Raw genomic sequence first — 57,671 nt, 5'->3', positions numbered from 1 at the left:
CTTCTGGCACACCACCCTCGACGAACTCCCCCGCCGATCGACCCTGCCCGGGAATCTCGATGTCGACATCGCGATCGTCGGCGGCGGGCTCACCGGGCTCTGGTCGGCCTACTACCTGGCCCGCACGCTGCCCGACGCCCGGATCGCCCTCCTCGAACGCGAGTTCTGCGGCTTCGGTGCGTCCGGACGCAATGGTGGCTGGTTGTCGGCCGAGGTGGCGGGCAATCGCGCGCGCTACGCCGCGATCGCCGAGTCGAGGGGCCGCGACGGCCTCGACGCGAACCGTCGGCTCACCGCGACGATGCGCGCCGGCGTCGACGAGGTCCTCGCCCGCATCGAGGAGGAGGGCATCGACTGCGACGCGGTGAAGTCCGGTGTGCTGCACATCGCGCGGTGCGCCGCCCAGGAGCGCAGGCTCGGCGACGACCTCGAGCACGAGCAGCGTTTCGGCGGGCAGTGGGATCTCCTCGACGCGGCGGCACTGCGCGACCGCCTGGCCATCCCCGGTGCCCGCGCCGCCATGTTCTCGACGCAGTGTGCGCGGGTGAATCCCGCCAAACTCACCGTCGGAGTGACCGCGGCGGTCGAACGCTCCGGCGTGGCGATCTTCGAGAACACGCGCGTGCTCGACATCGCGCCACGCCGGGTGTCCACCGATCACGGCACCGTCACCGCCGAGACCATCCTGGTGTGTCTCGAGGGTTTCACACCCACCATGCCCGGGTGGCGGCGTCGGCTGCTGCCGATGAACTCGTCGATGATCGTCACCGAGCCGCTGCCCGAACACGTCTGGGACGAGATCGGTTGGGCCGGGGAAGAATTGCTGGGCGAGACGGCGCACGCCTACACCTACTCCCAGCGCACCGCCGACGGCCGGATCGCGTTGGGCGGCCGGGGCGTCCCGTATCGATTCGGCTCCGGCGTCGACGATCACGGGCGCACCCAGCAGCGCACGGTCGATTCGCTGATCCGCGCGCTGCACGAGATGTTCCCGGCCACCCGCGACGTGGCGATCGCCCACGCGTGGTGCGGGGTGCTCGGGGTGAACCGGGACTGGTCGGCGACGATCGGCTACGACCCGATCACCGGGATCGGCTCGGCCAGTGGATATGTCGGTTCGGGACTGACCACCACCAATGTCGCCGGACGCACCCTGCGTGACCTCGTCGTCGGTGATCGGACGGAGCTGACCACGCTACCGTGGGTGGGTCACCATACGCGACGGTGGGAACCCGAACCGTTGCGCTGGCTCGGTGTCGCAACCATGTATGCCGCCTACCGCGGCGCCGATCGCAGAGAGCTCGCGAGCGCCTCACCGACGAACGATCTCGTTGCGCGCCTGGCGGATCGGGTGTCCGGGCGGGCGTGAGACCGCCATCAACGCACCGACCGAGCCATCCCATGGAGTCGAGGATGGCTCGGTCGGTGCGGGACGTCAGTATGCGGCGCCCGGCGCGAACTCCTCGAGCACCTCGGTCACCAGTGCGGCGATCGGCGACCGCTCGCTGCGGGTGAGGGTGATGTGGGCGAAGAGCGGATGGCCCTTGAGCTTCTCGATGACGGCGGCGACACCGTCATGCCGGCCGACGCGCAGGTTGTCACGCTGGGCGACGTCGTGGGTCAGTACGACGCGTGATCCGGAGCCGAGGCGGGAGAGCACCGTCAGCAGCACGTTGCGTTCCAGCGACTGCGCCTCGTCGACGATGACGAACGAATCGTGCAACGACCGTCCGCGAATGTGGGTGAGCGGCAACACTTCCAGCATGCCACGGGAGAGCACCTCTTCAATGACCTCGGTCGACGCCAGACCTTCGAGGGTGTCGAAGACGGCCTGCGCCCACGGCCCCATCTTCTCCGCCTCACCACCGGGCAGGTAGCCGAGCTGTTGTCCGCCAACGGCATACAGCGGACGGAAGACGACGACCTTACGCTGGGTGCGGCGTTCGAGGACCGCCTCGAGCCCGGCGCACAGTGCCAGTGCGGACTTACCGGTGCCGGCCTTACCGCCGAGCGAGACGATCCCCACGCTGTCGTCGAGCAGCAGGTCGAGGGCGACCCGCTGTTCGGCCGAACGACCATGCAGCCCAAAGGCTTCCCGGTCACCGCGGACGAGCTGGATCTGCTTGGCCTCGTTCACCCGGCCGAGAGCGCTCGACGATCCGTGGCCGACCAGCCGAACGCCGGTGTGGCACGGCAGTTCTCGGGCCTCGTCGATATCCACGACACCCTCGGCGAAGAGGGTGTCGATGGCCGGCGAATCGACCTCGAGTTCGGTCATCCCCGACCACCCGGAGACCACCACGTCCTGAGCGTGGTATTCGTCGGCGTCGAGTCCGACGGCGCCGGCCTTGACGCGCAGCGGGGTGTCCTTGGAGACCAACGTGACGTGTTTGCCCTCGGCCCGAAGATTCAGGGCGCATGCGAGAATCCGCGAATCGTTTGTCTCGGTGCGGAATCCCGACGGCAGGACGGCAGGATCGGTGTGATTGAGCTCCACCTGAAGGGTGCCGCCCGCCTCGCCGATCGGGAACGGGACGTCGAGGCGGCCGTGTTCGAGGCGGAGGTCGTCGAGGAGCCGCAAGGCCTCACGTGCGAACCAGCCGAGCTCGTGGTGGTGACGTTTGCCCTCGAGTTCGCCGATGACCACCAGTGGAAGAACCACATGGTGTTCGGCGAAACGCGTGACCGCCCAGGGATCAGAGAGCAGGACGGAGGTGTCGAGGACGTAGGTGCGTGTGGTCACGTGGGCTCCTACGTTTGTGCGGCGCCCGCACAAACCAGTTCAAGTGGGCCGGTCGGTTCTCGTGTCTTCGCCGGCGTCAGCCGATGAGGACGAGGACCGGGGCCGGCCCTCTCGCGCTGCTGTTGCAAACCACGAATCGAACCTCCCGGACGAACCGCTTCCCCGCGGCCCGTCACTGGTCAACGTACGCGGAATGGCGCGGCGCGGCGCGGCGGAAAGGGTGTGTCGGCGTGAATTTCGCGTTAACGGCGCTATCGTGGGTCCCAGTGACGTTCGGGGCCGCCACGCCGGTGAAATCCGTGTTCAGAGCGGGTTTCTCCCACCACGCACCACTTCTCACACCTTTCGGACCGCATCTGATTCGCTGGTGAACCGAGTGAAAAACACCACTGCCGGTCCCGCAGTGCGGAACCGGCAGTGGTGTTCGGTCGAACGTTGTGGGCGCGCCTGCTCGGGCTACCCGATCGCTCAGCGACCGGCGAGCGCGAGGATGCGCCCTCGCGCGGCCTCGGCGTCGTCACCCAGACCGTGCACGCTGTCGAGCTTGAGGGCATCGGCCAGGGATGCGGCGATCACGGCATGCGTCTGGTCGTTCTCGTACCCGGCGATCAGGGCGCGCTCGGCGTCGAAGTCGTCGATGTCGAAGCCGAGCGGCTCGACCGTCAGACGCGTGAGCGCCTTGTCGACGGCGATGACGGTGGCGTCCTGATCGGCCACCAGCGCTGCATTGAGGAAGTTCGCGAAGGTGGTCGCCTGCAACGCATCGTCACCGGAGATCTTGGCGAGGATCTGGCTGTACTTGTCGTCGGTGACCGCGGCCGCGTGCTTCTTGATGAACTGCACGCACTGGTACTCGTGCACCGCCATCAAAGCGAGGACGTCGAGCGGGCCGAGTTCGGCGACTGCCTGCGGGTTCTGCCGGTACCCCTTGGTGACGTGCTCGCGGCGACGTTCCTCGGAGTCGACCGGGTCGATGGCGCGGGTGACGACGAGGTAGTCGCGCAGCACGATGGCGTGCCGGTTGTCCTCGGCGGTCCAGACACCGACGAGCTGACGCCAGTCGGAGAAGGCCGGGAAGTACTTGGCCAGCACCCGGTGTAAGGACGGCAGATTGTCCTTGGTCAGCAGCAGCGCCAGGGCTCCGGCGCGGGCCTCGTCGGACAGCGTGCCCTGGGACGGATCCCAGTCGTCGCCGCCGAGGAAGGCGAAGTTGCGGCCGTCGTCCCACGGCACCCAATCGTGCGGGTTCCACGCGGTGGCGGCCGCCGCGTGGTCCTCGGCGATCTCGGGAAGCGCCTTCTCGAGCGCGATGATCAGGTCGTCTTCGGTGAGTGCGTTCATCGCGATACAGGATACGGATTGGTCACGGCTGTGGGCAATCCGGACATGGGGCGATCCGGTGATACTCGAGGACCGCCCCGGCTCCTGATCAGATGCGGCTCATCAGTCCCCAGGACTCGAGCCCGTCGTAGAGCGGGAAGTCCAACGCCAACTGCGACACCCGCGCGCGGAGTGCGGAGACGTCGGCGGAGGTGCCCGCGGCCAGCGCGGTGGCGATGATGTCGGCGACCTCGGTGAACTGCTCGTCGCCGAAACCGCGGGTGGCCAGTGCGGGCGTTCCGATCCGCAGACCGGAGGTGACCATCGGGGGGCGCGGGTCGAACGGTACGGCGTTGCGGTTGACGGTGATGCCGACGTCGTGGAGCAGATCTTCGGCCTGCTGGCCGTCGAGCGGGCTGTTGCGCAGGTCGACGAGCACCAGGTGCACATCGGTGCCGCCGGTCAGCACCGACACGCCGGCCTTGCTGACGTCCTCGCCGGTCAGGCGCTCGGCGAGGATCTTCGCGCCCGACAGTGTCCGACGCTGACGCTCGGCGAACTCCTCGGTGCCGGCGATCTTCAGTGCGACGGCCTTGCCTGCGATGACGTGCATGAGCGGTCCGCCCTGCTGCCCGGGGAATACCGCCGAGTTGAGCTTCTTGGCCCATTCCTGCTTGGCCAGGATGATGCCCGAACGCGGTCCGCCGAGTGTCTTGTGCACAGTGGAGGACACGATGTCGGAGGCGGGCACCGGGTTCGGATGCAGACCGGCGGCGACGAGACCGGCGAAGTGGGCCATGTCGGTCCACAGGTAGGCGCCCACCTCGTCGGCGATCGAGCGGAATGCGTCGAAGTCCAGGGTGCGGGGGTAGGCCGACCAGCCGGCGACGATCACCTTGGGGCGGGTGTCGAGGGCGATCTTGCGCACCTCGTCCATGTCGACGCGGAAGTCTTCCTTGCTGACTCCGTAAAAGGCGTTCTCGTAGAGCTTGCCGGAGAAGTTCAGCCGCATGCCGTGGGTGAGGTGACCGCCGTGGGCCAGATCGAGGCCGAGCAGAGTTTCGCCGGGGCTCATCAGCGCCATCAGGACCGCGGCGTTGGCCTGCGCGCCCGAGTGCGGCTGCACGTTGGCGAAGTCGGCACCGAACAGTGCCTTGGCACGGTCACGCGCGATGTCCTCGACGACGTCGACGTACTCGCAACCGCCGTAGTAACGGCGACCGGGATACCCCTCGGCGTACTTGTTGGTCAGGACGCTGCCCTGCGCCTGCAGGACCGCGCGCGGCACGAAATTCTCCGAGGCGATCATCTCCAGGGTGTCGCGCTGCCGGCTCAGCTCACCGTTCATCGCCGCGGCGACATCGGGGTCGAGGTCGGCCAGCGACATCGCGTTCACAGACTGTTCGGAGGTGACGTTGTCGGTCATGCCCGCAAGTCTATGGCCCGAGGTCCCCGTCGACGAAGTGGGTGCTCACCTGCCGTCGCCGGTCCGATGGCTGAGGCGTCAGGATTCACCGAGTTCGGCGCGCAGGGACGCCGGGATCAGCGGTTCGTCGAGGAGGCGACCGAACCGTGCGGCCCGGTCGGCGCCGGCGATGCCCGGTGCGGACGAGTCGAGCCAGCGCTGCAGCAACCGGTAGCCCTCCACATAGGTGGAGATGTAGGCCCGCCACAGCGGCGAGGTGAGGAAACGCAGCATCTGCCGGGCCCGGGGTTCGGGGGCCAGGAGCCACTGCTGCAGGAATGCCGCGACCGTGTCGGCGTCGGCATGCTGATCGTGCAGGAGCAGGGCGGCGTCCTGCCGCACGCCGAGCAGGCCGGCGGTGGCGCGCGAAACCCGTTGGGCGCGTTCGCCGTCGAAGCGGAGTCCGAGGTCGGCGTAGATCTCGGCGGCCCAGCTCCCCCACTCCGGACCGATGATCGCGCCGAGCGCGTGGTCGGCGAGCCCCTCGGCCATCAGACACTGCGGGGTGTTCACCAGGAAGATCGTCTGCTCGGTCTGGCCGCCGCCGACGAGGCGTTGTTCCTTGCGGCAGTGCTCGGTGTGGTGGCCCGGGTACGCCTCGTGGGCGATGAGGTGGGGCAGGTTCGACATGTGCTGGGTCAGGTCGACGTTGATTGCCACGCGCGACCGGTAGCCGCCGAGGTAGTAGTTGAAGCCCGACCACGGCTTGTCGGTGACGACCTCGAATTCGACGATCTCGGAGTCCGGCAACGGGTATGCCTCCCGCACCTTCTCGCGCAGCGCGCCACTGAATTCCCGAACGCATTCGTCGACGCGATCGGCGGGGATCTCGTCGGCGCGGCGATAGGCGGCGTAGGCGTCGGTCAGTTGCGCTCCGGTCGCACCCTCGACGCCCAGCGCGGCGGCGAGGTCACGGTGCCCCGCCCGATAGTCGTCGGTGTCGCCGAGGGCGATGTCCACGTCGAAGTAGGCACGTACCTCGTCGATGAAACCGATGTCCTCACCGGCGAACTTGCGCGCCGAACATTCCAGCGCCCGCAGGTGCGCGGCGATGAACGCGGCGCGATCGTCGTCGAGATCGCCGGGGAGATCGGCGAGCAGGCCGCGGGCGGTGTCGGCGAGGCGGGACGGTTCGGGTGCGGCGGCGGCCTGAACCTCGGCGCGCAGTGCGGGATCTCCGGTGAACGCGTCGACGAATCCTTCCTCGAGTCGATCAAAGGCGAGCCCGAGCCGGAGGTAGTCGGTGACGAACGTCGACTCGGCAGAGGCGACCGTCTCCCCGTGGGAACGTGGCATGACTCCGAAGGCTACCGATGGCCGGCAGGTTGCGCCCGGATGGCGCGCAGGGTGTGCCCTGTCCACTCGGTCAGGTGGGCCTTATAGGGTGTACGCATGATTCGCACCTCAGCAGCGGCCACTTCGGGCCCGAGGCAGGGCTGATGGCACGTCACTCGAGCGACCGGGATCCCAGTCTGTACATGGAACTGGACCGCAAACAGTGGCGTGAACTGCGTGAATCGATGCCGATGGTGCTCAACTCGGATGAACTCGATCAACTCGTCGGGCTTGGTGAGCAGATCGATCTGACCGAGGTCGCCGAGGTCTATCTGCCGCTCTCGCGTCTGATCCACCTCCAGGTGGCGGCACGGCAACGGTTGTTCGCGGCGACGTCGACCTTCCTGGGTGATCGACGTACCGACAAGCAGGTGCCATTCATCATCGGCATCGCCGGTTCCGTCGCCGTCGGCAAGTCGACGACGGCGCGTGTTCTCGCCGCCCTGTTGGCACGGTGGGAATCGCACCCCAAGGTCGACCTGGTGACGACCGACGGATTCCTGCTGCCGACCGCGGAGCTCGAACGCCGAGCCATCATGCATCGCAAGGGTTTTCCCGAGTCGTATGATCGTCGGGCGTTGTTGCGGTTCGTCACCGAGGTGAAGTCGGGTGCGCGTGAGGTGACCGCGCCGGTGTACTCGCACCTCACCTACGACATCGTGCCGGACGTCCGTCATTACATCCGGCAGCCGGACATCCTGGTCTTGGAGGGGCTCAACGTCTTACAGACGGGTGAGACGCTGATGGTGTCGGACCTCTTCGACTTCTCCATTTACGTTGACGCCAAGACCGACGACATCGAGAAGTGGTACGTTTCGCGGTTCCTGCAGATGCGGTCGACGTCGTTCTCGGACCCGAATTCGCATTTCCATCACTATGCTTCGTTGACCGACGAGCAGGCCACCATCGCGGCCCGCGACATCTGGACGTCGATCAATCTGCCGAATCTGCGGGAGAACATCCTGCCGACGCGGCCGCGCGCGACGCTGGTGCTGCGCAAGGACACCGACCATTCGATCAATCGGGTGCGGCTGCGCAAGCTGTGAGGGGCGTGGGCCGACCGACGACGACCGCGGCCGCGCGGACGATGCGGGCTCAGGCGCGCCGCTCGTCCAGACCCGCGGGGTAGCCACCGGTCAGTGCGATGCGATTCCAGGTGTTGATCATCGCGATCGACGCCAGCACGCGCCCGAAATCGGCATCATCGAATTCGGCTCGTACACGGGCGAATACGTCGTCGGGGACGCCCCGCTCACCCACCTTCGTCACGTGTTCGGTGAGTTCGAGGGCGGCACGTTCGCGAACGGTGAAGTGGTCGCCCGCTTCTCGCCAGACCGAGATCAACGACACCTTCAGATTTGCGATGCCCATGGCGAGCGCGTCGGAGGCGTGCATGTGCAGGCAGTAGGCGCAGCCGTTGCACTGCGAGGCCCGGATCTTGATGAGCTCCACCAGTTCTGGGTCGAGACCCCGTCCGGCGGCCCGTTGCAGCGTGACGAGCGCCTTGTAGATGTCCGGGTTCTCTCCGGGCAACCAGTACCGGACACCGCCGGGTGCAGTTATCGTCGGTGGAGTCATCGTCGGGCCCCGTCCGTGGTCTGATGTTCCAGCCAGTCGCCGAACGTCGTCGACGCCGTCTCGCAGTCCCCGTGTGGCAGCAGTCCACCGCTGCGCATGGCGGACCCGCCGATGTTGACCCCCATCACCCAGCGCGGGCTACCTTCTTGCCGCGCATAGGATTTGGCGACATCGACCATATCCATCTCGGCCGGCCCGGCAACCTCGACGTCGCCGGCGGTGGGCGCCATTGCGGCGTCGGCGAGGACCCGTGCGGCATCCGCGGCCGCCAGTGGGCGGCTGAGCATGTGCGGAACGACGGCGACGGGCCCGAACCGGGTGCGTTCGATCATCTGCGCCGCCAGTTCGTACCACTGGGCCGATCGGACAACGGTCAGCGTCTCGGCGTCGAGGCGCTCGCGATACACCTTCTCCTGCTCGCCTTTTCCCTGGTAATAGCCGAACTTGGCGTTCACCTCCGGGTCGGCGGCGTTGATGATGGACAGGCAGACCACCCGCGACACTCCGGCAGAACGTGCGGCCGCCGACACGTTGGCAGCGACCGTGCCGAAGAAGTCGACGGCGACCTTGGCCCGAGTGGTGGTGACATTGGTCGCGTCCACCACGGCATCGGCGCCGGTGAAGGCAGCCTCGAGCCCGCTTCCGGAGTAGGCATCGACACCTGACGACCGTTGCGCCGCAACGGTATCGACCCCCTTCGCAGCAAGCTCCCCGACGAGATGACGTCCGATCATCCCGCCGGACCCCAACACCACAACCTTCATCACTGCCTCCTTGTGTCATCCTCCGCCAGTGGCGTAGTTCGACGGTACCGACTGATTGCATCGGAAATGCGGTGCAATCAGGGTGTAGATTTCTGTGCCAATTGTGCAGTGGTGTCGATATGTGCAGCGGTATCGACTGCGGTCCGCCGACCGTGTCACTCTCTCCCTTACCCCGCGATCACCTGGGGTAGGTGATGAGGATCTGTCCGGTGTGGATGTTGGTCCAGGTGATGGACCGGTCGATGTGCATGACGCCACGCCAATGTCCGACGTGCTTGCGGTGGTGGTCCGGTTTACACAGGGGCGCAAGGTTTTCCACCACGGTCCAGCCGCCCTCGACGGGGTTGGCACCGACGAACGCGACCAGGTGATCGAGTTCGCAGAGGTGTGCGGGCATCCCGCAGAACGGGTACCGGCACCATAGGTCGGTGGACAAGACCTCATCGCGTATCCGCTGCGACGGGGCATAGGTCAACGCCCCCGGCGGCGGCGACGTGTAGCCACCATGACCGGTCGGATCCACCGGCGGCGCCTGCGCCCGATCCACCACCTTCTGTAAGCGTTGCAGGGCCGGTCGGGCGTGGTCGGGTACCCAGATCACCCGCGCATGGGCGGCGACGTGTTCGGCCTGGACCGGATCGATCGCGCCGTACCCGTGCAACCGGTCCGGGATCTGCCCACTCGCGTCACGCACCAGCAGAAACGCCGGCGGCTGCGCCGGGGTGACCGGCACGACCTCCCCCGATACGGGCGGGGCCGGCACGATCGGGGAGGTCACCACCATCACCGGCACCGGAGAGGTGTCGACCGGCACCACCGCCGTCGACGCGCCTGCGGTGTCCATGCCGGCGGTCTGGGCTTCGGGGTCGTCGTTGTCGCCATTGGTGTCGTTGATGTCGTAGTTGCCATTGACATTACGATTGTCATCGGGGTCCCACTGCAGGTCGTGATGAGCGTGCGGGTCATCGGGTTCGGGCGCGGTGTCGTCGTCGGGCAAGTATTCCTCGGCATCGTCATGTCTCGGAGCGAGCACCTCGTCGGCACCCGACACCGTGAACGACGCCTCGCCGAACACCACCACCTCGGTCGAGGAGCCGGACTCGGACGGTCCGGACTCGGACGGTCCGGACTCCGACGGTGCGGACTCGGACGGCGTGGACCTGCCGGCAGTGCGGCCCGCAGCCGCCTTGACCTCGTGCCGTCGCTGCCGACGGGCGGCCGGAGCAGGGCAATTGTCCAACCCGCACTGACACCCCAACCGCACCCCCGGCGCGCCGAGCAACTCACCGAACGCGACCGTCCGCAACAATCCCACCCACCGCGGATCCTGATGACACACCCGCCGCGCAATCAACTTCGCCATCCGCTCCCGCAGATAGATCCCATCCTGCGCCAGCACGCACGCAGCAATCGTGGCGTGACCATCGACATCATTGCGGACGATCACATCCGCCCAGTCCTGCCCGAACTCCTCCCGCGCCCGCGTCGCCCGATCCGCGTTATCAGCGATCAACGCATCATCCAGATCGTCACGCAACACCGAATCAGCGGTATCCCGCGCACCCAGCTCCAACGCAATATCCTCAAACGACGGCCGCTCGGCGTCAGTGTGATCGGCATCGGGATCGGCGTCATCTACGTCGACGTCACGATCCTCGGCATCCACCTCCGCGTCACGCTCGGGATCAGCGCCGTCGACACGATCAGCCTCGCCGGCATCACCATCGTCGGCGGCGCCGTCACCAGCCTGACCCCGCGTATCATCGGAATCCGGTTGCGGCACACCATCACCATCACCCGTGCTGCCGTCACCGTCGGCGCTGTCCTCACCACCAGCACTCTCCCCGCCTCCGGTGCTCGGCTCGGCCTTGGCGTTCATCGCCGCACGCTCAGCCGCCTGCACCAGAATCTTCACCCGATGCGTCGAATACCGCCCCTCCAAGAACGCCGCCCGGATCTTCGGGAAATCCAGCAACAGATCCTCGAGATTCATCCACTGCCGCGCCCTGGACCGCGTGACCCCCAACGCCAACGACACATCCCCCACCGCCGCCTTCACGGCCCGATCCCGCACCATCATCTGCCGCAACCCGGGCAACCCCGCGAGCGCCTCCTCGTACGAGCGCCGACCGATCTCCCCGGCCAACAGCACCGCACGTGCTTCCTCGCGACGCGACCGCATCAACGCCGACCGCGCCTGCTCCCCACACTCGGTCAACGACATCGACCGCACCCGCGCGAGATCGGCATCGACGTCATAGGTGAACACCGACACCACCCCCTCCCACGCAGTGAGGAATACCGGATAATCATTGGCTCACAGCCGAATCCGAATCCGGTGATCGCACCGCCAGAACCATCTGTAACCCTCTGACCCACACGCTATACCCGACCACCGACAAAACCGGATCGCCCACCAACCGCACCAGATCAGACTGGACACAACCCCGGTCGGTCAGATCGTTGCGCCGAGAGCTCCTCCCCCACTGACAGATTCGTCCCCCAGCAATTCCCCACGGACGATCACGAACCCCCGGGGACGAACCATTCTTCCCTCGGGTTTCGCCCGTCCTACGTGGTTCTCGCCGTTCGACTGCAACCCTCACCGGCGGACTATCTTCGATCCGGGTACCGTCGGAGTGCATCAGAATCGAGGGTCAATTCGGTGACAGATCAACAGGCCATTCGCGAGCCCGATCCGTGGGATGAACTGGCGGCACGGCTGGGCACCGACCTTTTCCTGGACCTGCAGCCGGATCCGTCCACGACGACGCGCGGCCGAGGCGCCCAGTTGCGGCACCGACTCGCCGATGCGCTGCGCGATGCCATCGCCGACGGCCGACTCCCTGCCGGCACGACGTTACCTCCGTATCGGTCGCTGGCCGCCGACGTCGGCCTGTCGCGCGGCACGGTGGCCGCCGTATACAACGAACTCGTCGCCGAGGGGCGCCTGATCGCACGGCAGGGATCGGGGACCAAAGTGGCTGCCGGGGCCACGCGGGCCGTGGAGGACGCCGGCAGTCACGCCCAGTCGGTCACTGCCGTTGTCACGCACGACTTCTCACTGGGTCAGCCCAACGCGTCGTTGTTTCCGCGAGCCGAGTGGGTGGCCGCAACGCGTCGTGCGCTCGCCGAGGCTCCTGATTCGTCGTTCGCACCGTCGGCTCCCAACGGCAGCGAACGCCTACGAATCGAACTCGCCCACTATCTGTCCCGGGCCCGCGGTGTGCGCACGACACCGGAGTGCATCGTGCTGACCACCTCGGTGATGAGTGCGCTCGAACTCCTCGGACGCACCGTCGCCGACCGACGCATCGCTGTCGAAGGTTATGGACTACCGTTCCACCGCGACATCATTGCGCGTCAAGGTGTTTCGATCGATCCCATCCCTGTGGATCATCACGGCGCGGTCGTCGAGGATCTCGTCGGCCGGGATGTGTCCGCTGTTCTGCTCACACCGAGCCACCAGTTTCCACTGGGCGTTGCCTTGGAACCCGACCGCCGCCGCCAGGTGATCGAGTGGGCACGCCACAGCGATGCACTGATCATCGAGGACGACTACGACGGCGAGCTCCGTTACGACCGCGAACCCGTCGGAGCCCTGCAGGGGCTCGCGCCGGAACAGGTGATCTACGTCGGCTCGGTCAGTAAGAGCCTGTCCCCCGCGGTGCGGATCGGATGGATCGTCTTGCCGCCTCGCCTGGTGGACACGGTCATGTGGGCCAAGGGAATTCGCGAACCCGATGCGAGCATTGTCGATCAGCTGGTGTTGGCCGACATGATCGCCACGGGGGCTTACGACAAGCACATCCGGCGCAGCAGACAGTTCTATCGTCGCCGCCGTGACACGCTGATCGCCCGTTTGGCCGAACACGACATCACCGTCGGCGGAATTCCGGCGGGCCTGCACGCCGTGGTCGGAATGGGTCACGACGCCGAGACGCGCGTGCTGAATGCCGCCTGGCGAGAGGGTTTCTCTGTGGTGGGACTCGACATGCTCCGCCATCCCGACGCACCGGCGGTCATCGACGCGGACGGCAACTCCGGCGGTGGCATCCTCGTCGGATTCGGAACACCGGCCGCATCGACATTCGACACCGACGTCAACGCACTGACCGAACTCATCGCGAATGCCGGCCCGACCGGGTCAAACGACGACACCTCGCGTCACGGCCCTGCGTGAGCTCGATTCCGACGGGAGCCCAACTCACTTCCCGAATCGACGACTCCTGGCCGCGTAATCACGAAGTGCGCGCAGGAAATCCACCCGCCGGAACTCCGGCCAGTACGCGTCGGTGAACCAGATCTCCGAATACGCGCTCTGCCACAACAGGAAACCACTCAACCGCTGCTCCCCCGAGGTCCGGATCACCAGATCCGGATCGGGCTGCCCCTTCGTATAGAGATTGCGGTCGATCCCCTCGACGGTGACCGCACCGATCATCTCCGCCGGGGTGGCACCGGCATCGGCGGCATCGGTCAACAACGCCCGCACCCCGTCGACGATCTCCTGACGCCCGCCGTACCCGACGGCGACGTTGACATTCATCCCGGTGCGTCCCTGCGTCCGCTCCGACGCCGCCCGCAGTCGCTCGGCCACCGCCTCGGGCAACTGATCAAGTGTTCCGACGATACGGACCCGCCAATCGCCCGCCGGGACGTCATCGTCGGTCTCGTCGCCGACGGGCCCGGAGATCTCGTCGACGATGTCGGGCACGATCTCCATCAGGGCGTCGAGTTCCTCGGACTCGCGTTGCAGGTTCTCGGTCGACAGCAGGTAGATGGTGACGGTCTCGATGTCGAGTTCCGAACACCAGCCCAGCATGTCGGCGATGCGTCGGGCCCCGACGCGGTGACCGTGACTGACATCCTCGAAGCCGGCCTCACGCGCCCAGCGTCGGTTGCCGTCACAGATGATCGCGACGTGGTGCGGCAGCCGGGTGGTGTCCATGAGTTGGACCAGCCGTCGCTCGTAGACGCTGAGCATCGGTCCGCGCAGACGATCGGGAAGCAGTTTCATCGCGACCAGATTAGCGCTCGACGCTGACAGCGCCGTCGCGCTCAGGCAACTACGTCCTCGGCGAGTTCCTCCTCGGCGGCCGGCGACAGGGTCGCACGCTCGTGCCGACCGGCCGGACCCCCGGGTGCGGCGACCGCCGGATGCCGACGACGTTCGACGGTCGCGGCCACGCCGACCAGCGCCACCCCAGCGATCAGCCAGCCGATGATCTTGCCGACCTCACCGGCCACGCCGACCTGCGGGAAATAGGCGAGGTCACGCACCGATTCCTGGAATCCGGCTCCGATCCAGAAGTCATGCAGGACTCCGAAGAACCGGGGCTGCAACTGCGGCGGGAACACACCACCGGAACTGGTGAAGTTCAATCCGACGAAGATCGTCACCATCGCCAGCGTGGTGAAACGCCCGATCAGCGGGTGCAGGCCGACCGCGAAGAGCATGGTGGCCAGGGCGTACGGAATCGCCAACCCGAACATCTGCCACTCGGCACCGGGCAGGGCGTCGAATCCCCACACCGCGATCGCCGAGATCACCGCAGCCACCAGCACCGACGCCACGACGGCGATCCCCGCGCGGACTCGGATGTCGCGGCCGCCCGCGGCCACCGCGATCGCGATACCCGTGCCATACGACCCGACCGTCAGCGCGACCAGGAAGAAGAAAATGCTCTGCCCGGACGGATCGCGGGTGGCATCCACGGGCACCACGTCGACGATCCGTAGCGGCTGATCACGGGTGATGGTGATCGCGGAGAAGATGCGTTCGACGGTGACGGCCGTCGGGTCGCCGGCCGCCGTGGACACCATGAGTTGCGCGGTCGACTGATCCGGAACGAACGCGGCTACGATCTCGCGCCGTTCGATCGCGCCGCGGGCGGCGTCCACATCGTCGATGGTGCGGACCGACACCTTGTCACCAAGTTTCTCCTGCAACTGCTGCGCCGCCACCGCGGTCTGCACACCCGAGCCGACCACGTCGACGCGGAGGCCCTGCGGATCGGGCTTGTGGAATCCACCGAGATAACACAGGGCCATGACGATGCCGATCACGAACGGCACCGCCACATGCGACGCGATCGTCTTGATCGGCAGTGGTGGCGTGGGCGCAGCAGACATGTCACTCTCTCCTCAGATGTCAGCGTAGTTGCATTATGCAACTCAATATGAGTTGTAGAATACAACCATGGATGCCGAGTCGCAATCGACGACCGCCGAGCAGGTCGCCCACGAGCTGGTGACCCTGTCCCGACGTCTCCGGAACGGGGCCCGGGAGATCTACGGCGATGCCGGGCTGACCTTCGTGGAGTACTCGCTGCTCAGCCTGGTCGCCGACAACCCCGGCATCAGCGCCTCCGACCTCGCGCGCGCCGCCCATATCGACAAGTCCACGGCGAGTAGACAACTCGGGGAACTGCGACGCCGTGAACTACTCACCCGCAGCGACACTCACGAGTCGCCGCGCATACAGGCGCTGGAGATCACCGACTCCGCGCGCGGAGTCCTCGATCAGATCCGGCACCGCAGCGGCGTCGAGATCGCCTCCCGATTGACCGATTGGCCGACGCATGACATCGAGCAGTTCGCCTTGCTGCTGCGCAGGTACAACGGTTCCGACCCGCTCCCACCACAGTGACCACGGGCACCGGACGGCGTGCGGGTGATCGACAGATCACCCCGTCCGCACACTAAGTTACGGTACCGTAGGTTTCGTGACCTCGACGCTGCCACCACACATCGCCGACCGACCACGGTTACGCGGCGTCATCCACCAGTACTCCGCCTACGTCGCCGCCATCTGCGGTGTCGCCGTGATCCTCGGTGCGGCCTTTCTGCGCGGTACCGCCGCAACGCTGGCCTGCGCCGTCTACGCGCTCACCGTGTTCGGTGTCTTCGCGGTCTCGGCGAGCTATCACCGCATCCCGTGGAAGACCCCGCGCGCGCAGATCCGGATGAAGCGCGCCGACCACTCGATGATCTTCCTGTTCATTGCCGGCACCTACACTCCGTTCTGCGCGGTCGGCCTGCCGTCCCCGGCCCGATGGTGGGTCCTCGGGATCGTCTGGGCCGGGGCGCTGAGCGGCGTCATCCTCAAACTCGCCTGGCCGGCCGCTCCCCGATGGCTCGGGGTATCGCTCTACGTCCTACTCGGCTGGGTGATCGTCGCCGTCGCCCCGACCCTCGTGGCCCACACGAGCATCACCGTCATCGTCCTGCTTGCCCTGGGTGGCGTCTTCTACACCGTCGGCGGCATCCTCTACGCCGCGCGCTGGCCCAACCCGTGGCCGACCCATTTCGGACATCACGAGGTATTCCACGCCTGCACCGCCGTCGCCGCGCTGCTGCACTACATCGCGGTGTGGCTGGTGCTGGCCTACGCGATCTGACGGCAGATCCGAAAGCCGCTCTCACGCCGACACGCGTCTTCACCTCGTCCTCACCCCACGGTTGACGGCGGGCCGGTTCCGCGTCATCCGGCACTGGTCGGCTGAGCGGCATGCCCGGTGCACAGCTTTCGACCCTGCGCGTGGGACCCGACAAGGTGGTCTGCGGCGGCCTCACCCGTCGCCGATTCCTCACCTGGACCGGTGTCGCCGCCGGACTCGCCACCGCACCGACCCTTTTCGCCACCGACGCGGCGTCGGCGCCCACACCACGAGCCGGCGGACATCCGTTCACTCTCGGTGTGGCCTCCGGCGATCCACTGCCCGACGGCATCGTGCTGTGGACCCGCCTCGCCGTCGATCCCCTGGCCCGCGCCGGCGGCATGGGCGCGGCATCACATCGGGTCGACTGGGAGCTCGCCGCCGACGAGGGCATGCGGATCGTCCTGCGATGCGGCACGGCGACGGCCACCGCGCGCGGCGGTCACAGTGTGCACGTGGACGTCCGCGGACTCTCGCCCGCGACCGACTACTTCTACCGATTCCGGGCTCTTGGTGAGACGTCACGGGTCGGACGCACCCGCACCGCACCCGCCGCGGGATCACCGGCGGGGCACCTGACCGTCGCGATGGCCTCGTGCCAGTCGTGGGCCGACGGCTTCTACAACGCCTTCGCCGACATGGCAGCCAAGGCGCCCGACGTGATCGCCCATCTCGGCGACTACATCTACGAAAAGCCCATCCCGCCGGACGGCGGTGCCCGAGCAACGACGGCCATGCCGGCCTCCGCACATCGGGAATGTGCGACCCTCGACGACTACCGCGACCGGTATGCGCTCTACAAACTCGACGCCGATCTGCAACGCGCACACGCCACCAGCCCGTTCATCACGATCTTCGACGACCACGAGGTGGACAACAACTGGGCCGGCGACATCCCGGAGGACGATCAACCGATACCGCAGTTCGTCAGCCGTCACGCCCAGGCGATCAGAGCCTGGTGGGAGAACACGCCCGTTCGTCTCGCGGTACTCGGCAACGGTTTTCGCGCCTACCGCCGATTCGTCTTCGGTGACCTCGCCACCGTCAGCGTGCTCGACACCCGCACCTACCGCAGCGATCAGGTCAACGGCGACAACGACACCGGCCAGAACGCCGCCACCGCCGACGCGCGTCGCACCATCACCGGCGGCACACAAGAACGCTGGATTCTCGACGGGCTATCGGCGAGCCGGACCCGCTGGAATGTACTCGCCCACCAGACACCCATCGGAGATCTGGCCCACGACGACAACGGAATTCGCGCCGTCAGTATGGACGGGTGGAGCGGATACGAGGCGTCGCGCGCCCGAATCCTCGACGGCGCCCGCCAACGCCAGGTGACAAACCTCACGTCCATCGTCGGCGACATCCACCGAAACATCGTGTCGGAGTTGCGATCCACCTACACTCGCCCGTCCCCCACCGTCGGGGTCGAACTCGCCGGCACCTCGATTGCCTCGGGCGGTGACGGGCAGGACAGCGACGATCAGGACCGCGCACTCAAGGCCGGGTCACCGCACATCCGCTTCGGCAGCTCCCAACGCGGGTATGTGCTGCACCGGATCGCCCACGCTCAGTGGCAGGCCGAATTCCGCGTCACCGATTCGATCGGCGATCGGGGCGCGCCGCTCCATCGTCGAGCGCTCGTCACCATCCCCGACGGCCGACCCGACATCGACGTGATCTGAGGTCGGGTCAGCCGATCGGCGTGGGCGCCACCATGATCAGGCCTGCGCCAGCTCCGCCAGCACCGCGGCGCTGACCTCCCAGTCCATGCACTTGTCGGTGACCGACTTGCCGTACACCAGCGGCGTGGCGTCGGGTGACTGCGCGCCCGCCTCGATGAAACTCTCCAGCATCACACCGCTGACCTGCAACTCCTGGCCTGCCGCGCGCCGCGCCCGGACCGACGCCGCGATCTCGCGGGCGACCTCGGCCTGACGGACGTGGTCCTTACCCGAATTGGCATGGCTCGCATCGATCATCACGCGTGCCGGCAGACCGGCCTTCGCCAGCGCGGCGACCGCGGTGGTGACCGAATCGTCGTCGAAGTTCGGCCCGTGGGTGCCGCCCCGCAGGATGATGTGGCAGTCGGCGTTGCCCGCCGACTCCACCAGCGCGCCGTGCCCGAAGTCGTCGACGCCGAAGAAGACATGCTGTGCGGCAGCCGCTTTCACACCGTCGATGGCCACCTGCACATTGCCGTCGGTGCCGTTCTTGAAACCGATCGGCATCGACAGACCCGACGCCAACTGCCGGTGCACCTGCGACTCGGTGGTGCGGGCACCGATGGCTCCCCACGCCACCGCGTCCGCGATGTATTGCGGGCTGGTCGGTTCGAGGAACTCGCATCCCACCGGCAGGCCGAGGTCGATGATGTCGAGCAGCAACGACCGCGCGGTGCGCAGGCCCCGCTCGACGTCGAAGGTCTCGTCCATCCCGGGATCGTTGATCAGGCCCTTCCAGCCGACCGTGGTGCGCGGCTTCTCGAAGTACACCCGCATGACGATCTTGAGTTTCTCGGCGTAACGCTGCGCGAGCGGCGCGAGCCGTCGGGCGTAGTCGAGGGCGGCGATCGGATCGTGCACCGAACACGGCCCCACGACGACGAGCAGCCGGTCGTCGGTGCCGGCGAGGATCGCGGCGATCTCGTCGCGATCACGCTGCACGGCCAGCGCCCGCCGCGGGGTCAGCGGCAGTTCGGTGCGGATGCTGTCGGGCGACGGAATCGCCCGGAACGCTTTGATCCTGCGGTCCGAGGTGGATTCGGCAGCGATAGTCGATGCCGATGTTCGGGGCAGATCTCCGAGGGTGGTCACGTGGGTGCCTTTCGCGGTGGGGGCCTGTCGTGGATCTCGGGCCCGCCCGCCTCGTTCTCGCCGGAAAGCCCTTGACATGACAAGAGCAGCGACCTGATGGTCACTGCTCGGGGCTCCGGGTTGAGGTTGTGCGACGCGTCAGCGCTTCATCGCAGGCTCACCCGGAGCCTCGATAAAGAAACGCCAATAGGCGCGCACGGTGCTGATCACGTCAGCGAGGCTACCACGGACCCGCCCGGGTGCCCAAAGACCCCGGGCGGACCCCACCACATCAGACGACCGCGAACGCCTCGGTCTCCCCGATGACCATGGGACGAGGCACCCGACCAGTAGAGGGACGCCCCGCGTGCCGCCCGGCGGTCACCACGGCGCGACGGCGCGACCGGGCCGGGGTACCGATCAGGGATGACCCCGATCGATGAGGTGGCTGAGCACGATGATCGACTCGGTCCGGTCCACCCCACCGGCCTGCCGAATCCGTTCGAGCGCCTGCTCGAGGTGGTGGACGTCGCGGGCCATCAAACGCAAGATCGCATCGGCCTGGCCGGTGATGGTGGCGGCACTGACCACCTCTTGGATCGGTTCCCAGGACGCGGCGAGCACCTCGGGCGAGATGTTGCCCCGGCAGAACACTTGGACGTAGGCCTCGGTGGTCCATTGCATGGCCGCCGCGTCGATGACGGTGGTGAAGCCCTTGATCACCCCATCGTCGAGGAGCCGATCGACCCGTCGTTTGACCGCGGGCGCGGAAAGTCCCACCTCGTCGCCGATCTGCGCGTACGTCGCGCGGGCGTCGCGGGTGAGGCATGCCAGCACCTTCTCATCAAGATCATCGAGTCCACGCAACGGATCGCCCTTCACTTACGGTTGAACAACGAATTATTTCGTCATTGCGCAATGTACAGTGATTGATTGCATCCAGGAGCACTTCTACCCTGGTTTTATGACGCTGACGACGCTTTACTGCTCCGCGCCCTCGATCCGGTCCGCGCGCACCCGGACCTACGCCATGACCCCGCCGGCCCACTACACGGTCAGCTATGCGATCAATCCATGGATGAATCCGAGCATCCCGGTGAACACCGAACTCGCACTCGCCCAATGGAACACGCTTCGCAGCACTTATGAGGCGCTGGGTCACACCGTGCATCTGGTCGATCCGCAGCCGGGGCTGCCCGACATGGTCTACGCCGCCAACGGCGGTCTCGTCGTCGACGGCTGTGCCATCGCGGCCCGCTTCACCTTCCCCGAACGCGCGGCCGAAGCCGATCATTACGCCGCGTGGTTCCAGACCGCCGGCCTGACCGAGGTGCACCGCACCAATGGTGTCCAGGAGGGTGAGGGTGACTTCCTCGTCGTCGGTGAACGCATCCTCGCAGGCACCGGTTTCCGCACGCATCCCGACACCCACGCCGAGATCGCCGCCCTCACCGGGCTGCCGGTGATCACCCTAGATCTCGTCGACCCGCGCTACTACCACCTCGACACCGCGCTCGGCGTGCTCGACGAGAACTCCGTGGCCTACTACCCCGCCGCATTCTCCGAATCGTCGCGGCACCTGCTCGAGGAGCTGTTCCCCGACGCCATCATCGCCTCGGCCGCCGATGCCGAGGTACTCGGCCTGAACCTCGTGTCGGACGGACATCACGTGGTGATGACCGACGCCGCACCACACCTGGCCGGATTGCTGCGCGACGCCGGATACCACCCGATCCCCCTGGATCTGTCCGAGCTGCTCAAGGGCGGCGGCGGTGTGAAGTGTTGCACACTGGAGGTGCGGCTCGCCGACACCGGTTCGCCGGCGGCCGGAACGGATGCGAGGGAGGCAACGATGCACTCTGCGACGGCGGAACCCCATGTGGCCCACAACTATTCACCACTTCCGGTGACCGCGGCGACCGCCGAGGGCGCGTGGATCAGCGACGTCGACGGACGCCGCTACCTCGACTGCCTGGGCGCGTACTCGGCGGTGAACTTCGGGCACCGCAATCCCGAGATCACCGCCGCCGCCATGGAACAGCTCGGTCGGGTGACGTTGACGAGCCGCGCCTTCCAGTCCGATCAGCTCGAGCCGTTCTGCGCCGCGCTGGCCACCCTGTGCGGCAAGGACATGGTGCTGCCGATGAACACCGGCGCCGAGGCCGTCGAGTCGGCGCTCAAGGTGGCCCGCAAGTGGGGCTACGACGTGAAGGGGGTGCCCGACGGGCAGGCCGAGATCATCGTCGCCGGCGGCAACTTCCACGGCCGCACCATCAGCATCATCAGCTTCAGTGACGACGAGGATGCCCGCGGCGGATTCGGGCCCTTCACACCGGGTTTCGTACGCGTGCCCTACGGCGACGCCACCGCGCTGGCCGACGCGATCACCGAGCGCACCGCCGCCGTGCTCGTCGAACCCATCCAGGGTGAGGCCGGCATCATCGTGCCGCCGGACGATTACCTGCCCACCGTGCGTCGACTCTGCACCGACAACGACGTGCTGATGATGGCCGACGAGATCCAGTCCGGCCTCGGCCGGACCGGCAAGACCTTCGCCTGCCAGCACTGGGATGTGGTGCCTGACGTCTACACCCTCGGCAAGGCCCTCGGTGGCGGCATCCTGCCGGTGTCGGCGGTGGTCGCCAACACCGACGTGCTGGGCGTGCTCCATCCAGGACAGCACGGCTCGACCTTCGGCGGCAATCCCCTGGCCGCCGCCGTCGGCCACACCGTCGTCCGCATGCTGGCCGAGGGCACCTGGCAGGCCCGCGCCGCCGAACTCGGCGAGTACATGCACACCCGGCTGCGCGAGTTCATCGGCAAGGGCGTGCACGCCGTGCGCGGCAAGGGACTGTGGGCGGGCGTCGATATCGACCCGGCGCTCGGCACCGGCAAGGAGATCTGCCTGCGGTTGGCCGACTTCGGCGTCCTCGCCAAGGACACCCACGGTTCGACCATCCGTTTCGCCCCGCCGATCGTGATCACCCACGACGAGATCGACTGGATGATCGGGCGTTTCGCCGACGCCCTGCAGGCCTGAGCCCCGCCGCATAGGCCGTCGGGTTCCCGCCGCGACACGTCCGGTGCGACTACGCTGACGAGCGTGTCCACCGAACGTATCCGTCGTCGCGTCCTGCTCATCCGTCATGGCCAGACCGAGTGGTCGCTGACCGACCGGCACACCGGCCGGACCGACATCAATCTCACGCCACGGGGTGAGCAGGATGCGACGAGCCTGCGGGGAATCGCCGACCGTATCGGCCTCGTCGAACCGCTCGTGATGGCCTCCCCGCGACGTCGCGCCCAACGCACCGCCGAGTTGGCGGGACTGAGAGTCGACGAGACCAGCGAGTTGTTCGCCGAGTGGGACTACGGACAGTACGAGGGGCTCACCCGGATTCAGATTCAGGCCGAGCACGATCCGGACTGGACGATCTGGACGACGGGCGCGCCCGGCGGCGAATCGGTGGAGCAGATGACCCGACGTGTCGACGCCGCCGTCGCCCACGTCGAGGAGATGTGGGAGTCCCGCGACGTGATCATCGTGTCGCACGGACACTTCTCCCGGTCGTTCATCTGCCGATTCCTGCACTGGCCCATCGCCCAGGGCGCCAGCATCGACCTGCGCCCCGCCGGATCGGCACTGCTCGCCGACACCGAGGGAGACCGGCGACTGTCCGAACTGCTTCCGGCCGGCCAGTGGGCCTCGCCGTCGGCGATCTGATGGTGCCGTCGATCTCGCCGACCACCGTCGTCCTCGGCGGTGGCGGGCTGGCCGGCATCGGCTGGCTCACCGGGGTTCTCGCCGCGCTGGAGGAAAGCGGCGGGTTCCGCCTCACCGACGCCGCCCGCGTCATCGGAACCTCGGCCGGTTCGGCAACCGCTGCGGCGATTCTGCAATCCGGTTCGGCCACCACACAATTCGACACCATGGTGCGCCGCTCACGCCGATCCGCCGAACTGACTCCGACGGCCGATGTGGTCACCACCCTGACATCCTTCGTCGAGATCTCCACCTCCACCGACTCCGACGACGGCAAGGTCGCCAGATTCGTCGAGTTGTCCCGATCGATGGCGGGCGTCGAACCGGACGCACGCCGCGCCGCCATCGAGTCCCGTCTGACCGACGACACCTGGCCGAGTTCCTTGGCCGTCACCGCGATGCGCGCCGATGGCCGCCGCGTGGTGTTCACCGCCGCCGATGGGGTGAACCTCGTCGACGCCATCACCGCGAGCTGCGCGGTACCCGGCCTGTGGCCCGCGGTGACCATCGGCGACGCCACCTATGTCGACGGCGGCGTCCTGTCGATCACCAATGCGGATCTGGCGGAACCGAATGCGCGGACACTGGTGCTCGCACCGGTGCCGGAGGATCCGCAGAACGCCACACCGGCGGTCGCCGCGGTGCTGGCAGCCGCCGGCGTGATCACCCCGTCGCAGCGCACCGTCGTCGGATTCGGCACCGATCCGTTCGACCCCGAAGTTCGGGGCGTGGCAGCAGTTCTGGGATACGAGGACGGCCTCGATTCGCTCAGCCGGCTTACGTGACCGAGGCCGTGGCGACTTCTGAATCGACCGCAGCACCACCCAGTTGACGATCGGAACGGCCAGTTCGACGGGGACCATGATCATGTAGAACGCACTGGGTGCTCCACTGGCGATCCAGGCGAGCAGACGCCCGAGCCCGCCGATGAAAAAGAGCAGGCCCAGCAGGTCGACCAGCCGTCCGCGCGCTCGCACGTCACGTGCCGCCCAAACAAACGCCAGGCCGTACGCGGTGAACAGGACGTTGAAGAATCTCAGGTCCGAATCCATGGTCGCGTTGACCGAACCTCCTCCGATATAGGTCATCTGACCGAAGAACAGATGGGCCAACCCGATGCCGGCAACGACCAGCCCGAACGTCGTCAGCCATATCTCGAAAGCTCTTTGCATCGCAATCTACCGTCCGTGACCGGATCGATCTCGCCCTGAGCGCCTATCTCGACTTCTACGCGGCCCATCTCCCGTTGGTCCTGATCGCCAACCGCAGTTCGGTATCCGCGGATCCCGCCGTACGGGGTCCCATCGACAGGGACATGTCCGCACTGTGGTCCTCGTTCCTCGACGCGGCCGACGCGACTGGCCACAGGCGGGAACTCGCCGAAGCAGGATTCGCGGGTTGGGTGGCTTTCGTTCGGGCCACCACCGTTGCCTCCCTCGTCGACGGCACCATCACACCGTCGGAGAACCACCAGATGTGCATGGCGGCACTCGATTCCACCGTCGGCGCGCACGTCGACCTGCAGGTCACACCGCGCGCATGAGACCCTCGTCGTTCACGGCTGCCGGAAGGACTCCGCGGTCAGATCATCGAGACCGGTGATAGGAAGATCACACACCGTCCCGCGGCACACGTACGCGGCATCGAAACCTCCGACCGTCCCACGACCGGCCAGCAACGGGCTCGAATCGTGTGTCCCGGCAACAATTGTCGTCCCGCCGGGAGCGACCGCACGAGCACGCGCGGCCAACTCCCCCGCACTCCCCTGCGCCTCGGACACCCCGATCTGCAGCGGACCGGCCACCACGGCCTGTGCGACGGCCAGCCAATGACCGCCCGAGCGAGCCAGTTTCGCCAGCACCACCGCACCCCGGGCCAGCGTGGCATCGAGAAGTTCGGAGTAGCGTGATGCCGCATCGACCGAGGCGAGTGTCGACGCGACGAGCAGCGCTTCCGCCATCAACGAGGTACCCGACGGTGTGGCACCGTCGATCGGATCGCGTGGGCGGGCGATCAGGTCGTCGGCGGCCGCGTCGTAGAAACTGCCAGGTTCCGCCGGGTCGGCGAACGTGCCGATCGTGACCTCGAGAAGAGCGAATGCGGTGTCGTACCACTGCTTCTCGCCGGTCACCTGGTATAACGCGAGCAGCGCCGTGACCAGCGCGGCATGATCGTCCAGTGCGGCGATCGGAGCGCCGACCCGACCACCCAGCGATGAGCGGTGCAGCACCCCGTCGACGATGTGGCCGTCGACCACCTCGCGTGCCACCTCGGCGGCCAGATCAACCCAATCGGGGCGGCCCAGTCCCGCGCCGGCCTCGACGAGCGCAGTGATCGCCAGAGCATTCCAGCCGGTGACCACCTTGTCGTCACGCTCGGGTTGTGGCCGACCGGCGCGCACCTCCAGCAAGCGACGCCGGATCGCGGCGTAGCGTCGCGCATCGTCGGGATCGATCCGCAGTTGCAGCGTCGACGTACCGTGCTCGAAGGTGCCCGCCGCGGTCACTCCGAAAAGGTCTGCCGCCCAACGCCCATCGGCCTCGCCGAGGGCCTCGATTAACTGGGCGGGCGTCCACACGTATGTCGAGCCCTCGGTTCCGTCGGCGTCGGCGTCGAGGGCGGAGGCAAAGCCCCCTGGCACCCGGAGTTCCCGGACGAGAAACTCGACGATCTCACCGGTCACCCGCAGCGAGAACGCATCACCGTCGATGCGCGCGAGATGCGCATATACCCGCAGCAGTTGCGCATTGTCGTAGAGCATCTTCTCGAAATGCGGAATCACCCAGTCGTTGTCGACGGCGTACCGGGCGAAGCCGCCACCGAGCTGATCATAGATGCCGCCTCGCGCCATCACCTCACATGTGCGACGCGCGGCGTCGGCGGCGTCGGGCACCCCCGTGCGTTCGCTGTGGCGGATCAGCCCCTCCAGCAGGGCCGACGGCGGGAACTTGGGCGCGCCACCGAATCCGCCCGAGTCGCGGTCCTCGTCGCCGAGCGCGCTGGTGACCGCGTGCTCCAGCAACCGATCGTCGACCGGAACGGCCGCTGCGGGCAGAGCGGATGCGTTGGCAGTCAGGTGATCACGGATCTTGGCCCCGACATCTCGAACCTCCTCGCGACGTTCGGTCCAGGCCTGCGTGATCGCCGTGAGCAGCTGCTGAAACGACGGCATCCCCGATCGCGGTGTCGACGGAAAGTAGGTGCCGCAATAGAACGGCTCCCCCGAGGGCAACAGGAAGCACGTCATCGGCCAGCCACCCTGGCCGGTCATCGCGACGGTGGCGTTCATGTAGATCGCGTCGATGTCGGGACGTTCCTCCCGGTCCACCTTCACGCACACGAAGTCGGCGTTCATCTGCTCGGCGGTGGCGTCGTCCTCGAAGGACTCATGCGCCATCACGTGACACCAGTGGCAGGCGGCGTAACCCACCGACAGCAGCACCGGCACATCACGACGGCGCGCCTCGTCGAGCGCGGCGTCACCCCATTCGTGCCAGTGCACCGGGTTCTGCGCATGCTGGCGCAGATAGGGACTCGTGGACGCGGCGAGCAGGTTGGCCATGACTCCAGCGTGGCACGGGTGGCACCGCAATCATCGCCTGGTCGCCGTGACCTGCTGCATCACACCTGATGCAGATATGACGCACCGGCCGAACTCACGGCGCGCGGACTCGTGCAACTCGATGAGCCGTTGGGCATCGGAATCGATCCGGTGTCCGGTTTCCCCCTTCGTCGGTCTTGGCCCGCGCATCACCTCCGACGACGTGTCCGCGGGCCTGGAGGATGCAGGCCTGGAGGATGCTCGCCACCTTCGACGACGGCCTCGCCGCTTCGCTGCCCGACTACACGATACTCATCGGCACCGAGGACTGGCAACGCGTCACGCGAGACGTTCAGGACTCCGACGAGCGCCCGATTCCCTTGTCGGTCACGACTTTTCCGGGGACCACCTGCTCGGTGCCGACCTGCTCGCCGGCCGCACCGCGCGCCACCACCGACCCGGGCCCGCTGCCGCCGTCGAAATCGGTTCCCTCGTCGAAGGCCTGATCGGCCTCGGGGTGATCGGTGTCGAAGGTCTTGGGAAGCTTCTTGAGCTGGCGGTTCATCGACCAGATCAGCAGCGCAGTGCCGACGAGCAGCAGGATGATGATGAGCAGGCCGAGTGGGGACGCCTTGCCGAACTCGGGGCCCTGCGGCTGTTCCTGCGCGGCCAGGATCGTGGTGTAGAGCGCGGAGGTCATCGCGGCACCTCACTGGTCGCGTCGACGCCGGTGAACAGATCGTTCTCCGGGATCGAGGTGGTCACCCGCGTCTGGGCGAGTTCGAATTCCTCGGTCGGCCACAGTCGTTGCTGCCATTCGAGGGGCACCGCGAAGAACATGCCGTTCGGATCGATCTGCGTGGCGTGGGCGCGCAGCGCGTCGTCACGTTGCGGGAAGTACTTGCCGCATTCGACCTGGGTGGTCACCCGCCCCATCAGGTCGCCGCGACTCGGGTCCCATTTGCTCAGCCACTGCTTGAAGGGGCTTTCCTGGCCGTGCCGCTCGAACTCGTCGGAGAACAGCACCATCCGATCCCGGATGAAGCCGTGCGTGTAATACAGCTTGGACACCGTCCACGGTTCGCCGGTTCCCGGATAGGCCTCCGGATCGCCGGCCGCGTCGAAGGCGGCGACCGACACCTTGTGGCACATGATGTGGTCGGGATGCGGATATCCGCCGTGCTCGTCGTAGGTGATCATCACGTGCGGTCGGAACTCCCGGACCACCTTGACCAGCGCCTCGGTGGGCACCTCCAGCGGCAGCGTCGCAAACGAACCCTCGGGGAGCGGCGGCAGCGGATCGCCCTCGGGAAGCCCGGAGTCGACGAACCCGAGCCACATCTGCTCGACGCCGAGCGCCGCCGCGGCCTTGGCCATCTCCTCCTTGCGGACCTCGCTCATCCGTTCCTTGACCCCCGGGCGATCCATCGCCGGGTTCAGGATGTCGCCGCGTTCACCGCCGGTGAGGGTGACGATGAGGACGTCATTGCCCTCGGCGGCGTACTTGGCGGAGGTACCCGCCCCCTTGCTCGATTCGTCATCGGGGTGCGCATGCACGGCCATCAGACGGAATCCGCCACGCGCCCCAGATGTCGAGGGAACCGACGGCGTCGATACGTCGGGTCCGGCGGTGTGGGTCTCGGGCACAGTTCCTCGCCTTCGGGTCGTTACTCCTCTCATGGTAGGTATTGACGCGTGAACAGTTCAGACGGGGGCCGCCCATCGGACCCCGACCTGCATGATCGCCCCCACAGTGGGCCGCGGGCGACCTACCCCGTCACACAATCGGCGTCGAGTCGTCGGCTCTGGTTCCTCGGATTGTCGGCGCTCGTCGTCATCACCGGCGTCGTCCTGGCGGTCATCGGCTACCAGAAGTTCGCCGACCCCGATGTCTCCGGATCGGCCACCGGCTACGAGATCCTCGACCCCTCGACGGTGGCCGTGCAGTTCACCGTCAACCGCGCCGATCCGTCACGCCCGGTCGCCTGCGTGGTGCGCGCCCGATCCAAGGACGGCTCGGAGACCGGTCGCCGCGAAGTCCTGATCGGCCCCGGTGAGGTGCAAGAAGGCCACCGCGTCGACGTGGCGACGTCGGAACCGCCGGTGATCGGCGAGGTGTTCGGGTGCACCACCGATGTGCCCGCGTACCTCACCGAATCACCCCAGTGACGCGCAACTCAGTGACAGGACGCATACCGGTGACCCAGACAGAACCGCGCGAATCCCGGGCGATCTTCGCCACCGTCTCGAGCCCGTACCTGCCGATGCTGACCGCCCTGTTCGTCGGGGTGATGCTGATCAGCAACATCACCGGCACCAAGGGCGTGCTGCTGTTCGACCAGTGGCTGCATCTCGACGCCGGTCCGATCCATCTCAACGGCCTCGTCACCGACGGCGCGTTCTTCCTTTTCCCGCTCGCCTACGTGCTCGGCGACGTCATCAGCGAGGTCTACGGATTCCGCGCCATGCGCCGGGTCATCCTGGCCGGATTCGTCGTCCTGCTGATCGCCTCCGCCTGCTTCTGGCTGACGATTCACCTGCCCGCCGCGCCGTTCTATTCCGGCCAGGACTCCTTCGAAACCGTCGCCGGCGTGGTCCCCCAATTCCTGCTCGCCGGATTGCTCGGATATCTGGCCGGTGAATTCCTCAATTCCTTTGTGCTGGTGAAGATGAAGGAACGCGCCGGCGAGCGTCGCCTGTGGGCCCGGCTGATCGGCTCGACGGTCGTCGGCGAGTTCGCCGACACCCTGGTCTTCTGTTCGGTCGCCGCGTCCGCCCTCGGCATCTCCACCTGGGGCGACTTCATCAACTACACCGCGGTCGGATTCGTCTGGAAGACCCTCGTCGAGGTGGTCGTCATGCCCATCACCTACCTGGTGGTCGGCTGGCTCAAACGTGCCGAACCGTCGTATGCCGAGGCGTTGGAACGGGTTCATTCCGCCGACACGTGATGTGCGCCTCATGGCAATCACTGCTATCCTGTACTGAAACACGGCTCCGCGAGGGGTCGTGTTGCTGCATTTAGAGCGGACGACAGAGTTCCCGACAAGTTCTACCGCAGTCCATATGTCCCGGTTGAAACCAACGCTCGGGGCGCGGACAACACGAAGGAGTGACCGATGACCGACACCCAGGTGACCTGGCTGACCCAGGAGTCGCATGACCGTCTCAAGGACGAGTTGGACTCCCTGATCGCCAATCGTCCGGTCATTGCCGCCGAGATCAACGAGCGTCGCGAAGAGGGCGATCTCAAGGAGAACGGCGGTTACCACGCGGCCCGCGAGGAGCAGGGCCAGCAAGAAGCGCGCATCCGGCAACTGCAGGAGCTGCTCAACAACGCCAAGGTCGGCGAGGCACCCACCCAGTCGGGTGTGGCACTGCCCGGTTCGGTCGTGACCGTCTACTACGACGGCGACGAGTCCGATTCGGAGACCTTCCTGATCGCCACCCGCGAAGAGGGCGGCGCCAATGGCGGTTCGCTGGAGACCTACTCGCCGAGCTCCCCGCTCGGCGCGGCACTGATCGACGCCAAGGTCGGCGAAACCCGTGAGTACACCGTGCCCAGCGGAGCCACCGTCAAGGTGACCCTGGTCAAGGCGGAGCCGTACCACAGCTGATCTGATCGACGAGCCCTCGATCGCGGTCGCCCCACCCGGGCGGCCGCGATCGTCGCGTAGTGGGCCCCGATGCCCAATCGGTCCCACGCAAAACTAGAACGTGTTACACATGGGGTATGAGTCTGCTCGCATACGCGCGCAGAGCGGGGGTCCTCGTCGTATCCGCGTGGTTCGCGGCCGCGATCGCCGGCGCCGGTTCTGCCTCCGCCACACCCGCCCCGGCATCGGTCGCCTACGTCAACATCGGCGACAGTTACTCCTCCGGGGCAGGCGTGATGCCCACCGCCCCGGGTACGTCGCCCCTGTGCGCGCAGTCCGAGGCCAATTACGCTCACCTCATCGCCCGCCAGTTCGGATATCACCTCACCGACGTGAGTTGCGGCGGCGCGAAGACCGACGATTTCTTCGCCGCCCAATATCCGGGCCTGAGACCGCAACTCGATGCGGTCACCCCGGACGCCGACCTGGTGACCTTCATGATCGGCGGCAACGACGGCATGGTCTTCGCCGAGACCGTCGCCAAGTGCGTCGCCGCAGCGGCGACCACCGGCGGCCAGGGATCGCCGTGCGCAAACACCTACGGCGACAGCATCATTGCGCAGATCACCACCGACACCTACCCGAAGTTGGTCCGCGCGATGGCCGCCGTCCGCGCCAGGGCCCCGGGGGCACGCGTCGCGGTGATCGGCTATCCGTGGATCATGCCCGCTCGATACCAACCCTGCCCGGCCTTCCCCGTCGCCACCGGAGACGTCGCCTACACCCACGGAATCCACGCGGCACTCAATGATTCGATCCAGCGGGCCGCACAGCAGACCGGTGTCACCTACATCGATGCCGCGACCCCGTCAATCGGTCACGACAGTTGCCAACCGGTGGGCGGCCGCTGGGTCGAACCCCTGGTCTCCGATCAACAGATCGTCCCGGTCCACCCAAATGCCCTGGGCGAACGAGAACTGGCCACCATCACGGTCGACGCACTGGATCTCACTCGTTGACACCCGCCCAGCGACGCACACCGCGTCCTCCACGATCCGCCGCCGTCGATCTCCGCGTCGATCTCGGCGCGCCGTCGACCTCGCCCGAACCCCGCTGCGCGTTCCCCGGTGCGCTCGAGGATCGCGAAAGCATTCCCGGCGGCGACGCCGAATCGACGCGCGATCGCCTCGCGGGCAGCGGCATTGTCGGTGATGAGCCCGTTGAAACCCGGCAACACCACTCGCCTGCGGTGCTCTGCAATGGACAGCCGCATCGACAGCGAGATAGCGTCGCGTCGGCGAGTGAGCGGTAGTCATCGTCGTACACGAAGCGAAGGTCACCGGCACAAGCCCGATGGCCTCCCATCCATCATGAATGGAAGGCCATCGACGACAGCATCGCTCAGGCCAGATTGACCGTCACCCCGCCCGAGAACGCGGAGTCGTGCAGTTCGATACTCGCCGGCACGGCATCCTTGGGCATGTCGTAGACCACCTTTGCGGTCACCGTGTTGCCGGGATTGATGTTGTCCCACACGGGGATATCCGATCCGCCGAGCGCGATCTGCGCCGCCGTACTCGGCTCGAAGCTACGACCCTGACTGTCGAACAACTTCTGATCCGACGGCGAGAACCCGTAGGCCTGATCGGAGATGTTCTTGACCGTCATGGTCACCACCACGAACTGCCCCTGCGCCTGCTCGGTCAGATACGGATTGTCGCCCACACTGGCCAGACCCTTCTCGACGCCGGTGACGACGAATTCGAACTTGCCGTCACGCACCGGCGTGTTCAGACCGGCGGCCTGGGCGCCGTTTTCTTCGGTGGCGGTCCCCGCGCCGCCCGAGGTGCCCGACGACGCGGAGTCGTCCGACCCGCCCGCCGACACCGCCGCGACAATGATGATGAACAGCACCACCAGCGCACCAACGATCCACGGCCACTTCCGCTTCCGCTTCCGGGGCACGGGCATCGGCTGCTGGGGCGCACCGTACTGGGGCGCCCCGTACTGGGGTGCGCCGTACTGGGGTGCGCCGTACTGGGGTGCGCCGTACTGGGGTGCGCCGTACTGGGATGCGCCGTACTGGGCCATACCACCCTGCGGCACACCATTCTGGGGCGCGGGCACATACGGCTCCGAACCCTGCTGGGGCTGAACGGGATTCTGGGGATCGGTCATGATGAGTTCCTCCATCTCAGTGCGGCGCCCGGAAGTCGGCTCCGCCTGGCGTCACACACTGCTCAGGAGGTCCGACAGAACCGACCACGCGATCATTCGACCGAATGAGCCACCACTCGGAGCTATTTGATAGCGTCCGATCGAATCGACCGCACTCATGACGTTACGCGGCTTGTGTCCGATTTGGCCGATATGGCACGGACGGGACCTATGGACACGGTCACACAGGACAGCCTGCGCTGCCGACCACCAGATCGGGACATCGAGAACCGTGCGGGGATCGCCGTCGTCTGTGCCACCGGCCGGCCGCGGTCGGTGATGGTGACGGTCTCACCCGCAGCAGCCTCGGCCACCACCGCGGACGCGTTCTGTTTCAGGGCACGGATCCCCACTTCCGACATGTGCTTCGTTGTAGAACAAAGCGCCCGCGCGTCTCGTTCGCCCGCAGCTCCCACGTCGTGTCGCACCCCTCGCCCAGTGGGCTGCGCAGTACCCTCACGCCACGTCGAGCAGCCGGAGCGGCGGGGTCGTCGCATTGTCGCCGAGAGCATCGGAATCGCCATCGGAGCGCACCGAGATGACGTTGTCCTGCAATGCTTTTCCAATCCTCTGGATCAGCTCCGCGATCGAGGCGTCGCCACCCTTGAGGCGACGCCGTGCCGCCAACGGCACGTCGAAACAGGTGGCCTCGACGAGCACGGACTTCTTCCATCCCTCACCGCGAATCCAGTCCAGGTCACGACTGCGGGTGAGCGGCGCGAGCACCACCACGGGTGCCTTCTCCTTCGTCCACCACAGGATTCCGTCGACGTCGACCTCGGGCATCTCCGGAGCGTCGGCGGGCAGGATCTCGCGAAAGCGCAGCGGCGACTTCTCGAAGAGCAGCAGGCCCGCCGGCCCGAGTTCCGCCACGGCCGTGTCCACACCGGGCTCACCTCGGGGTGCCTCGCCGAGACACGTGAGTACATGCTCGGGCACCCAGATCGGGGTGATGCGTTCGAGCGTGTCGACCGCATTGACCGAGTGCACCGCACGCAGCGACGCGAGGCGGATCATCTCGACGATGTCGCCGAGTTCCCCGATCAGCCGGTCCTGATCGTCGCGCGCCCCGAACTCCGACTCGTCGAGGTCTTCGAGCATCGCTTCCACCGACGACATCCGTCGTTGCAACGGGAGCAGGTAGGAGTACCACTCCTCGCCCAGTTCGTCGTGCGCGCCGGCCAGCCGGGCCTGTATCTCGGCGACCGACGTCACCGCCCACGGCACGCGCCGTACGTCGCAGTGGTCGGCGGCGTGGCGCCGTCGGTCGGTGTCACGGCCAGCATGACGGCCTCGGTTCTTCTTCGGTGTGGTGTGGTGTCGTCGTCCCATGCCGGGCAGCGTAAGGCCGATCTGCCCGACCCCAGCCGGCAAATTCCACAGGCCCGCCACCCGCACACAGCCAACCCACAGGCGTGGTCCAGATCACCATCAACCTGCGGGTTCATGGTGGACTCATCGGACTTATCGGTCCCGTAACGAAAGGAGACCCCGATGCGGATTCACAAGCACACCCCCGAGATCCCGATGATCGTCCTCACCGACGATCCCGCAGTCCGCGGCTACGCCGACGTCCTGTTCGACGCGGATGTCCCGGTGGCCATCGTGAGCGCCAGTTACTCCGACGTCGTCCCGTACATGCTCGGCAACAACGGCCACACGGTCGCCTTGGTCGCCGATGTCGACGACCCCGAACAACTCGCCGCGGCGATCCTGACCGTCGAACGACGACTGGGAACGGTCGGGTCGGTCATCCGCTACGGCGCCGACCTGCCGACCAGCCCGCTGCCGACCGCCGCCTGACCTGCGCTGACCTGCCGGGCACCGCGATTACACCGTTTGTCAGCGCGCGTAAGCCAACGTAAGGACGACGACAGCGGCACGGTTCATAGTGGTTGACATGACATCAGCAACCACTGCCGGCCCGGCCCGGGTGAGTGACGGGACCTTCGGGACCGACCTCGCCATCGAGGCCCACGGGCTGGTCAAGACATTCGGATCGAACCGCGCCGTCGACGGCGTCGATCTCGTCGTCCCCACCGGATCGGTGTACGGCGTCCTCGGCCCCAACGGCGCCGGGAAGACCACCACCGTCAGCATGCTGGCCACATTGCTCAAACCGGACGCCGGCACCGCCAAGGTCTTCGGTTTCGACGTCGTCGCCGACGCGGTCGCGGTGCGGTCGCTCGTCGGCGTCACCGGGCAGTACGCGTCTGTCGATGAGGACCTGACCGCGACCCAGAACCTGGTCGTCTTCGCCCGACTCCTCGGATTGTCCCGCAAGGCATCCAAGGCACGCGCCGCCGAACTCCTCGAAGAGTTCTCTCTCTCCGAGGCCGCCGACCGTCCGCTCAAGGACTTCTCCGGCGGCATGCGACGACGACTCGACCTCGCCGCCAGCCTCATCGACACTCCTCCCCTGCTGTTCCTCGACGAACCCACCACCGGCCTGGACCCACGGACCCGGGCACAGATGTGGGATACCATCCGCAACCTCGTCGCCGGTGGCTCCACGGTGCTGCTGACCACCCAGTACCTCGACGAGGCCGATCAACTCGCCGACCGCATCGCGGTCATCGATCACGGTCGCGTCATCGCCGACGACACCGCCGACGCACTGAAGAACTCGGTCGGCTCGGCCACCCTGCAGCTGAGGCCCGCCGATCGCACCGCGGCGCCGCGGGTGGCCGAGATCGTCGAACGCGTTCTCGGTGAACCGGCCGCTCTCTCGGCGGAGGCCGGTCGGGTCTCGGCATCGCTGCACCGCCCCGACCTCGTTCCCGATGTCCTCATCGCGATGCGCGCCGACGGCATCAGCGTCGACGAGATCACCGTCCAGAAACCCAGCCTCGACGAGGTGTTCCTCACCCTCACCGGCAAACCCGCCGAGAACGAAGGCGCCTCCGATCACGATGCGAACGAGGAGAATCAGGCATGACCACCACCGTCGCACCCACATCCGTTCCCCAGGCCATCACCACCCGCGACGTCCGTGGCCAGGCCAAACGCTCGGTCAGCCTCGTCGAGGCGATCCGTCAGTCATTCACGATGGCCTACCGCGGCGTGCTCAAGATCCGCCACAACCCCGAGCAACTCTTCGACGTGACGATCCAGCCGATCGTCTTCACCTTGATGTTCACCTACATCTTCGGCGGGGCGATCAGTGGCAATGTCCACGCCTACCTGCCGGTGATCATTCCGGGCATCATGGTGCAGACCGTGATCATGACGTCGATCGTCACCGGCACCCAACTCCGCGAGGACATGGACAAGGGCGTGTTCGACAGATTCCGCTCGCTCCCGATCGCGCGGATCTCTCCCCTGTCGGGGGCGTTGCTCGCCGACGTGATCCGCTACCTGATCGCCAGCACGCTGACCATCGTGATGGGCATCATCCTGGGTTGGCGTCCGGACGCGCTCGGCGCGATCGCCTCGGCCCTGCTCGTCATGATCTGCAGCTTCGCGGTGTCCTGGATCTTCGCCCTGATGGGCTGCCTGATGAGTAAGGCCTCAGCAGTGCAGGGCATTTCGCTGCTCATCATGTTCCCCCTGACCTTCATGTCCAATGCCTTCGTCCCGGTGAGCACCATGCCGGGGTGGTTGCAGGGATTCGTCAACGCCAACCCGGTGAGTCACCTGGTCACCGCGGTTCGTGATCTGACCGCCAATGGACAGGCGACCATCCACGTCGTGTGGGCCCTGCTGGGCGCGTTGGTCATCACCGTGATCTTCGCCCCGCTCGCGGTGCGCGCCTATATGCGTAACGCCTGATCCGCATCGCTGTACGACGCCAGGATGGACCGCACCTCCGCGGCCGCCTGGCGTCGTCGTATCCGCTCGACGTCACGAATGTCGTTGTCCCACCGGAGAGAATCCACCTCTGACAGCTCACGCATGTCGCGATCGACGAGGTAGAGTCCGAGGCTGTCACGGCGCGCCCCCATCTGCCGCGACAGCATCAGCAGCCGTACCCCGTCGTCGTGGGTGCGCGGATCGTCGAGGAGCACGTAGCCGGCGGCGAGGACGATGCTCCCCGCCTGCGGCACGTCGAACCATCCCCCGGTGTAGGTCGAGATCATCCCCTCGACGATCATCGGGACGAACTCCCGCGCCTGCTTCGCCCGCCCGCATCGCATCAGTCCCACCTGGGCCATCGCCACCACCATGGCCACACTCGGATCACCGGCACTGATCGGATAATCTCGGCGCAGCACCGCCAAGGCGCGCCGGTAGAGGTCACCGGCCACGTCCACCTCGCCGCGAGCGAGCTCGTACTCCGCGTGCGACAACAGGATTCCCGCGGCCATCTCCGGATTGGCCTGAGGGTCGGGATCGGCGGGCGTCCACCCCTCCGACAGGATCGCCAACTCCGTTGCCGCATCGTCCAATTCACCCAGAGCCACCAGGGTGATCACCAGGTGGACGCGGGCCTGGATCTCGTCCTCGTACGCCCCGAGCCGGATGAGGTCGACCACGCCCACCCGATAAAAGTCGACGGCGGTTCGCCAGTGTGCCTGCTGGCCATGGATACTCGCGATCCGCACCTGCGCCATTCCGGACAGCCAGACATCCCGCGAGGCGGCCACCGCATGGAGCCTCAGCGCGTCGGCGAGTGCCCCGTCGAGTTGACCGAGGTTCTCCCGCAGGTTCATTCGCGCCGACAGCGCGGCGATCGAGACCGAGGCATCCGGCGAGAGGGTTGCCCGCACGATGTGGCGCAGCGCCGCGATCGGGGTGCGGCTGAGCACACATGCGGTGACGAGATCCGTCGTCGACCGATAGGTCAGATCCCTTCGGAACAGCCTCCGCAGAAAGTAGCGGCCGGTGGCCAGTGCGCGCAGATCGTGCTGGAGCACCCGGTGCGCCATCGACATCAGCAGGGTGGCCTGCCAGGCCCGGCGCACCGCGGTATCGTCGACCAGCACAGGCGGAGGCGGTAGCACACCGAGAAGCCTTCCGCCCCAGTTCATCACCTCCGCGTGCAGACCTCGCGCCATCCAGAAGCCGGCGAGGATCGGAAACACCGTGACCACAGTGTTGACCACCGCGGTGTCGACCGCGCCGTCGGCACCCGGCGTGGCACCGGACGGCACCGGATCGGACTGCACGGCAGGATCGGACTGCACAGGGAGATCGGGCGGCGAGGTATCGAGCGCGTCAACGCAGACGCGGAGCACCCAGACGAGATTCTCCGCATCGGCCGCCACTGCGCCGATCAACTCCTCGTCCACGCCGTCCTCGTACGACGCCATCACGTCAGCGGCCAGCGACCGCGCCCAGCGGCGCATCCCGGCCTGGACGCCCTCGGATTCGCCTGCGTCGGAAGCGAGTTTGCCCTCACCGAATTCGCGCACCATCTCCAGCATGCGATACCGCACATGACCGCCCTCCTCAGCGACGGTCAACAGCGACTGGTTCACCAACGACGCCAGCGCGTCGTCGAGGCGGACTCCCCGGAAACCGGTGACGATCTCGGCCGCATCGGTGGTGAACCCCGCCGGGAACCGGCACAGACGACGCAGGGCGGCCCGGGCGTCGTCGTCGAGCAGATCCCAACTCCAGTCGATCACCGCGTACAACGTGCGGTGCCGGTCCGGTGCGCTGCGATCGGCTCCGCGCAACAACGCGAACCGCTCGGCCAACCGGCCGGCGACCTCGTCCACCGTCATCGTCCGGATCCGGGCGGCGGCCAGTTCGATGGCCAACGGCAAGCCGTCGAGGTGACGGCAGAGTCCGGCCACCGCGGCGGGATCCAGGTCGGCGCCCGGCCGGACCGCGACCGCGCGCGTCACGAACAATTCCATTGCCGCACCGCCACCCTCGACGTCGAGCACCGGTAACAGGTAGATCTGCTCGGCGGGCAGCATCAACGGTGAACGACTCGTGACCAGAACCCGTAGCGCCGGATCGGCGGCGAGGAGATCGGCGACGAGGCGGGCGCAACGGTCGATGACCTGCTCACAGTTGTCCAGGATCAGCAGGACCCGCCGGCCGCGCAGCGCGTCGAGCAGCCGCTCCTGCAGATCGCCGACGGCCCGTCGGGGACGACCGCTGCCGGTCAGCTCGGCCTCGCCGACGCCGAGTGCGGCCGCGATGGCCGGGACGACGTCGTCGTCGTTGCGAATCGGCGCCAACGGCACGAAGTGCACGCTGTCGCCGGCGTCGACGCGCCGATGCCCCACCCGGTTGGCCACCCGCGTCTTGCCGACGCCACCGGGGCCCTGCACCGTCACCAACCGGTGCGTCCCCAGCAGCGCGTCGATCGCCTCGACGTCGTGGGCACGACCGATCAGACCTGTTGTCTCGGAGAATAATCCGGATGAGCGGCCACGCCGCGGACTCGCGGTGTCACCGGCCGGGGTGAGGCCGTCGTGTGCAGCGCCGGCGAGCAGTTCGTCATGCAACGCCGAGATCTGCGGACCCGGGTCGACGCCGAGTTCGGCCGCGAGCGCCCGCCGTAGTCGGGCGTACACCGAGATCGCGTCGGCGCCCCGCCCCATCGCCACCAGCGCACGCATCAGATCCAGATGCGCAGACTCGTCGAGGATGTCGGTCCGGCAACGCTTTTCGGCGATCGATCGTGCCAGATCGAAATCCCCCCGGGCCATCGCGGCACCACCGCGACGACGATCGAGGGCGTCGGCGACCTCGGTGGCACGAGTCCGCACCTGCTCGATCAGCTCATCGGAACCGTCGGCTCCGAGATCGTCCCCGGCCGTACCCCGGAACCAGCCCATCGCATCCGCCAGCGACGTCGCATCCTCATCAGAGGCGCAGGCCATCACCACATCGAGATCGGTCCGGCATCCCACCAGTCGGTATCCGGTGCCGGATGCCTCGATGTGCGCGGCACCGAGCAGGCCTCGCAGCCGCGAGATCTGGGTGTGCAGCGCCGACGCCGGTGATCGTGGCGGGGTATCGCCCCACACATCGTTGATGAGTCGCTCGGCCGACCGGGTCCGGCCGCCGGCCAGTGCCAGCGAGGTCAGCAGGCGTTTGGCGCGGATGCCGGGCACCACCGTGATCGCGGAATCCTCCGGCAGCGCACCACTATCGGGTCCGGCCACGGTGATGACCGCCACCGGACCCAGTAGCCCGATGATCGTCTGTTGCTCCGGCCCCACCCCGCCAGGGTAGTGGACGACGGCACACCGTCACCGCAATCTGCTTCGTCGAGAACCTCGTCATGACTACTGTCGTGTCATGGCGCGCAGCTACGACCTCGAACCGTTCGAACTCGACTTCTTCGACACCGCCCCGATCCGGTTTCGCATCGATGTGAACATCCCGGTGACGCCCGCACGGGCGTGGGCGGAGCTGACCCGGCAGAACACGCTGGACTGGTGCAAGCCCATCAAGTCGATCCACTTCACCTCACCGGCCCCCTACGGCGTCGGCACCACGCGGCGGGCGGTGCTCGCCCCGGGATATCTCACCCTCAACGAGTACTTCTTCGATTGGACCGAGGATCCGGAGACCACTAAGTACCACAACGCTTTTCGGGTGGAATCGGTCAATGTCCCGGGGTTGCGACGCTTCGGCGAGTACACCGAGATCACGCCGGCCGCAGTCGGCTCACGACTGGTGTGGACCTTTGCGTTGGAACTCGGGCCGTCCTCGCGAGCCCTCAACGCGTTCTCCAATCCCGCGTCGACACCGGTGTTCCGCACCATCGAGGCCGATACCCTGCGCCACTTCGCGCATCTGTCACCGCAGGGCTGAGCACCAGGCCTGAGCACCGCAGGCCCGAGCACCAGGTCTGGGCACGCAGTGCCGGGCACCGCACGTCAGCGGACGAACCCGACCTGCGACAGCGCCGCACGCACGGCGACCTGATGGTCGGGGCCGCGGGTCTCGGCGCTGACGGTCACCTGGACCTCGCCCAGCGACAGCCCTTCGGCGACCCTCGAGTGCACCACGTCGACGACGCTGGCGCCCTGCTCACGGAGCAGTTCCAGCAGTGAGATCAACCCGCCGGGCCGATCGGGTACCGACGCGGTGATCGTCAGAAATCGACCTGCCGCGCTCAGACCGGTGGTGGTGACGTGGCTCAGCACCAGCGGATCGATGTTGCCGCCGGATGCCACCACACACACCTGCCCCGACACGTCCCCGAGTGCGCCGTCCATCAATGCCGCCACCGCGGCCGCGCCGGCGGGTTCGACGAGCAGCTTCGCCCGCTCGAGCATCAACAGCAGTGCCGTCGCCAGCGATTCCTCGCTGACGGTGACGACGTCGTCGACGAGTTCCCGGATGTGGGCGAACGGCACCTCGCCCGGCAGCGCGACCGCGATACCGTCGGCCATCGTGGACATCTCCCGCGCCGCCACCGGATGACCGGCGCGCAGTGATTCCGGCCAGGCAGCGGCCGAACGCGCTTGTACCCCGACGATCCGGATCCCCGGATGGTCGGGCTTGATCGCGGCAGCCACCCCCGCGAGCAGACCGCCGCCGCCGAGCGGCACCACGACCGTGGTGACGTCGGGGAGTTGTTCGAGGATCTCGACGCCCACGCCGGCCTGCCCGAGCACGATGTCGCGATGATCAAACGGATGGATCAGGACCGCGCCGGTGCGGTCAGCGTATTCCTGTGCGTACGTGAGGGATTCGTCGACGGTCGCTCCCGCCAACTCGACCTGGGCGCCATAGGCACGGGTGGCGACGACCTTGGGCAGGGCCGCACCCACCGGCATGTACACCCGGGCGGCGATGCCGAGTCGGGCCGCCGACCACGCCACCCCCTGGGCGTGGTTACCGGCGCTGGCCGCGACGACACCCCGGCGTCGTTGTGACTCCGACAGTCGCGAGATCCGGTAGTAGGCGCCGCGCGGCTTGAACGAGCCGGTGCGCTGCAAGTTCTCGCATTTGATCCAGACGTCGGCGCCGACCCGTTCGGAGAGCACCCGCGAGGCCACCATCGGTGTCCGCCGCATGACACCGCTCAGCGCGGTTGCGGCCGCACTGATGTCGGTCGGGGTGAGCAACATCGCCGGATACCTGTGCCGGGTGTCTCGCGGCGGCTTACTTCAGGGCCTGCTCGAGATCGGCGATGATGTCGTCGATGTCCTCGATACCCACCGACAGCCGCACCAGATTCGACGGAACCTCCAGCAACGACCCGGCCGTCGAGGCATGGGTCATCGCGCCCGGATGCTCGATGAGTGATTCGATGCCGCCGAGGGATTCGGCGAGGGTGAACACCTCGGTCCGCCCGCAGAACTTCTTCGCGTCGTCGACGTCGCCTTTCACCAGGACCGACACCATGCCGCCGAATCGCTTCATCTGCTTGGCCGCGACCTCATAGCCGGGGTGCATCGGCAGTCCGGGATAGAGCACCCGCTCGATGCGATCGTGGTTCGACAGGAAGTCCACGACGGCTTCGGCGTTGTCGCAATGCTTTTCCATCCGGACCGCCAAGGTCTTGACGCCGCGCATCGTCAGATAGGCGTCGAACGGTCCGGGAACCGCGCCCGCGCCGTTCTGCAGGAAGGCGATCTTCTCGTCGAGTTCGGCGTCATCGGTGATGAGCGCCCCGCCCACCACGTCGGAGTGTCCGCCGAGGTACTTCGTGGTCGAATGCAGTACCACGTCGGCGCCCAGCGTCAGCGGCTGCTGCAGGTACGGCGTGGCAAAGGTATTGTCCACCACCAGTTTCGCCCCGGCATCGTGGGCGACGGCTCCGATCTCCTCGATGTCGCCGACGTTGAGCAACGGGTTGGTGGGGGTCTCCACCCACACCAACTTGGTGGCGGGAGTGATGGCCGAACGGATCGCATCGACGTCGGTCACCGGCGCGACGGAGTAGTCGATCCCCCACTGGGTGAAGACCTTGTCGATCAGGCGGAAGGTGCCACCATAGGCGTCGTTGGGGATGACCAGGTGATCGCCCGGACGCAGCGAGGCCCGCAGCAGCGCGTCGGTGGCGGCCATACCGGAGGCGAAACCCCGTCCGTACGTGCCGCGTTCGATGGCCGCCAGGTTCGCCTCCAGGACACGACGAGTCGGATTTCCGGTGCGGGCGTACTCGAATCCGTCGCGCATGCCGCCCACACCGTCCTGGGCGAAGGTCGAACTCGCGTAGATCGGGACGTTGACGGCGCCGTTGAGCGGGTTCGGCTCGTACCCGGCATGGATCGCGTCGGTGGAAAACCCCCTGCGGCGCTCGCTGTCGTGTCTGTCACTGCTGTCTCGACGCTGACTGTCACTCACGTGCAACTCCTCCTCGCTGAGCTGGTGGACTCGCCGGACTAACCGGCGGTGATGGTGGGGTGGGTACTGACGAAGGACAGGAGATCGTGGCGGGTGATGACGCCGATCGGCTTGCCGTCCTCGACCACCATGAGAGCGTCGGTATCCGAGAGTGCCTTGGTGGCCGCCGACACCGGCTCACCCGAACCGATGAGCGGGAACGGTTCTCCCATATGCGCCGACACCGGATCGGCGAGGCTGGCGCGCCCCTCGAACACGGCACTGAGCAGATCCCGCTCGGTGACCGCACCGGCCACCTCACCGGCCATTACCGGAGGCTCGGCGCCGACCACCGGCATCTGGGAGACGCCGTATTCACGCAGGATCTCGATGGCGTCACGCAGGGTCTCCGACGGATGCGTGTGCACCAGATCCGGCAATGCCCCGGTCTTGCCGCGCAACACGTCGCCGACGAGCGACTCCGGCCTGGTGCTGTCCAGCGGCGTGCGGAGGAATCCGTAACTGCTCATCCACTCGTCGTTGAAGATCTTGGCCATGTAGCCGCGGCCACCGTCGGGAAGCAACACGACGACGACGGCTTCGGGACCCTCACGCTCGGCCACCTGCAGTGCCGCCACCACGGCCATGCCGCAGGACCCACCGACCAGCAGTCCCTCCTCACGGGCCAACCGACGCGTCATGTCGAAGGAGTCGGCGTCGGAGACCGCGATGATCTCGTCGGGCACGCTGGGGTCATAGGCCTCGGGCCAGAAATCCTCGCCGACACCCTCGACGAGATACGGCCGGCCGGTTCCACCGGAATACACCGAGCCCTCCGGATCGACGCCGATCACCTTCACCGCGCCGCCGGACACCTCCTTGAGGTAGCGGCCGGTGCCGGTGATCGTTCCACCGGTTCCGACACCGGCGACGAAGTGGGTCACCTTGCCGTCGGTGTCGGCCCAGATCTCCGGTCCGGTGGTCTCGTAGTGACTTTGCGGTCCGGCCGGGTTGGCGTACTGGTTGGGCTTCCATGCGCCGTCGATCTCGCGGACGAGGCGGTCGGAGACGCTGTAGTAGCTGTCGGGATGATCGGGCGCGACGGCCGTCGGGCACACCACCACCTCGGCACCGTAGGCGCGCAGGACGTTGCGTTTGTCCTCACCGACCTTGTCCGGGCACACGAACACGCACTTGTAGCCGCGCCGCTGCGCGACGAGCGCCAGGCCGACGCCGGTGTTACCGGAGGTGGGTTCGACGATCGTGCCGCCGGGGCGCAGTTCGCCGGACTTCTCGGCGGCCTCGATCATCCGCAGGGCGATCCGGTCCTTACTGCTTCCCCCGGGATTGAGGTATTCGACCTTGGCCGCGACCAGCCCGGAACCGGGCGTGACCACCGAGTTGAGCTTGACCAGGGGCGTGTTGCCCACCAGGTCGACCACAGAATTGGCGATGCGCATGGCTCCATCGTCCCAGAGTCGCTCGGCGCCGTGGAAACCGACATCGGGGCAGGGGCCACTCGTGGTGCTACTAAGCTGGCTGACGTGTCCGGCACCCGCTCCAGCGACCACCGACTCCTGCGTGATCTGGGCGCCACCGCAGCCGCGACGTCCGCTGCGGCGGGGATCACCTGGGGCGGCTACAACCTATTGGTCTGGCAGGCCCAGAAGGCTCGCACGGTCATCCCGCACCGCACCGACAACGCCCCCAACGGCGACGGCATCTACCGGCCCGATGGCACCGGACCGTATCGGGTGACCCGCGAGAACCGCGACGTCGTCGAATTGAATCTGGCGGTCTTCGGGGATTCGACGGCCGCCGGACTCGGCGCCGACACCCCTGCTCAGACGCCCGGGGCCCGGCTGGCACGGCGCATCGCCGTCGACACCGACAACGTGGTGCGCTACAGCAACAAGGCGATCGTCGGGGCCACGTCCAAGGGGCTGGGCGCCCAGATCGACGCCATGCTGATCGCCGGTCATCGTCCCGACATCGCGGTCATTCTCATCGGCGCCAACGACGTGACCGCCCGCAACGGGATCCGCGCCTCGGCCTCCCGCCTCGGCGAGGCGGTGCGACGGCTGCGTGCCGTCAACGCCCAGGTAGTGGTCGGCACCTGCCCGGACCTCGGCGCCATCACCGCGATACCCCAGCCGCTGCGCACGGTCCTGCGCCTGTGGGGCGCCCGCCTCGCCGCCCGGCAGAAGGCCGCGGTCCGCGGGGCCGGTGGGCGGCCGGTGCCCCTCGCGGATCTGCTCACCGACCATTTCCGCCAATCCCCTGACCGCATGTTCTCCGTCGACCGGTTTCATCCCTCTGCCGACGGATACGAACTCGCCGCAGACATCCTGCTCCCGGAAACCCTTGCCGCGATCGGCGAATGGGGACCGGCTCCTCTCCCACGGCTTCCCGAGGTGTCGCCGACGGTCAAGTCGAGCAGACTCATGGATCGCCTGCTGCGGCGTGTGCGCGACGTCGACTGAGTTGTCACGGACCTCGTGCACAGGGCTCCCGGCGCTGTGACGTAATCTGAGCCGCATGCCTGAAGCCGTCATCGTCGCCCATGCACGTTCCCCGATCGGCCGCGCCGCCAAGGGATCCCTCAAAGACATCCGCCCGGACGAGTTGTCCCGGCAGATGATCGCTGCCGCTCTCGCGAAGGTCCCCGAACTCGATCCGAAGGACATCGAGGACATCCACTGGGGCATCGGCCAGCCCGGTGGACAGGGCGGTTATAACATCGGCCGCGTTCTGGCTGTCGAACTCGGATACGACCACATCCCCGGCGTCACCGTGAACCGCTACTGCTCATCGTCTCTGCAGACCACCCGGATGGCACTGCATGCGATCCGGTCCGGAGAGGGCGATGTGTTCATCTCCGGTGGGGTGGAGAGTGTGTCGAGCTTCGGGATCTCCGGGGCAGCCGACGGGGCACCGAATTCGAAGAACCCACTCTTCGACGAGGCCATCGCCCGCACCGCCAAGACCGCCGAAGGCGGCGCTCCCCAGTGGCACGATCCGCGCGAGGACGGCGTCCTGCCCGACGTCTACATCGCGATGGGCGAGACCGCGGAGAACGTCGCGTCCTACACCGGCATCTCCCGCGAGGATCAGGACCGGTGGGGTGTGCGCAGTCAGAACCGTGCCGAGGAGGCCATCAAGGCGGGCTTCTTCGAGCGTGAGATCGATCCGGTCACGCTCCCCGACGGCACGGTCGTCAGCACCGACGACGGTCCCCGCGCCGGCACCACCTACGAGAAGATCAGCCAGCTCAAGCCGGTGTTCCGTCCCGACGGCACCGTCACCGCCGGTAACGCCTGCCCACTCAACGACGGTGCCGCGGCGCTGGTCATCATGAGTGACACGAAGGCCAAAGAACTCGGACTGACCCCGCTCGCACGTGTCGTCGCCACCGCAGCGACCGGCTTGTCCCCGGAGATCATGGGCCTCGGCCCGATCGAGGCGATCCGCAAGGTGCTCACCGTCTCGGGCATGGCACTGTCCGACATCGACCTGGTGGAGATCAACGAGGCCTTCGCAGTGCAGGTTCTCGGATCGGCCGACGTGCTCGGCATCGACCACGACAAGCTGAATGTATCCGGCGGGGCGATCGCGCTGGGGCATCCGTTCGGCATGACCGGTGCACGCATCACCACCACCCTCCTCAACAACCTGCAGACCCACGACAAGACCTTCGGCATCGAGTCGATGTGTGTCGGCGGCGGACAGGGTATGGCGATGGTGCTCGAGCGGCTGAGCTGACCAGACCCGATCAACGACAGAACCCCGCCTCCGGAATCCGGACGCGGGGTTCTGTCGTTCTGGTGACTAGTCGGACTGGAAGTAGCTCAGCAGTCGCAGGATCTCGACGTAGAGCCAGACCAGCGTGACGGTCAGACCGAGCGCCACACCCCACGCGGCACGCGACGGTGCACCCGCCCGGATCAGCCGATCGGCGGCATCGAAATCGATGAGGAAGCTGAACGCTGCGATCGCGATGCAGATCAACGAGAAGATGATGGCGATCGGGCCACCGTCGCGCAGGATGCCCGCGCTGTGGGTGAACAGGCCCAGGATCAGGTTGCCGACCATCAGCACGATCACACCGATGAGACCGGCGAAGAGCATGCGGGTGAATCGCGGGGTGACGCGGATCGCGCCGACCTTGTAGACGACCAGCATGCCGAAGAACACGCCGAAGGTACCGAGCACCGCCTGACCGATGAGCGCACCGGCGTTGGCGCTGTCGGCGATGACCCAGTTGCCGAACACATACGAGATCGAGCCGACGAAGAGCCCCTCGAACAGCGCGTACGCGAGCACGATGGCGGGATTGTCCTGCTTGCGGCCGAAGCTCGCGACGAGAACCAGGATCAGGCCGACGATCGCACCCACGCCGGCCAACGGGCCGGCGAGGGCTTCGTTGGACGCGCACAGGAAGTAGGCCACGATCGCCGAGATCGAGAGCACGCCGAGCGTGATCGCCGTCTTGGTTACGACATCGTCGATCGTCAACTGCCGTGTCGTGGGCGGGGCCGGGGTATACGGCTGGGTCGGCTGTCCGTACTGGTTGAACATGGCGGCCTGGCCGGCTCCGGCGGCGCCGGTCCCGAAGCCCGCATAGCCGCCGGCGGTCTGATTGTCGCGGACCACTCCGCGCATCACCGGATTGCTACTGTCTCGCACTGCTGCTCCCTATCTGAACCTGAGTGGACGTCGTGCCACATCGTGTGTGGACGGGACTGTTCTGCTGTGACCAACGCGGAAGTCGCCCCCTGAGTTCCGACTTTACCTTCTCTTGACCATCATGGGGCGAGTCGGCACCTGACCGATATGTCCGTATGGGCCGCGATCAGCGTCGCAGAGCGGCGAGCAGCCGTCGCAACTCGTGGGGCTGCTCACATCCGGTGACCCCCATGACCGCTCGACCCAGACACACCGCGCGCAGCGTGACCTCGGCACGGTCGAAGTCCTCACCCCAGCTCAACGTGGGCTTGGCGATCATCAGCGAGGCGAGACCGTGGGCGGTCGACCACAACTCGAGCACGATGTCGCCGACGTCCGCAGGATCGAAGATCCCGGCCTCGGCGACCTCGTTGATGGTCTCGGTGACCCGGACGAACGCCGAGACCGCGAGCACCTCGTCGACCTTGGTGGTGGTGTCGATCGTGGTCGCCGAGAACGCCTGCCGGTACAACACCGGGGTCGACACGGCGAACCGCACGTATGCCATGCCCAGGCAGAACGCCCGTTCGAGCGGGTCGTCGACGCCGGTGGTCGCGGCCACCAGACGATCATCGAGCTGTTCGAAGTACCGCGCACAGACGGCGTCGAGCAACGCGTCCTTGTCGGCGAAGTGCAGATAGATCGACGGCGGCGTCACCCCGACCCGCGTCGCCACGGCACGGATCGACACGCCCGCCGCGTCCCGCTCGTCGAGCAGCAGCTCGGTGGCCGCGTCGATGATCTCCTCGGCGAGGAGTTCACCCGACCCGCGGGGCGACCGACTTCGTCGGTGGGACCTGGTCACTGTTCTCCTGCTCATCGAAACCGGGCTGGTCGAATTGTCCGGCGGCCCCCTCTTCGGACAATCCGATGCGATCGTGCAGTGCCCGCAGCGGGCGCGGCGCCCACCAGTTGTAGCGGCCCGCCAAACGCATGAACGCGGGGACGAGCAGCATCCGGATGATCGTCGCATCCATCAGAACGGCCAGCGTCAGTCCCACCCCGAACATACGCATGAACGACACCTCCGACACGGCAATCCCGGCGAACACGATGCTCATCAGCAGGGCCGCGGCGGTGACGACTCGTCCGGTCCGCGCGATACCGACGGCGACCGCGTGATCGTTGGCCGCCCGGGTGCGGTCGGAGGACAGCCATTCCTCCCGAATGCGTCCCAACAGGAACACCTCGTAGTCCATCGACAACCCGAACGCGACACAGAACATCAGCACCGGCATGGTGGCGACGAGGTATCCCGTCGCGGTGGTACCGAGGCCGTCGAGGTGCCCGTCCTGGAAGAACCAGACCATCGCCCCGAAGGTCGCCGACAGCGACAGGATGTTGAGCACCAACGCCTTCAGCGGCAGCACCACCGACCCGGTGAACAGAAACAGCAGGATGAACGTGGCCACGGCGATGATCAGCAGCACCCAGGGCAGATGTGCATAGATCGAGTCGACGGTGTCGGTGTTGGCCGCCTGCAACCCGGTGATCCCGACGTCGAGGCCCGCGGGTGTCGGTACCGCCCGGAGCGCCTCGAGTTGGTCGGCCCCCTCCGACGTCAGCGGTTGCACCTCACTGGAAATCGTCACCAGTGACGTCACCTGGTCGTCGGCGTCCGTCCGGTTGTCGGCGGGATCGGGCGGCGCCACCTGGTTGCCGTCGACGAAGCCGCCCGCGCCGCCGGAGATCGAGGTCACCCCGTCCACTCGGGACAGCTCCGATGCGTACCGTGCACGCGCCTGGTCGTCGACCGGCCCGGAGATCACCACGGTCAGCGTCGAACTCAGGTCGTCGGTGAACTGATCGCGGATCTCTTCCTGGACCTGGTGTGTGCTCGCCGATTGCGGGAGAACACGGTCGTCGGGGAACCCGAAGGTGATCGAGAGGAATGGCACGCCCAAGATGACGAGAAACGCGATGACCGCGGCCGCGACCGGGGCGGCATGCCGCAGAACCCACCCGACGAACCGATACCACCGGCCCTGTTCGATCGGCACCGGGGCGGGTTCGCCCTGGCCCCGCAGCCTGCGGATACCGCGCCGCACGTCGAGCGCGTCGATACGGGCACCGAGGAGTGTGAGCGCGGCGGGCGTCACGATCAGCGCCGCGAGTACTGCGATGACCACAACTCCCAGACCGGCGTAGGCAAAGGACCGCAGGAAGTACATCGGGAACACCGCGAGCGCGCACATCGACAGCGCCACCGTGACCGCGGAGAACGCGACCGTGCGCCCGGCGGTGTTCATCATGATGAAGATGGCCGTCCGCCGGTCCCGGCCCGCGGTGACCTCCTCCCGATAGCGCGTCACCAGCAACAGCGTGTAGTCGATGGCCAACGCCAAACCCAGTGCGGTGGTGAGGTTGAGCGCGAAGATGGAGACGTCGGTGATCGACCCGACCAGACGCAGCAACGCGAACGTCACCACGATGGCGATGATTCCGACGACGATCGGCAGGGCCGCCGCGACGAGACCTCCGAACACCACGATCAGGACGAGGAAACTGATCGGGATGGCGATCGCCTCGGCCATCGCGAGGTCCTTCGTCGTCTGCTCGTTGACCTGACCGAACACCAGTGCCTGCCCACCCGCGCGCACCGTGATCCCATCGTGCTCGCCGACGAATCGCTGCTCGATGTCCTCGGCGTAGGACGGCGCGTTGGCGTCGCCGCCATCGATGGTGGCCACGATCAACGCCGACGAGCGATCGGCGCTCAGCAGCGCCGGCGCCAGCGACGGTTGTTGCCACACCGACAGGATCGGTTGTTGCACATGCCCGGTCGCGGCCAGGTCGGTGACCATCTGGCGTCCGAGGGCGACCGCCGTGGGATCGCGCGACATGTCGGTCCCGGCCGGGCCGTCGAGTTTGAACACCAGTTGCGGACCGCCGCGGTGAAAGGTCTCGTTGACCACCGCGGCGGCCTGCGCGGATTCCGAGTTCGGGTCCTCGTAGCCCGCCGAGAGCAGGTGCCCGGCCGCCGATGCCCCGTACAGGCCGCATCCGATCAGGATCAGGAACAGCACGGCCAGAACACGTTTCGGCGCGGAGACAGCGATGGTGGTGATTCGGGTCAGCATGGTTCCCTCACGAGGAGTCAGTGACTTATCGACGTTAAGTTAACGCTATTAAGTCACCAGGTCAACAGTGAGTACTCGATTGGGACCACACGATCGCCGGTGCGGCCAGGTCTGGCATGCTGTTCAGCGCGCCCCTATAGCCCAATTGGCAGAGGCAGCGGACTTAAAATCCGCACAGTGTCGGTTCGAGTCCGACTGGGGGCACCCATCACCACGCCTTCGGCGGTGACTTGGTTGGCGATCGCCTTCGCCCCGGGGCCTGCGATGCGAGGACTTGGACGCGGCGCTGGGCGGTGGTGCTGATGAGCTTGCCCTCGCCGCGTTTGCGTTTCTGTTCGAGTGCTACTCGGGTGCGGGTGCTGATCTTGCGGCGTTCCTCGGCGGCCACCGCCAGGCGGATGTCGGCCTGGAACCGCTGGCTCGGGTCGCCGCTGTCGGCTCCTTCGCAGTCCATCAGCCTCCAGCCGTAGTCGTTGGCGCGCTTTATGATCTGCGCGGCGTCCAACCGATCGCGGGTGACGCGGTCCAAGGCGCGCACGAGGAGGCCCTGCGCCACTCCCGATTCCACAGCGGCTACGGCCACCTCGCGCCCGAACCTGGCGTCGGCCTTGGCTCCAGTGACCACGTCGGTGGTGACGGTGAGCAGTTCGTGGCCGTGCTAGTTGAGCTCGGCGTCGACCCGAATGATCGTGAGGCGCTGCTGTTCACGCGGTCCTCGCTGGTGACGGCGAGCGCCGCCGCAGGCAAGGCCGCGCCGATCGACGGAGTCACGACGGCACTGCGTGAGCCGGAGGTCCTGGCCGACGACGTGCGTCATGCCGCCCGGCTCGGCCTGACGGGTAAGTTTTGTGTCCACCCGTCGCAGGTTCCCACGGTGCATGAGTGCCTCACCCCCACCGACGAAGAGATCGCCTGGGCGCGTTCGATTGTCGCGGCTGCCTCATCAGGTGATTCGGCGGTGGCCGTGGACGGCCACATGGTCGACGCCCCGGTGGTGGCCCGCCGCGGGGCGTAACTCAGGGAGGACGAGATCATCCACGAGAGTGTGGGCGAACCGGCCGCCGCATAGATGCCTCGGTGGAACTTGTGGTTGAGGCGCTCTACCTCGTCGTTGTCGCCGCGATCGACGGCCGCCTCGAGATCGGCCTGGATCGTCTCGAGCGCAACGAGGTCGGTCTCCTCGATCCGATCGGTCGCGCGGGCGGTGAGCTCGCCGCCGAGGAGAGCCTGGCCGGTGAAGACATCGGAGATGTCGGTACTGCTCAGCGGCGCGACCGTGAATCCGCGGCGCGGTTGCACCCGCAGCATCCCCTCGCTCTGCAGCGACAGCAGGCCCTCGCGCGCCCGCGTCGCCGACACGCCGAGTCCCTCGACGACGTTCTCCGGCCGGATGAACTCGCCCGGAAGCAGTCGGCCGGAGACGATAGTTCACGCACAAATGCCGACACCTCGTCGGACAACCGGGGACGCCGTCGACGCCGCGCCGAGTCGTCGGCAATCGCACTGTCCGCCATGGTCTATAGAGTGAGCTTTCGACGCCGATGTCCGCGGGCCCCGGCGCACCGACACGCAGGAAGACGACGATCGAGATGGCTCAAGTGCTGCTGGTCGAGGACGACAGCGCCATCCGCACTGCGCTCACGCGCGGGCTGACCGATCTCGGCCACGTGATGAATCCGGTCGCCTCCGGGGTCGCCGCGATCGCCGAGCTCGGCACCGCGCGGCCTGATGTGGTGGTGCTCGACCTCGGTCTGCCCGACATGGACGGCGCCAACGTCCTCGCCGTCACCCGGGCGATGCATGACGACCTCCCGGTGATCGTGGCCACGGCGCGGGACGACGAGCGCGACATCATCCGACTTCTCGACGCCGGTGCCGACGACTACCTGGTCAAACCGTTCTCGGCCGCACAGATGGACGCCCGAATCCGGGCGGTGCTGCGTCGATTGGGCACCGGGCCTGTCGACAGCGGGCTGTCGGTGGGTGGTCTGCGCCTCGATCAGGTCGGGCGTACCGTGACGCTCGACGGGCGGCAGATCGAGCTGACGCGCAAGGAGTTCGACCTGCTCGCACTGTTGATGCAGCACCCCGGTGAGGTGATCTCCAAGTCTCGCCTCCTCGCCGAGGTCTGGCATATGCCGTGGGGCGGGGGTGACCGCACCGTCGACGTCCACCTGTCCTGGTTGCGACGAAAGCTGGGCGAGACCGCCGCCACCCCCCGCTATCTGATCAGCGTGCGCGGCGTCGGGGTCAAACTCGTCGACCCCGAGGAGCCGCGATGAGCCTGAGGGCACGAATCCTTTTGTTGGCCATCGGGATCGCGTTGCTGATCATCGTCCTGGCCGGCATCCCGATCGCAGTCATGATGCGCACCACCGTCTACGACCACGCCGCTGAGGAGGCCCGGGACGCCGCGCAGGCGAGCGCCGACTACCTGAGCACGGGACAGTTCGACGACGAACTCCTCGCCCAGTACCTCGCCCGCGCCAACGACCGCTCCCGCGTCCAGGTGACTGTGGTGATGGGCGACGGCGACGTGCTCGGGGCGGCTCTGCCCGCCGGTGTCGAGACCCCGCCGGCGACCGGTGCGCGCCCGCACCACGAGCATGACCGCGACCCCCGATACACCGATCTGGACAACGTATCCACCCCGCAGACCACCCGGACCACCGCAGGAGACACCGTGGCCACGGTGTCGGTCGGTGGTCCCCAGGGACGCGACACCGTGTACGCGGTCAATCCTGCCGATCACGTTCAGGACGAGGTCCGTGACCGCTACCTGCTGATCGCCGGCGCCGCGGTGTTCCTGCTGGCGTTCGCCGGGCTTGCCGCGGAGGTGACCTCGCGGCGCCTGGTCCGCCCGCTGCGCCAGACGGCTGCCACCGCGGAGCGGCTCAGTCGGGGTGACCTGCTGGCGCGGGCACCGACCACCGGGCCGAGCGACGTCGCGCAGGTGGCCATCGAGCTCAACGCACTCGCCGACCGCATCGACGAATTGCTGGCGTCCGAACGCGAGACCATCGCCGATCTGTCCCATCGCCTGCGCACACCGATGACCGCGATACGTCTCTCGGTCGAGGCGTTGCCGCCCGGCGAGCTGACCACCGAGCTCGAAGCCCACGTGGCCGCCCTGGAACGGACGCTCACCCAGGTGATCCGCGACGCTCGCCGCCCGCAACGCGAAGGCGTCCATCCGCGCTGCGACGCACGCGAGGTGGTCAGCTCGCGAGTCGCGTTCTGGCAGCCCCTGGCCGAGGACCAGGGCCGCGACGTGGACGTGTCGATCGCCGACGGCGACCTCCACGTGCGTGCCGCACGGGAGGATCTCGCCGACGCCGTGGACGCACTGGTCGAGAACGTCCTTGCCCACACACCCGAGGGAACCGCCTTCGCCGTGTGCCTCGGCCTGGCGGGCACGACGGTGTTGTTGGACGTGCTCGATGCCGGAGACGGCGTCTCGCCCGAAGCGCTGGCGCGTGGACGCAGCGACCGGGGATCCACCGGGCTCGGACTCGATATCGCGCGCTCGGTGGCCGAGAGCGCCGGCGGCGGGCTCGAACTCGTCACTGCCGAGACCTCGGGGATGTCGGGGATGTCCGGGGTGCGGCTGCGGATGCATGTGTCCACGACCGGTGCCGAGGGAGATTTGAGGTCGATTTAACGGTGTGACAAGGTCCCGCTGATACCGCTACGGCCACTGTGGGTGTCATGCCGAGTACCGCTTCGCCCGATCCACGCCGCCACATCCGGTCGCGCACCCGCGCCTACACCTTCACCGCCGCCGGGGTCTCCCTCGCGGCGACGCTCGGCTTCGGGATCGCCGCAGCGCACACCACCACCGCGTCGGGAACCTCCGGCTCGACCACTCCGAGCAGCCAGACCAGCAGCGGCGATCAGTCCGGGAACACCGGATCGGGCAGTACCGGATCGGGCAGTACCGGATGGGGCGGCACGGGATCAGGAAGCGGCCAGTCGAGCACCGATCCCTGGGGTTCGGGCGGCTCGCAGTGGAACTCCGGCGACGACTCGTCGGGCTCGTCCGGACTCATACCCGGCCACGGTGGGCCGTCCAACGGATCGACCCATTCGTCATGACCACGCGTCGATGGCAGGACTGGTCCTGCGAGGTCACGGTGAGCGTCGGTGCCGGCCCCGTCCCCGATGAGGCGACCACCATCGTGCGGGACCTGATGAGCGAGGTCGAGCAAGCCGTCAGCCGCTTCACCGATTCCGAGATCCAGTACCTGAACGCACACCCTGATTCGCCGGTAACTCTGTCCCCGTTGGCTTTTCACCTGGTCGCCACCGGTGTCGAGGCCGCCCGGCGCACCGGTGGTGCGCTCGACCCGACCCTGGGCACCGATCTCGTACGGTGCGGCTACGACGACGACATCGCCGCGGTCCGCACCCGCCCGGCACCTGTGGTCGCAGATCGCGGCGGCCGGTCACGATCGGGACAGGCACGATCGGGACAGTCACGATCGGGACAGGCACGATCGGGACAGTGGCGCGCCCTGCGGCTCGATCACGAGCGCCGCGAGGTGACGGTGCCCGCCGGAATCGCGGTGGACCTCGGCGCCACCGCCAAGGCGTGGACGGCCGACGAGGCCGCCACCCGCGTCGCACATGCCCTCGACACCCCTGCGCTGGTCGGTATCGGGGGCGACCTCGCCGCCGCCGGTCACGCCGAGCAGCCCTGGCAGATCGACGCGTCCGAGGTTCCCGGCGGTCCGGCGACACGAATCGGACTCGGGCACGGCGGACTGGCCACCTCCTCCGTCCTGGCCCGGTCCTGGAGCGACGCGACGGGCGGCACCGCCCACCACATCATCGATCCGCGCACCGGGGCTCCTGCCACCGGACGCTGGCGCACCGCATCGGTGTGGGCGCGCTCGGCACTCGCAGCGAACGTCGCATCGACCTGGGTGCTCGTCGAGGCGAACCCCGCGATCACCCACCTGCTCGCCGAACGCGCCCCCGCTCGCCTGGTGGGCACCGACGGAACCATCACCCGGCTCGGCACCTGGCCGCACGAGCAACCCACGACCCCGGAGGTGGCCGCATGACCGGCTGGTATCTGATCCGAGCATTGGGATTCGTGTCCTTGCTCGCCTTCACCGGCAGCATCACACTCGGGCTGGCATCGACGGTGGGAGCCCGCACCCCGGCCGGTGCCGACACCCGGCTCATCCGACAACTCACCCACCGCTCGCTGGCCGTGCTCGGACTCATCGCGCTCGCCGGTCACATGGTGTTGACCGTCCTCGACAGCTACGTCGACGTCCCGCTGACGGCCACGATCCTGCCCTTCGGCTCCGGCTACCGACCATTGGCCATCGCGGTGGGCGTGATCGCGCTGTACGCCTTCGTCGTCACCGCGGTCTCCGGCTGGAGCCGGGGCAGATTCGCGCAGTCACCCGCTGCCGCCCGCGTCTGGCGGGTGATCCACTCGTGTGCCTATCTCGGCTGGGCGGCGAGCATCTACCACGGCTTCACCGCCGGCACCGACACCCATACCTGGTGGGCGATGGCGACCTACGCCGTGTGCACGGCCGCGGTGGGCATCGCATTGGTGATCCGAGGGATCGCCGCGCGCGACACCAGATACACGTCGAACCGGCTGGTCATCCCCTCCGCCGATTACGCCGATCAGTCACACCAACCGCAGGAGGTGGGGCGATGACCGCCTCGACGTCCATCCCGTCCGCACTCACACCCACACCCACACCCATCGCGCCGGTACCGGGCAGGACCCCACTGGGCACCGGCAGGCTACTGGCCGGCACCCGCGACGGTCGTGTCGGATTTGACGCCCATCTCGCCCGGTCGGGATATCCACGCCACCGCGACCTCGCGTGGTTGTGCGACGCGTCGCGTCGTGTCGGACTCCGCGGTCGTGGGGGTGCCGGATTCCCGGTCGCCGAGAAGCTGGCCGCGATCCGGCCCGGCCGCTCGGTCCAGGTGCTGGTCAACGGCTCCGAGAGCGATCCCACGAGTTGGAAGGACCGCACCCTGATGCGGCAGGCCCCGCATCGTGTCATCGACGGCGCACTGATCGCGGCGGCGGCACTGAACACCGACTCCATCACCGTCGTCACGCACGACGAACCCTCCACCGACTCGCTGTGGCAGGCGTGTGCCGAACGCGCCGACGCCGGCTCCGTCGACATCCGGGTGGTCGGCGGCGGGTTCGTCGCCGGGGAAAGCCACGCCGTCATCGCCGGTCTCAACGGCGCACACCCCACGCCGCCGGGACGCCACGTGTCGGCGACCCGACGAGGTATCGGCGGGGCACCGACCTTCGCCGCCAACGTCGAGACCGTCGCACAGCTGGGACTGCTGGCCGAACTCGGCGTCGAACGCTTCGCCGAACTGGGCAGCTGCGGCGAATGGGGCACCGTCCTACTGACCCTGAGCGGCGCCGTGGCCTCACCCGGAGTCGTCGAGGTCGCGACGAACACCCCACTGTCGGCGCTCCTGGGTGGCCGTGCCCCCGGTTCCCGGTCACCGCGCCCGGTACTGCTCGGCGGCTACCACGGCCGGTGGATCGGAGACGAGACCACCCGGCTCGACCACGACTCATTGGCCGCACGCGGCCTCGACCGCGGCGTCGGGTCGATCACGGTGTTGCCGCCCCACACGTGCGCCCTGGGTGAGATCGCCCGGGTGGCCCACTGGCTGGCCGATCGATCCGCCGGGCAATGCGGACCATGCGTCTTCGGGCTGCGGGCCCTGGCCGACGATTTCTCGGCCTTCTATTACGGCGAACCGCGCGACCTCGACGCCATCCGACGGCGCCTCGGACTGGTCGCCGGACGCGGCAGCTGCCATCACCCCGACGGTGCAGTCGGCTTCCTCGGTTCGGCGCTGGGAATGCTCGGCGCCGAGATCGACCGCCACCGGCGAGGCGGCTGTGGCCGCGACGTGCTGGGAATCCTGCCCGTACCCGACACCGATGACCACGAGGACGGAGCCGATCATGGCCGGTGAGCAGGTAATGCGCGTGGACTGGACGCGATGCGACGGCCACGGGCTGTGCGCGCGCATGATGCCCGAGCACATCGCCGTCGACGACTGGGGTTTCCCCGTCATCGACGGCCACCCGATCGAACGTGG

The 57,671-nt window shown here is 67.3% G+C and carries 53 protein-coding genes, 1 tRNA gene and 3 pseudogenes (2 of these 57 running past the window's edge); 29 read left to right on the top strand and 28 right to left on the bottom strand.

What is annotated here, in order from left to right:
• On the top strand, nt 1-1,369 hold the 3' portion of the coding sequence (locus ACWDPV_RS14910; RefSeq protein WP_449743610.1) for an NAD(P)/FAD-dependent oxidoreductase. Its footprint begins 20 nt before the window's first position; 1,369 of the gene's 1,389 nt are visible here — the last part of the coding sequence; its start codon lies beyond the left edge, outside the window; its stop codon occupies nt 1,367-1,369.
• A 66-nt stretch (nt 1,370-1,435) separates the two neighbouring features.
• Here the strand turns inward: ACWDPV_RS14910 and ACWDPV_RS14905 are convergent, their stop codons facing one another.
• The 4 genes from ACWDPV_RS14905 to ACWDPV_RS14890 all read right to left on the bottom strand — a co-directional run bounded on the left by ACWDPV_RS14905 (nt 1,436) and on the right by ACWDPV_RS14890 (nt 6,824).
• Nucleotides 1,436-2,743, bottom strand: a complete 1,308-nt coding sequence (locus ACWDPV_RS14905; RefSeq protein ID WP_449743609.1) for a PhoH family protein — start codon at nt 2,741-2,743, stop codon at nt 1,436-1,438.
• A 468-nt stretch (nt 2,744-3,211) separates the two neighbouring features.
• Nucleotides 3,212-4,084, bottom strand: coding sequence for an acyl-ACP desaturase (locus ACWDPV_RS14900; protein ID WP_449743608.1), 873 nt, complete (start codon nt 4,082-4,084; stop codon nt 3,212-3,214).
• Nucleotides 4,085-4,172: 88 nt separating this feature from the next.
• The gene (gene glyA, locus ACWDPV_RS14895) at nt 4,173-5,450 is read right to left on the bottom strand and encodes a serine hydroxymethyltransferase (protein WP_449743693.1); all 1,278 of its coding nucleotides are present in this window, start codon (nt 5,448-5,450) and stop codon (nt 4,173-4,175) included.
• A gap of 117 nt (nt 5,451-5,567) precedes the next feature.
• Nucleotides 5,568-6,824 carry a DUF885 domain-containing protein gene (locus tag ACWDPV_RS14890; protein ID WP_449743607.1) on the bottom strand — a complete coding sequence of 419 codons (1,257 nt, stop codon included), beginning with the start codon at nt 6,822-6,824 and terminating at the stop codon, nt 5,568-5,570.
• Nucleotides 6,825-6,967: 143 nt separating this feature from the next.
• On the opposite strand from ACWDPV_RS14890, the gene coaA reads away from it, so the two are divergent.
• On the top strand, nt 6,968-7,909 hold the full coding sequence (coaA, locus tag ACWDPV_RS14885; RefSeq protein ID WP_449743606.1) for a type I pantothenate kinase: 942 nt from the start codon (nt 6,968-6,970) through the stop codon (nt 7,907-7,909).
• A 49-nt stretch (nt 7,910-7,958) separates the two neighbouring features.
• On the opposite strand, the gene ACWDPV_RS14880 is transcribed toward coaA, so the two are convergent.
• From ACWDPV_RS14880 to ACWDPV_RS14870, 3 genes are all read right to left on the bottom strand, one after another.
• Complete coding sequence (locus ACWDPV_RS14880; RefSeq protein ID WP_449743605.1) at nt 7,959-8,441, bottom strand: carboxymuconolactone decarboxylase family protein; 483 nt, start codon at nt 8,439-8,441, stop codon at nt 7,959-7,961.
• The gene (locus ACWDPV_RS14875; protein WP_449743604.1) at nt 8,438-9,205 is read right to left on the bottom strand and encodes an SDR family oxidoreductase; all 768 of its coding nucleotides are present in this window, start codon (nt 9,203-9,205) and stop codon (nt 8,438-8,440) included. Before ACWDPV_RS14875 ends, ACWDPV_RS14880 begins: the two co-directional genes overlap by 4 nt.
• 178 nt (nt 9,206-9,383) lie before the next feature.
• On the bottom strand, nt 9,384-11,474 hold the full coding sequence (locus tag ACWDPV_RS14870; protein WP_449743603.1) for an HNH endonuclease signature motif containing protein: 2,091 nt from the start codon (nt 11,472-11,474) through the stop codon (nt 9,384-9,386).
• A 396-nt stretch (nt 11,475-11,870) separates the two neighbouring features.
• Here ACWDPV_RS14870 and pdxR point away from each other — a divergent pair, with 396 nt between their 5' ends.
• On the top strand, nt 11,871-13,388 hold the full coding sequence (gene pdxR / locus ACWDPV_RS14865; RefSeq protein ID WP_449743602.1) for a MocR-like pyridoxine biosynthesis transcription factor PdxR: 1,518 nt from the start codon (nt 11,871-11,873) through the stop codon (nt 13,386-13,388).
• Nucleotides 13,389-13,412: 24 nt separating this feature from the next.
• Here the strand turns inward: pdxR and ACWDPV_RS14860 are convergent, their stop codons facing one another.
• Both ACWDPV_RS14860 and ACWDPV_RS14855 read right to left on the bottom strand, forming a co-directional pair.
• Entirely contained in the window at nt 13,413-14,225 is an 813-nt protein-coding gene (locus ACWDPV_RS14860) for an isoprenyl transferase (RefSeq protein ID WP_449743601.1), read from the bottom strand.
• Nucleotides 14,226-14,266: 41 nt separating this feature from the next.
• Entirely contained in the window at nt 14,267-15,340 is a 1,074-nt protein-coding gene (locus ACWDPV_RS14855) for a hypothetical protein (protein WP_449743600.1), read from the bottom strand.
• 67 nt (nt 15,341-15,407) lie between these two features.
• Between ACWDPV_RS14855 and ACWDPV_RS14850 the strand changes: the two genes are divergently transcribed.
• From ACWDPV_RS14850 to ACWDPV_RS14840, 3 genes are all read left to right on the top strand, one after another.
• Nucleotides 15,408-15,857 (top strand): MarR family winged helix-turn-helix transcriptional regulator, encoded by a 450-nt coding sequence (locus ACWDPV_RS14850; RefSeq protein ID WP_449743599.1) that lies wholly within the window; start codon nt 15,408-15,410, stop codon nt 15,855-15,857.
• A gap of 76 nt (nt 15,858-15,933) precedes the next feature.
• Nucleotides 15,934-16,608: a PAQR family membrane homeostasis protein TrhA gene (gene trhA / locus ACWDPV_RS14845; protein WP_449743598.1), complete on the top strand. Its 675-nt coding sequence runs from the start codon at nt 15,934-15,936 to the stop codon at nt 16,606-16,608.
• 110 nt (nt 16,609-16,718) lie between these two features.
• Nucleotides 16,719-18,335 carry an alkaline phosphatase D family protein gene (locus tag ACWDPV_RS14840; RefSeq protein WP_449743597.1) on the top strand — a complete coding sequence of 539 codons (1,617 nt, stop codon included), beginning with the start codon at nt 16,719-16,721 and terminating at the stop codon, nt 18,333-18,335.
• A gap of 36 nt (nt 18,336-18,371) precedes the next feature.
• On the opposite strand, the gene ACWDPV_RS14835 is transcribed toward ACWDPV_RS14840, so the two are convergent.
• Complete coding sequence (locus tag ACWDPV_RS14835; RefSeq protein ID WP_449743596.1) at nt 18,372-19,466, bottom strand: 3-deoxy-7-phosphoheptulonate synthase; 1,095 nt, start codon at nt 19,464-19,466, stop codon at nt 18,372-18,374.
• Nucleotides 19,467-19,865: 399 nt separating this feature from the next.
• The gene (locus ACWDPV_RS14830) at nt 19,866-20,312 is read right to left on the bottom strand and encodes an Lrp/AsnC family transcriptional regulator (protein WP_449743692.1); all 447 of its coding nucleotides are present in this window, start codon (nt 20,310-20,312) and stop codon (nt 19,866-19,868) included.
• A gap of 97 nt (nt 20,313-20,409) precedes the next feature.
• Between ACWDPV_RS14830 and rocD the strand changes: the two genes are divergently transcribed.
• The 3 genes from rocD (at nt 20,410) to ACWDPV_RS14815 (ending at nt 23,993) form a co-directional block, all read left to right on the top strand.
• A complete protein-coding gene (gene rocD, locus ACWDPV_RS14825; RefSeq protein WP_449743595.1) occupies nt 20,410-22,485 on the top strand; it encodes an ornithine--oxo-acid transaminase in 2,076 nt (691 codons plus the stop codon).
• 63 nt (nt 22,486-22,548) lie between these two features.
• Nucleotides 22,549-23,169, top strand: coding sequence for a histidine phosphatase family protein (locus ACWDPV_RS14820; protein WP_449743594.1), 621 nt, complete (start codon nt 22,549-22,551; stop codon nt 23,167-23,169).
• Complete coding sequence (locus ACWDPV_RS14815; RefSeq protein WP_449743593.1) at nt 23,145-23,993, top strand: patatin-like phospholipase family protein; 849 nt, start codon at nt 23,145-23,147, stop codon at nt 23,991-23,993. The genes ACWDPV_RS14820 and ACWDPV_RS14815 overlap by 25 nt, the downstream gene beginning before the upstream one ends.
• A gap of 45 nt (nt 23,994-24,038) precedes the next feature.
• Here ACWDPV_RS14815 and ACWDPV_RS14810 read toward each other — a convergent pair.
• Nucleotides 24,039-24,380 (bottom strand): annotated as a pseudogene (locus tag ACWDPV_RS14810) (DUF4345 domain-containing protein); the annotation flags it as partial.
• A gap of 143 nt (nt 24,381-24,523) precedes the next feature.
• Here ACWDPV_RS14810 and ACWDPV_RS14805 point away from each other — a divergent pair.
• A complete protein-coding gene (locus ACWDPV_RS14805; RefSeq protein ID WP_449743592.1) occupies nt 24,524-24,751 on the top strand; it encodes a hypothetical protein in 228 nt (75 codons plus the stop codon).
• A 12-nt stretch (nt 24,752-24,763) separates the two neighbouring features.
• Here ACWDPV_RS14805 and ACWDPV_RS14800 read toward each other — a convergent pair whose 3' ends face one another.
• The 3 genes from ACWDPV_RS14800 to mca form a co-directional block, all read right to left on the bottom strand.
• Nucleotides 24,764-26,770, bottom strand: a complete 2,007-nt coding sequence (locus ACWDPV_RS14800; RefSeq protein WP_449743591.1) for a thioredoxin domain-containing protein — start codon at nt 26,768-26,770, stop codon at nt 24,764-24,766.
• Between the two features lie 331 nt (nt 26,771-27,101).
• Nucleotides 27,102-27,449 carry a hypothetical protein gene (locus ACWDPV_RS14795; RefSeq protein ID WP_449743590.1) on the bottom strand — a complete coding sequence of 116 codons (348 nt, stop codon included), beginning with the start codon at nt 27,447-27,449 and terminating at the stop codon, nt 27,102-27,104.
• The gene (gene mca / locus ACWDPV_RS14790) at nt 27,446-28,312 is read right to left on the bottom strand and encodes a mycothiol conjugate amidase Mca (protein WP_449743691.1); all 867 of its coding nucleotides are present in this window, start codon (nt 28,310-28,312) and stop codon (nt 27,446-27,448) included. Before mca ends, ACWDPV_RS14795 begins: the two co-directional genes overlap by 4 nt.
• A 132-nt stretch (nt 28,313-28,444) precedes the next feature.
• On the opposite strand from mca, the gene ACWDPV_RS14785 reads away from it, so the two are divergent.
• From ACWDPV_RS14785 to ACWDPV_RS14770, 4 genes are all read left to right on the top strand, one after another.
• Nucleotides 28,445-28,918, top strand: coding sequence for a DUF4307 domain-containing protein (locus ACWDPV_RS14785; RefSeq protein WP_449743589.1), 474 nt, complete (start codon nt 28,445-28,447; stop codon nt 28,916-28,918).
• 29 nt (nt 28,919-28,947) lie between these two features.
• The gene (locus ACWDPV_RS14780; RefSeq protein WP_449743588.1) at nt 28,948-29,700 is read left to right on the top strand and encodes a queuosine precursor transporter; all 753 of its coding nucleotides are present in this window, start codon (nt 28,948-28,950) and stop codon (nt 29,698-29,700) included.
• A gap of 168 nt (nt 29,701-29,868) precedes the next feature.
• Complete coding sequence (gene greA / locus ACWDPV_RS14775; protein ID WP_348802738.1) at nt 29,869-30,366, top strand: transcription elongation factor GreA; 498 nt, start codon at nt 29,869-29,871, stop codon at nt 30,364-30,366.
• Between the two features lie 116 nt (nt 30,367-30,482).
• Complete coding sequence (locus tag ACWDPV_RS14770; protein WP_449743587.1) at nt 30,483-31,364, top strand: SGNH/GDSL hydrolase family protein; 882 nt, start codon at nt 30,483-30,485, stop codon at nt 31,362-31,364.
• Here ACWDPV_RS14770 and ACWDPV_RS14765 read toward each other — a convergent pair.
• The 4 genes from ACWDPV_RS14765 to ACWDPV_RS14750 all read right to left on the bottom strand — a co-directional run bounded on the left by ACWDPV_RS14765 (nt 31,277) and on the right by ACWDPV_RS14750 (nt 33,894).
• A complete protein-coding gene (locus ACWDPV_RS14765) occupies nt 31,277-31,630 on the bottom strand; it encodes a HipA N-terminal domain-containing protein (protein ID WP_449743690.1) in 354 nt (117 codons plus the stop codon). The genes ACWDPV_RS14770 and ACWDPV_RS14765 overlap by 88 nt on opposite strands.
• A 116-nt stretch (nt 31,631-31,746) precedes the next feature.
• On the bottom strand, nt 31,747-32,523 hold the full coding sequence (locus ACWDPV_RS14760) for a DUF4352 domain-containing protein (protein WP_449743586.1): 777 nt from the start codon (nt 32,521-32,523) through the stop codon (nt 31,747-31,749).
• A gap of 155 nt (nt 32,524-32,678) precedes the next feature.
• A complete protein-coding gene (locus ACWDPV_RS14755) occupies nt 32,679-32,924 on the bottom strand; it encodes a type II toxin-antitoxin system Phd/YefM family antitoxin (RefSeq protein ID WP_449743585.1) in 246 nt (81 codons plus the stop codon).
• Between the two features lie 94 nt (nt 32,925-33,018).
• Nucleotides 33,019-33,894, bottom strand: a complete 876-nt coding sequence (locus tag ACWDPV_RS14750; RefSeq protein ID WP_449743584.1) for a hypothetical protein — start codon at nt 33,892-33,894, stop codon at nt 33,019-33,021.
• 162 nt (nt 33,895-34,056) lie between these two features.
• Between ACWDPV_RS14750 and ACWDPV_RS14745 the strand changes: the two genes are divergently transcribed.
• The 3 genes from ACWDPV_RS14745 to ACWDPV_RS14735 all read left to right on the top strand — a co-directional run bounded on the left by ACWDPV_RS14745 (nt 34,057) and on the right by ACWDPV_RS14735 (nt 36,333).
• Nucleotides 34,057-34,365 (top strand): hypothetical protein, encoded by a 309-nt coding sequence (locus tag ACWDPV_RS14745; RefSeq protein ID WP_449743583.1) that lies wholly within the window; start codon nt 34,057-34,059, stop codon nt 34,363-34,365.
• Nucleotides 34,366-34,462: 97 nt separating this feature from the next.
• Nucleotides 34,463-35,500: an ATP-binding cassette domain-containing protein gene (locus ACWDPV_RS14740; RefSeq protein ID WP_449743582.1), complete on the top strand. Its 1,038-nt coding sequence runs from the start codon at nt 34,463-34,465 to the stop codon at nt 35,498-35,500.
• Nucleotides 35,497-36,333, top strand: a complete 837-nt coding sequence (locus ACWDPV_RS14735) for an ABC transporter permease (protein ID WP_449743581.1) — start codon at nt 35,497-35,499, stop codon at nt 36,331-36,333. The genes ACWDPV_RS14740 and ACWDPV_RS14735 overlap by 4 nt, the downstream gene beginning before the upstream one ends.
• Here ACWDPV_RS14735 and ACWDPV_RS14730 read toward each other — a convergent pair.
• A complete protein-coding gene (locus ACWDPV_RS14730) occupies nt 36,315-39,686 on the bottom strand; it encodes a BTAD domain-containing putative transcriptional regulator (RefSeq protein WP_449743580.1) in 3,372 nt (1,123 codons plus the stop codon). The genes ACWDPV_RS14735 and ACWDPV_RS14730 overlap by 19 nt on opposite strands.
• A 79-nt stretch (nt 39,687-39,765) precedes the next feature.
• On the opposite strand from ACWDPV_RS14730, the gene ACWDPV_RS14725 reads away from it, so the two are divergent.
• Nucleotides 39,766-40,284, top strand: coding sequence for an SRPBCC family protein (locus ACWDPV_RS14725; RefSeq protein WP_449743579.1), 519 nt, complete (start codon nt 39,766-39,768; stop codon nt 40,282-40,284).
• 65 nt (nt 40,285-40,349) lie between these two features.
• Here the strand turns inward: ACWDPV_RS14725 and ilvA are convergent, their stop codons facing one another.
• Genes ilvA through ACWDPV_RS14710 form a run of 3 tightly spaced genes read right to left on the bottom strand, consistent with a single transcriptional unit; the run spans nt 40,350 to nt 44,210 of the window.
• Nucleotides 40,350-41,549, bottom strand: a complete 1,200-nt coding sequence (ilvA, locus tag ACWDPV_RS14720; RefSeq protein ID WP_449743578.1) for a threonine ammonia-lyase — start codon at nt 41,547-41,549, stop codon at nt 40,350-40,352.
• Between the two features lie 34 nt (nt 41,550-41,583).
• Complete coding sequence (locus ACWDPV_RS14715; RefSeq protein WP_449743577.1) at nt 41,584-42,771, bottom strand: cystathionine gamma-synthase; 1,188 nt, start codon at nt 42,769-42,771, stop codon at nt 41,584-41,586.
• 38 nt (nt 42,772-42,809) lie between these two features.
• Nucleotides 42,810-44,210, bottom strand: a complete 1,401-nt coding sequence (locus tag ACWDPV_RS14710) for a cystathionine beta-synthase (RefSeq protein ID WP_449743576.1) — start codon at nt 44,208-44,210, stop codon at nt 42,810-42,812.
• Between the two features lie 84 nt (nt 44,211-44,294).
• On the opposite strand from ACWDPV_RS14710, the gene ACWDPV_RS14705 reads away from it, so the two are divergent.
• A complete protein-coding gene (locus tag ACWDPV_RS14705) occupies nt 44,295-45,233 on the top strand; it encodes an SGNH/GDSL hydrolase family protein (protein ID WP_449743575.1) in 939 nt (312 codons plus the stop codon).
• A 55-nt stretch (nt 45,234-45,288) separates the two neighbouring features.
• A complete protein-coding gene (locus ACWDPV_RS14700; protein ID WP_449743574.1) occupies nt 45,289-46,512 on the top strand; it encodes an acetyl-CoA C-acetyltransferase in 1,224 nt (407 codons plus the stop codon).
• Between the two features lie 66 nt (nt 46,513-46,578).
• On the opposite strand, the gene ACWDPV_RS14695 is transcribed toward ACWDPV_RS14700, so the two are convergent.
• From ACWDPV_RS14695 to ACWDPV_RS14685, 3 genes are all read right to left on the bottom strand, one after another.
• On the bottom strand, nt 46,579-47,436 hold the full coding sequence (locus ACWDPV_RS14695) for a Bax inhibitor-1/YccA family protein (RefSeq protein WP_449743573.1): 858 nt from the start codon (nt 47,434-47,436) through the stop codon (nt 46,579-46,581).
• Between the two features lie 166 nt (nt 47,437-47,602).
• Entirely contained in the window at nt 47,603-48,280 is a 678-nt protein-coding gene (locus ACWDPV_RS14690; RefSeq protein WP_449743572.1) for a TetR/AcrR family transcriptional regulator, read from the bottom strand.
• Nucleotides 48,234-50,555: an MMPL family transporter gene (locus tag ACWDPV_RS14685; protein WP_449743571.1), complete on the bottom strand. Its 2,322-nt coding sequence runs from the start codon at nt 50,553-50,555 to the stop codon at nt 48,234-48,236. The genes ACWDPV_RS14690 and ACWDPV_RS14685 overlap by 47 nt, the downstream gene beginning before the upstream one ends.
• A gap of 130 nt (nt 50,556-50,685) precedes the next feature.
• Here ACWDPV_RS14685 and ACWDPV_RS14680 point away from each other — a divergent pair.
• Nucleotides 50,686-50,759, top strand: a tRNA-Leu gene (locus ACWDPV_RS14680).
• Between the two features lie 4 nt (nt 50,760-50,763).
• Here ACWDPV_RS14680 and ACWDPV_RS14675 read toward each other — a convergent pair.
• Complete coding sequence (locus ACWDPV_RS14675; RefSeq protein WP_449743689.1) at nt 50,764-51,138, bottom strand: recombinase family protein; 375 nt, start codon at nt 51,136-51,138, stop codon at nt 50,764-50,766.
• Nucleotides 51,139-51,216: 78 nt separating this feature from the next.
• Between ACWDPV_RS14675 and ACWDPV_RS14670 the strand changes: the two are divergent.
• Nucleotides 51,217-51,570 (top strand): annotated as a pseudogene (locus tag ACWDPV_RS14670) (HpcH/HpaI aldolase/citrate lyase family protein); the annotation flags it as partial.
• A gap of 47 nt (nt 51,571-51,617) precedes the next feature.
• Here the strand turns inward: ACWDPV_RS14670 and ACWDPV_RS14665 are convergent.
• Nucleotides 51,618-51,947 (bottom strand): annotated as a pseudogene (locus tag ACWDPV_RS14665) (GntR family transcriptional regulator); the annotation flags it as partial.
• 197 nt (nt 51,948-52,144) lie between these two features.
• Between ACWDPV_RS14665 and ACWDPV_RS14660 the strand changes: the two are divergent.
• The 7 genes in view from ACWDPV_RS14660 to ACWDPV_RS14630 are tightly spaced (at most 47 nt apart) and all read left to right on the top strand, a layout consistent with a single transcriptional unit that may run on beyond the window.
• Entirely contained in the window at nt 52,145-52,837 is a 693-nt protein-coding gene (locus tag ACWDPV_RS14660) for a response regulator transcription factor (RefSeq protein WP_449743570.1), read from the top strand.
• A complete protein-coding gene (locus ACWDPV_RS14655) occupies nt 52,834-54,216 on the top strand; it encodes a HAMP domain-containing sensor histidine kinase (RefSeq protein WP_348802772.1) in 1,383 nt (460 codons plus the stop codon). The genes ACWDPV_RS14660 and ACWDPV_RS14655 overlap by 4 nt, the downstream gene beginning before the upstream one ends.
• Nucleotides 54,217-54,263: 47 nt before the next feature.
• Entirely contained in the window at nt 54,264-54,650 is a 387-nt protein-coding gene (locus ACWDPV_RS14650; RefSeq protein ID WP_449743569.1) for a hypothetical protein, read from the top strand.
• On the top strand, nt 54,647-55,621 hold the full coding sequence (locus ACWDPV_RS14645) for an FAD:protein FMN transferase (RefSeq protein ID WP_449743568.1): 975 nt from the start codon (nt 54,647-54,649) through the stop codon (nt 55,619-55,621). Before ACWDPV_RS14650 ends, ACWDPV_RS14645 begins: the two co-directional genes overlap by 4 nt.
• Entirely contained in the window at nt 55,618-56,238 is a 621-nt protein-coding gene (locus ACWDPV_RS14640; protein ID WP_449743567.1) for a hypothetical protein, read from the top strand. The genes ACWDPV_RS14645 and ACWDPV_RS14640 overlap by 4 nt, the downstream gene beginning before the upstream one ends.
• The gene (locus tag ACWDPV_RS14635) at nt 56,235-57,545 is read left to right on the top strand and encodes an NADH-ubiquinone oxidoreductase-F iron-sulfur binding region domain-containing protein (RefSeq protein ID WP_449743566.1); all 1,311 of its coding nucleotides are present in this window, start codon (nt 56,235-56,237) and stop codon (nt 57,543-57,545) included. The genes ACWDPV_RS14640 and ACWDPV_RS14635 overlap by 4 nt, the downstream gene beginning before the upstream one ends.
• Nucleotides 57,511-57,671 carry the 5' portion of a ferredoxin gene (locus ACWDPV_RS14630; RefSeq protein WP_348802779.1) on the top strand. The gene runs 82 nt beyond the window's last position, so the window shows 161 of its 243 coding nt (coding positions 1-161); its start codon is at nt 57,511-57,513; its stop codon lies beyond the right edge, outside the window. Before ACWDPV_RS14635 ends, ACWDPV_RS14630 begins: the two co-directional genes overlap by 35 nt.

The organism is Gordonia sp. NPDC003504, assembly GCF_053587995.1.
This window is presented reverse-complemented; position numbering and strand designations above follow the sequence as displayed.

Coding starts and splice junctions, on each gene's coding strand:
- ACWDPV_RS14900 (WP_449743608.1), bottom strand. CDS start 4,084: ATGAACGCACTCACCGAAGACGACCTGATCATCGCGCTCGAGAAGGCG.
- glyA (WP_449743693.1), bottom strand. CDS start 5,450: ATGTCGCTGGCCGACCTCGACCCCGATGTCGCCGCGGCGATGAACGGT.
- ACWDPV_RS14890 (WP_449743607.1), bottom strand. CDS start 6,824: ATGCCACGTTCCCACGGGGAGACGGTCGCCTCTGCCGAGTCGACGTTC.
- coaA (WP_449743606.1), top strand. CDS start 6,968: ATGGCACGTCACTCGAGCGACCGGGATCCCAGTCTGTACATGGAACTG.
- ACWDPV_RS14880 (WP_449743605.1), bottom strand. CDS start 8,441: ATGACTCCACCGACGATAACTGCACCCGGCGGTGTCCGGTACTGGTTG.
- ACWDPV_RS14875 (WP_449743604.1), bottom strand. CDS start 9,205: ATGAAGGTTGTGGTGTTGGGGTCCGGCGGGATGATCGGACGTCATCTC.
- ACWDPV_RS14860 (WP_449743601.1), bottom strand. CDS start 14,225: ATGAAACTGCTTCCCGATCGTCTGCGCGGACCGATGCTCAGCGTCTAC.
- ACWDPV_RS14855 (WP_449743600.1), bottom strand. CDS start 15,340: ATGTCTGCTGCGCCCACGCCACCACTGCCGATCAAGACGATCGCGTCG.
- ACWDPV_RS14850 (WP_449743599.1), top strand. CDS start 15,408: ATGGATGCCGAGTCGCAATCGACGACCGCCGAGCAGGTCGCCCACGAG.
- ACWDPV_RS14840 (WP_449743597.1), top strand. CDS start 16,719: ATGCCCGGTGCACAGCTTTCGACCCTGCGCGTGGGACCCGACAAGGTG.
- rocD (WP_449743595.1), top strand. CDS start 20,410: ATGACGCTGACGACGCTTTACTGCTCCGCGCCCTCGATCCGGTCCGCG.
- ACWDPV_RS14805 (WP_449743592.1), top strand. CDS start 24,524: ATGTCCGCACTGTGGTCCTCGTTCCTCGACGCGGCCGACGCGACTGGC.
- ACWDPV_RS14800 (WP_449743591.1), bottom strand. CDS start 26,770: ATGGCCAACCTGCTCGCCGCGTCCACGAGTCCCTATCTGCGCCAGCAT.
- ACWDPV_RS14795 (WP_449743590.1), bottom strand. CDS start 27,449: ATGACCTCCGCGCTCTACACCACGATCCTGGCCGCGCAGGAACAGCCG.
- mca (WP_449743691.1), bottom strand. CDS start 28,312: ATGGCCGTGCATGCGCACCCCGATGACGAATCGAGCAAGGGGGCGGGT.
- greA (WP_348802738.1), top strand. CDS start 29,869: ATGACCGACACCCAGGTGACCTGGCTGACCCAGGAGTCGCATGACCGT.
- ACWDPV_RS14770 (WP_449743587.1), top strand. CDS start 30,483: ATGAGTCTGCTCGCATACGCGCGCAGAGCGGGGGTCCTCGTCGTATCC.
- ACWDPV_RS14760 (WP_449743586.1), bottom strand. CDS start 32,523: ATGACCGATCCCCAGAATCCCGTTCAGCCCCAGCAGGGTTCGGAGCCG.
- ACWDPV_RS14755 (WP_449743585.1), bottom strand. CDS start 32,924: ATGTCGGAAGTGGGGATCCGTGCCCTGAAACAGAACGCGTCCGCGGTG.
- ACWDPV_RS14750 (WP_449743584.1), bottom strand. CDS start 33,894: ATGGGACGACGACACCACACCACACCGAAGAAGAACCGAGGCCGTCAT.
- ACWDPV_RS14745 (WP_449743583.1), top strand. CDS start 34,057: ATGCGGATTCACAAGCACACCCCCGAGATCCCGATGATCGTCCTCACC.
- ACWDPV_RS14740 (WP_449743582.1), top strand. CDS start 34,463: ATGACATCAGCAACCACTGCCGGCCCGGCCCGGGTGAGTGACGGGACC.
- ACWDPV_RS14735 (WP_449743581.1), top strand. CDS start 35,497: ATGACCACCACCGTCGCACCCACATCCGTTCCCCAGGCCATCACCACC.
- ACWDPV_RS14725 (WP_449743579.1), top strand. CDS start 39,766: ATGGCGCGCAGCTACGACCTCGAACCGTTCGAACTCGACTTCTTCGAC.
- ilvA (WP_449743578.1), bottom strand. CDS start 41,549: ATGTTGCTCACCCCGACCGACATCAGTGCGGCCGCAACCGCGCTGAGC.
- ACWDPV_RS14710 (WP_449743576.1), bottom strand. CDS start 44,210: ATGCGCATCGCCAATTCTGTGGTCGACCTGGTGGGCAACACGCCCCTG.
- ACWDPV_RS14700 (WP_449743574.1), top strand. CDS start 45,289: ATGCCTGAAGCCGTCATCGTCGCCCATGCACGTTCCCCGATCGGCCGC.
- ACWDPV_RS14685 (WP_449743571.1), bottom strand. CDS start 50,555: ATGCTGACCCGAATCACCACCATCGCTGTCTCCGCGCCGAAACGTGTT.
- ACWDPV_RS14660 (WP_449743570.1), top strand. CDS start 52,145: ATGGCTCAAGTGCTGCTGGTCGAGGACGACAGCGCCATCCGCACTGCG.
- ACWDPV_RS14655 (WP_348802772.1), top strand. CDS start 52,834: ATGAGCCTGAGGGCACGAATCCTTTTGTTGGCCATCGGGATCGCGTTG.
- ACWDPV_RS14650 (WP_449743569.1), top strand. CDS start 54,264: ATGCCGAGTACCGCTTCGCCCGATCCACGCCGCCACATCCGGTCGCGC.
- ACWDPV_RS14645 (WP_449743568.1), top strand. CDS start 54,647: ATGACCACGCGTCGATGGCAGGACTGGTCCTGCGAGGTCACGGTGAGC.
- ACWDPV_RS14640 (WP_449743567.1), top strand. CDS start 55,618: ATGACCGGCTGGTATCTGATCCGAGCATTGGGATTCGTGTCCTTGCTC.
- ACWDPV_RS14635 (WP_449743566.1), top strand. CDS start 56,235: ATGACCGCCTCGACGTCCATCCCGTCCGCACTCACACCCACACCCACA.